This window comes from Parabacteroides sp. AM08-6, assembly GCF_003473295.1.
Classification (GTDB): domain Bacteria; phylum Bacteroidota; class Bacteroidia; order Bacteroidales; family Tannerellaceae; genus Parabacteroides.
In genome coordinates, this window is sequence record NZ_QRMP01000006.1 from 2441 (window position 1) to 60111 (window position 57671).

The following is a 57671-nucleotide window of genomic DNA, read 5'->3' on the forward strand; positions in this document are numbered from 1 at the left end:
TTTGAAATCGCCCGTGGAAGTTTCCAAGCCGGATACCAAGCGGAAGTTCATATAACGTATAATCGGGTCCATAGAGTTCAGATTACTGCGGGTAATAGGTTTCCCTTCTTCATCGAAAGCGAGAACAAGCAGAGACAAACCTTCTCTCCAAATGCTAACACAACGGAATGTCGTATCTTCCGGAACTTCAAAAGATGCCGTCGCGTCCATCGTCTGTAGTTCCGGGGGCACCCAGTCCGGCATGGGAGGCACAGGAGGTTCCGGCGATATATCATCCTTCGAACACCCCGTTATAGTCAACAACAAGATAAATGCCCAGGCAGGCAACTGCAATAATACGTTTTTCTTTGTTTCCATAATCATTAAACTTTTATCTATATAAATGCACCGGGATTACGAACATTGCATCCGGAGGCAAAATATTTTCATTAGCTTTGTAACCCGATAAACAATTCAGCTGATAATATGAAGCAACACCTTAAACCCATTATGTTTGTAGGGACCTGCTCGGATGCAGGAAAAAGTGTGATAAATGCGGCTTTTTGCCGTATTTTTAAACAAGATGGATACCATCCGGCTCCTTTCAAAGCACAAAATATGTCCCTCAACTCCTATTCTACACCCGAAGGCGGCGAAATGGGACGGGCCCAGGTCGTACAGGCGGAAGCTTGCGGCATAGTCCCGCATACGGACATGAATCCGGTGTTGCTGAAACCAACGAATGATAAAAATTCCCAGGTTGTGCTCAACGGACATCCGATAGGTAATATGTCTGCCAAAGATTATTTCGGCATTCAAAACAATAAAGAATCATTGTTCAAAGAAGCGCTCTTGGCATTCAAACGGTTGGAAGCTCGTTATAACCCGATTGTTCTGGAAGGAGCCGGAAGTATTTCGGAATTAAATCTCCGGGACCGGGACATCACGAATATGCGGATGGCCATACAAGTCGGAGCTGCGACTTATTTGATTGCGGATATTGACCGGGGAGGTGTCTTCGGTTCGGTTTACGGGACAATCGCGTTATTACGGCCGGAGGAGAAAGCTGTAATGAAAGGTATCCTTATCAATAAATTCCGTGGTGATGTCTCGCTCTTTGAAGAAGGGAAACTGATGCTGGAAGAACTGACCGGCATACCGGTAGTAGGCGTCATTCCTTGGTTTCGAGACATTAAGATTGAAGAAGAGGACTCTGTTGCGCTCGATATGAAACACAACACGTACCGGGACGGAAAAATCAATGTTGCCATCATCTTGCTAAAAAGGATGTCTAACTTTACAGACTTCGACGTACTGGATATGGACCCGCGTTTCAATGCCTATTATACCAATAATATTGAAGAAGTGGAAAAAGCCGATATCATCCTGCTTCCCGGTTCGAAAAATACGCTATCCGATTTACAAAGCCTACGTGCCAACGGCATTGCAGATGCGATTATACGTTCACACAAAGCAGGGAAAAAGATTATAGGTATCTGCGGAGGTTATCAAATGATGGGAATGCGACTGGAAGACCCGGACGGTCTGGAAGGGAATATACCCGCTGTCCCCGGACTGGGTCTACTTCCTCAATGTACGGTAATCGAGCAAGAGAAAATCACCAAGCAAAGTTGTTTTGTCTTTCTTCCTGCAAAATCCGTCCATACGGAAACAAAACCGATTTGCCGGGGATATGAAATTCACATGGGACGCACGACGCTTGTAGGAAAAGCCCCCGAAAGTCCGGTTGCCCGGCTCGAGGACGGACGAATGGATGGCTATTATCTAAACAATTATTGCTGGGGAAGCTATATGCATGGCATTCTGGATAATCCGGTTGTACTGGACAGCTTGGCTGAAGGATTCGGCCAACAAACCTCAGCCGTTCCTTTCGATTACGAGGCATTTAAAGAAAAACAATACAACAAACTGGCCGACTTAGTCAGGGCTAACGTCGATATGGAAAACATCTATAAAGAGTTGACAACTATTTAAGTCTGTTTACCCGCGCCACATCATCCAGCTTGACGCAAACAGTCGCCCCCAATTGTTCCAGATAAAGAACCAGATGGTTTTTCTTTATTTTTCTGATTTTACCGGAGACATGCTTCATCGCGCCGCAAAGAATTTCGACTTCTTCACCCGGACAAAGCGGATGCTCGGAGGCTTGTGCAAGAAAATCCTTGATGGCATCAATTTCCTTTTGCCGGACAATGGCAGGCTTGCCATTATAATAAACGATACGAACTACCCCATATACTAATATCAACTCCCTCAGTTTCGGGTCGGTACAACGTACAAACAGATAAGAATTAAACAAAGGAATATCTACCATCTTAACCCGATCCGACCATACCCGGGGAGTATGATGAAGAGGTAGCCAGCATTCGACTCCTAAAGCATCAAGCCTGGTTTTCACCTGTTTTTCCGCGCGTGGAGCCGTATATAATACATACCAGTTGACATTATCGGTTTGCACCATCTGTTCTAATTATTTTTATTGCTTATACAAAGATACGATTATTTTCATAAGCATCGAACAGTGGCCTCCCGCTTCCCTTTTTTGTTCTTCCTACTTTCTACCCAAAATCATCCTTTTTTATTTTCTTAAATAACATACGTACCACAAAACAATACGCATATCATCAATTATCTGTATATTTGTCTCGCTTTATTCAAGGACAAGCTATGTATGAAAATTATTCGAAAGAAGAACTTCTAAATGAAATTAAGCAATTAAAAGAAAAGAAGACTTCTGAATACCAGGACAATATCTACAAAAATCGAATGCTGGCAAATATGATGGCATTACGAGAAACTTTATCGAACGTACTCTCCTTATTACTCAACAAAGGAGAGAATATCGACCAAGCATTGTTATTAATCTTAAAATTCTTCGATGTAAATCGTGCATATATAGGTATCTTCGATAAAGATTTCAAATATGTCGATTTCACCCATGAAGTAACCAGTGAAGGTATTATTTCCATGCGGGAGGATTTGTTAAGACAATTGCCCGAAAAAGATGTTCCCTGGTGGTTCAAGAAAATTAAAGCATGTGAAGATATTTGCATTTATGATGTTTCCCAAATGCCTGAAGAAGCATCTAATGAACAACATTTGTTGCAATTGCAAGAAGTTGCTTCCCTGCTTGTTCTTCCAGTCTTGAGAGAAGGAGAAGTATGTGGCTTTTTAGGATTGGACTCCGTACATCAAAAAAGGCAATGGAATGCTTTGGACGTCGAAAATTTACGCATGCTTGCCGATGTTGTGTCCATTGCGATTGAGCGGGAACGGGCCCAAACATTAATGGAACATTCCGCCAAATTAAGACTAAAAAGCGAAGCGAAATTCCGTATTATATTTGAGAAGTTACCTTGGGGAGTGGAACTCTATGATGCCGACGGCAACATGCTTGATTTAAATGATGCTGATTTGGAGATATTCGGTACTACGCGCGAGCAAATCATTGGTATCAATGCTTTTAAAAGTCCTAATATTCCAAAATGGGCACTCCAAAAACTCAAAAAAGGAGAAGATGTTACCTTTAGAATCAATTATGATTTTCAAACGATAAGAAATGCCGAATATTATAAAACTCATATACAAAACGAAGTCAAGCATCTTCAGGTGACGGCCGTGACATTGAAGGATAACAAAAACGAAATATTTGGATATCTGTATATCATCTTTGATGACACAGAAAATTATCGCAAAAATGAACAAACTCAATATAATTTAGCTAAACTAAAAGCTGCGGTCAACACAGGAAATTCCTTTATCTGGGAATATGATGCAAATACAAAAAATTTAACTGTCGATTTCAGTCTGAACGACAATGTTGAAAATAATGAAGACTTAGCTTTCATCCAGCAACATCCAGTCATCAACCTACAAGAATTCTTCCAAACATTGGACCCTGAAGATGCTGATAAAGTCTTCAGTCGGCAATTCAAACGTTTGCTTAACGGTGAAATAGATAATTTTGAGGCTACTTACAGACGCATGGTAGACGGCAAGCTGTTCTGGTTCAGTTCCAATATCCGTACCTATAAATTTAATGAAGACGGCACACCCAGCAAAATAATCAGTTACACCTCTAACATTACTCACCAACGAGAAAAAGAGAACGAATTGATTCGGATAAAAGAAGCTGATAAGTTAAAATCCGCATTTTTAGCAAACATGAGTCATGAAATACGAACTCCGCTAAATGCTATCGTAGGGTTTTCAGATATCATAGCTGAGAGTGAAAGTATGGAAGAGCGACAGGAGTTTTTGGATATTATTCATAAAAACAATGATTTGTTACTCCATCTGATTGACGATATTCTGGATTTCTCAAAAATAGAAGCCGATACGCTCGAGTATCATTTCGATATCGCAAATATCAAGGATATATGCGGAGAAGTATTTCTGGCAAGTTCCCTAAAAATGAAACCGGAAGTGAAATTAATATTCAATAAAGAGCTACCTTCCATTTGGCTAAAAACAGATGCTCAACGCGTCATGCAAGTAATATCCAATTTTATCAATAACGCAATTAAATTTACAAACGAAGGGAGTATTACCCTTCGCTATCAACAAGAAGGGGACTATTTGCGAGTCAGCGTACAAGATACAGGTATTGGTATCAAAGAAGAGGATTGTGCACGTATTTTCGACCGTTTCATCAAAATAAACGAATTTAAACAAGGTACAGGACTGGGATTAAGCATCAGTAAAACAATCATTGAAAATCTGGGAGGAACAATCGGAGTTGATTCGGTAAAAGGTTCCGGCTCTACATTTTGGTTCACTCTCCCGCTTCTCCCCGGTAATGAATAAATAAGAAAGGCAGCTACAAAAGTTTTTATTCCGACTTTTATAGCTGCCTTTGCATTTACCTTTTTTATTATTTCGGCATTGGCGCCGCAGAAGGCGGAGGAGCGGAAACACCCCACTCTTTATTTGCCTTCGGCCCCATTTCCAGTTCAAGGATACCACCGGATGCTATCTGACTATGTTCGAACCAAGGTTGGTTCAAAACTTCACCATTCAATTTAGCCGACTGAACATATTTATTTTCCGCCGAAGCATGATTTGCTTTAATTTCGAAAACATTACCATTGCCCAAGTCAACCTTTACATCCGTAAATACCGGACTACCGATATTATAAGTAGGAGAACCCGGAGTAACAGGATAAAATCCCATTTCGCTAAACACAACAAAAGCAGACATACCACCTCCGTCTTCGTCGCCCGGAACTCCCATCAAATCATTACGGAACCATTGGTTCAACAGTGTACGGATGCGTTTCTGTGTTTTCCAAGGTTGTCCGGCATAATTATAAAGATACGGAATATGCAGGCTCGGCTCGTTAGCCATAGAGAATTGTCCGACATTACCAGTATGATCCGGCAAATTAGAGTAGAACTGCCATTTGGACATTCCCAGCGGCGTATCGAACATTTCATCCAAACCGGTAGTAAAAGCCTCATTTCCACCAATCAACGAAATCAAGTCGCCTACATTATGCTGTACATCCCAACGATAAATATAGCCATTGTTTTCATCATAATAATCCCGTGCTCCCAAGCCTCCGGAATAACGATAATCCACTCCTTCGATAAACTTTCCATCTTTATCCTTCGGATGGAAAAAGCGAGTTTCCGGATTAAACAGATTGCGATAATTATAAGACTGACGCAGATAATAGTCTGCATCGTCCTGCTTGCCTAATTCCTGAGCAATCTGGGATAAGCACCATTGGTCGTAAGCCGTACCCAGTGTAACAGCAACAGGTTGACGTTTTTCCCACGGAGAAACATTCGGAACCGTTTCTTCCTCACCGGGTTTCAAAGCCGGAATATACCCGTGTTCCCGGTAAAATTCATCCAACCATCCAGCCGGAGCTGCCGACCAAGGTATCAATGTTTTTTCTTCTATACCGGCTTTGGCAGCCTGATACGCTTTTTCCAAATCAAAACCACGTACGCCTTTCCTCCAAGCATCGATTACGGTAGCTACCGCATGGTTAGAGTTCATACGACGAGAGTCTCCGGTCACTTCGGGGAAAGTAGGCATCCAGTTGTTGCCCATCTGCTCGGCCATCAACAGATACGAGTTGACAATATCACTTTCCCGCTCGTTATCAATCAGGATACGAAGCGGATGAGTGGCACGGTAAGTATCCCAAATCCAATCGTCCGTATAGAAAGAACGACCGTCATCTTCATGAATTTTACCGTCAAAAGCACTATAATAATGCCCATCCTCACTTAAATTTACCGGACGTTCGTAGCAACGATACAAAGAAGTATAGAAAACTGTTTTATCATTATCACTTCCTCCGGAAACCTGAATTTTGCCCAAAGCATCATTCCAGTCGTTTTTGCCGATTTTAGCCACCACATTCACATCGTAGGCTGCAATCTCACGCTCCAGATTCTTTTTGGCCTGTTCGGTACTGATAAACGAAATACCATATCGAACGCCCAGGTTTTTCACATTATCTCCGAACGATAATGCAATAGCAGCATCACGGCCCTCGACAGTCGTTTCGCCATATTTTACCGTGCCGTCAGACAAAACTCCACATTTTGCTGGTTTCTTGTCTGTTTCGGCGTATAGATATACTTTTGTTTTTCTGTTCACGAACTGATAACCACTCACAGCATTTCCATCACATCGCAACTGTCCGTTACGGCTATTAAATATCAAATAAGCCGGACCGTCCTTTTCAAAAGTGATGCTATAAACGGCACTCTGGTGAGAAGGTGCAAAATCCACATCGATATGCTCATTATCCAGATATACCTGATACCGGTAAGGCTTTATCTTTTCTTGGTCGTAGCTGTAGTTGATGACCGGTTTCATCCCGGCTTCATCTCCCTGGTACGGGCTTAGGTTAAAAGCCGAGCTACCCCGGTGGCTGGTTACGATAATCGGTAACCCTCCCAGTAAATCGCCGGTAAAATCACCACGTTCGGGATAAACCCTCAACATACTGTTCGGCAAATGCACTGTCGGATAAGTAGGCACCAACAAATGGCTGATATTCCCCATATAAGGATTCACATACTCCACCGGATCTTTTTCGAGTGTTCCTGCTGTGAAGTTTTTATTGTTGACACAATACTTGTCTATTAACATCATGATTATGAAGCCTACGGCAATACATAATACATATTTCCCTACTGCAAACAACTTATCCATATTTATTTCTTTTTCTTTTCATTAACAGAGAATGAATAAGGGAAATCTTCCGGATTCACACCCCGGTTCATATTCGGTTTATCCCCCATTTTAATATCCAGCACACCGCCTTTCAGCAATTCATAGTGTTCCAGATAGTTTTTAGTATATTCTTTACCATTGAACGACATCGATTCGATATATATATTTTTATCGCTATTGTCCGGTGCATTAATCACTAAATTTTTCCCGTTTTCAAAATGCAGAGTCGCCTTCTTAAATAAGGGAGCACCCAACACATATTGCGTCGTTCCGGGAGCCACCGGATAAAAACCGAGAGCAGAGAAAACATACCAAGCAGAGGTCTGTCCGTTATCCTCGTCACCGCAATAGCCATCCGGAGTAGGCTGGTACATCCGGTTCATTACCTGACGCAACCAGTACTGTGCTTTCCAGGGCTGGCCAGCATAGTTGTAAAGATAAATCATATGCTGGATTGGTTGGTTGCCATGTGCATAATTACCCATATTCATAATCTGCATTTCACGAATTTCGTGGATAACCTGTCCATAATAACTATCATCGAACAAAGGCGGGACAGCAAATACGGAATCAAGCATCATTACAAAAGTATCCTTACCGCCCATCAGGTCAATCAATCCTTGCGGATCATGGAATACGGACCAGGTATAATGCCAACTGTTTCCTTCCGTAAAAGCGTCTCCCCATTTCAGCGGAGAGAAAGGTGCCATAAACTTACCATCTTTATTTTTACCACGCATCAGTTTGGTTTCCTTGTCGAACAGGTTCTTATAATTCATGGCACGTTTTGCATACAGGTCGAGTTCCTTTTTCGGACGTCCCAACTCTTTTGCAATCTGGTAAATACACCAGTCATTGTAAGCATATTCCAGTGTACGTGCCGCATTTTCATTGATATTCACATCGTAAGGGACATATCCGAGTTTATTGTAATATTCGTGTCCGAGACGGCCTGTCGAAGAGACAGAAGGATGCACGTTTTCCGTTCCATGTATCAATCCCTTATACAGTGTTTCCAAATCGTCCACTTTCACACCTTTCATATAGGCATCCACCAAAATCGAAGCGGAATTATTACCCACCATGCAGCCACGGTGACCGGGACTTGCCCATTCCGGGAAAAAGCCGCTTTCCTTGTATGTATTAATCAATCCTTCCTGCATTTCTTTATTCATAGTCGGATACATCAGGTTCAGGAAAGGGAACAAACAGCGGAACGTATCCCAGAAACCGGTATCGGTAAACATATAGCCGGGTAATACTTCTCCGTTATATGGACTGTAATGTACCACTTTCCCGGCTGCATCAATTTCGTAAAACTTACGAGGGAAGAGCAACGAACGATACATACAAGAATAGAACGTACGGAACTGGTCGGTCGTTCCACCCTCCACTTCTATTTTACCTAATTCTTTATTCCAGACCTCTTTTCCTTTCTGTACCAGCGTATCAAACCCATCATTGCCCAGTTCCTTCATATTTACGGCAGCTTGCTCGAAACTGATAAATGAAGAGGCTACGCGTACATGTACAACTTCCCCTTTAGTCGTTTTAAAACCGATAACGGCTCCTACATGATTGGACTTTTGTTCGCGGGTTCCCTCTTTCAGAGCGGAGTCGGCAAAAGTTGCATCATAGGTGAACGGTTTATCAAATTCGACAATAAAATAGTTTTTGAAATTGTCGGGGACTCCTCCACTATTTTTTGTCGTATAACCGATAATCTTATTTTCTTCCGGGATTACTTTAATATATGAGCCATTATCGAGTGCATCTACCACGATATACGAATGGTCATTTTCCGGGAATGTAAAGCGAAACATGGCAGCCCGGTCGGTTGGCGTCAACTCTGTTTTCACATCATGTTCCGCCAAGTAAACTTCATAATAATAAGGTTTGGCAATCTCACTTTTGTGCGAGAACCAGCTGGCCCGCTCGTCTTGGTCGAAAGCCGGTTTGCCGACTACCGGCATAATGGCAAACTGACCGTAATCATTAATCCACGGACTGGGTTGATGGGTCTGTTTGAATCCGCGAATTTTATTGGCGGTGTACACATAAGCCCAACCGTCTCCCATCTTTCCTGTCTGTGGCGTCCAAAAATTCATTCCCCACGGACGGGCGATTGCTGGATAAGTATTTCCGGTCGATAATTCAAAGGAAGACTGCGTCCCCATCAAAGGATTCACATATTCCACCGGATCAAAGGCTCCGTTTCCGGCAGCCCTCACAGACTCAGTTTCCCAAGCCAGTAAAGCAGCCAAAGCAAAAGCCCATACACTTCTTTTCTTCATAATTATTCCTATTTTGTATTTTTACTTACAAAGATAAAACAAACTAACCCTTACTCGAAAGTAATAGTACATAATAATCTCTAATGGCATTTGCTTTTCTGCACAAGAAAAATTTTCTTTTTTTTTACTTTTTGACTCCACATAAATAGTTGCCAACCCATATTTTTTTTGCTCGGCAGCAGATAAGGGGGGGGTACAAGGGAGCACGTACCCCCGCAAAACTCAAATAGGTGCAACAACGATTAATTAGCTTTGACACTTTCTATCGGATTGGCATTTGCTGCTCGCCAGCTCTGGAAAAAAACAGCCAAAAATGAAACTAACAGGCAGAAAAGACCTGCAGCAATGAAAATAAGAGGATGCAGCTCTATCCGATAAGAATAGTCTACCAGCCATTGCTTCATAAAATGCCAACTTAACGGGACAGCTATGACAAAAGCAATTCCAACATACATCAAGAAGGTGGACACCAAACGTATCAGTATAGCCTGGTTGTCGGAACCAAACACTTTACGAATAGCGACTTCCTGCGCACGCTGCTGGATAAAATAAGTGGACATGGCCAACAGTCCCAACAATGAAATAAGGATAGCAACAACAGCAAAAACTGTAATAATCTTAACCATTCGGATTTGTGCATCGAAAGTTTCCTGTACTTGCTGGTCGAGATAACTTGCCTCAAAATCCACGCCTGTCACCTTTTCAAATACCTGACGCACCTTATCATACGTTGCGTACGGCTCCCCTTCTACCCTAACCAAAAAACACCAAGGATAATCTTCCTTAAAATCGGTAAAACGCAACATCAACGGAGAACTTTCCTGTGCAATGCTGCGCAAATGAAAATCTTTGATTACGCCTAGGATTGGAGCCGGATCATTACCTTTAAGATGGAAAACTTCCGCTGTTTCGGGAAGTCCCATGTCTTTGAAAGCTCTTTCCGTCAAAAACCAACTCCATTGTCCCGACGAAGCGACCTTATTATCTTGCTTAATCTGAAGCCCTAAAATATGGAACGAAGCACTGTCCAATACCAATTGCTGGCAACTGAGTGATCGCCCTTCATAAATACCGGACAGGTTGTTACCCCCATCAAAAGGAGTCCCACAGGAAAGACCGACCTCTTTAATTTCCGGAATACTTCTCAACTGCTCCATCGCTGCGGTAATTTCATTACGTGACCGGCAAGTATTATCAACAACCAGCAAATTTTCTTTATCATATCCCAACGGAGCGACTATCATGTGATAAATTTGTAATCCCATCACCAGGGCAGCTACAATCGTTGCTATCGTAATAATATTCTGGAAAGTAATAAAACATTTGCTGAACACCATTTTCGTTTGACGCCGGAACGTACCACGTACTACATCTATCGGTTTTGCCGACGAAATCAACACAGCCGGAAGTAAGCCGGACAAGAATCCGATAAGTAATAATATACAAATAGTTAGCACAATCCAAACCGGATTACATGCATCCTGTAAATATATTTTTGTAGCCAACAGCTTTTCTGCAAAAGGTACAGCAGCATAAGCCAATAATACTCCAATAAAAAAAGAGATAAAAGTCATCAATGTCGACTCCATTATCAATCGTGAAAACAATTCCCTGCGCGACGAACCCAATAAACGACGCGTAGCCATCTCTTTCGCCCGTTGACCGGCCTGGGCAACAGTCAAATTGATATAATTAAATACGGCAAATATCAGGATAAGCAAACCTACCGACAACAAAACCAACACAAAATTACGGTCCCCATGTTCCAATGGTGTATATTCATTATGATAAAAATAAAGCTCACGTAAAGGTATCAATTTTACTTCCTTATAAAAATCCATTTTATACAACCAGAATGTTTCCTTAAAATAAGAAAGAATATCCGGTAACTTACTATTCAAATCCATCCCTCTATTCATCATCAAGAATGCTACCGCACAACCGGCATTTCCCTCGTTTGTCATGCCAATACTGCTATTAAACTCGGCAGCACGCTCCACACGGACCAAAATGTCTTTATAAGGCATTACCGATTTACGAATATCTTCCATAATACCCGAAACGATTACACTCGTAGAGTCGCTGATACGGATGCTTTTCCCCATCGGATCTTCCTGACCGAAAAGCTTTCGAGCAAAAGTTTCCGATATGACAGCACTATATTTATCACGCAAAGCATTAACCGGGTCTCCTTCCCGCAAATGAAAAGAAAAGAAATTAAAGAATGTTGAATCAACACAGGCACTCTTGGCAGTCAACTTTTTATCGCCATAGCGCACTTGAAAATCGGGTACGTTATTCAGTATAACAGGACAAACCTTTTCAATCTCCGGATAGCGGTTCTGTAAACGATATGCAATGGGGAGAGCTGTTGTCGGTCCCCCCTCATGGGCAAGAGCATAAATACGGTCACTTTCCGTTTGAAACTTATCCGTCGAAAGTTCCTGAGTCGTATATACGGCAATCAATAGCACAAACATCAACGACACAGACAATCCGAATACATCGATTGCCGTATAAGCTTTATTCCGGCTCAAAAACTTAAAAAAAGATTTCAAATTAAGTAAGTTATTCATTGGATTTCAAATAAAAAACACTCTAAATATTCTAACAGACCTATTCTGCACAGAGACCTACCCACTAAATGAATTCATTCACGGAAGAGACAATACTACCATCGAACAAATTAATAATACGATGAGCAAAGCTGGCATCATGTTTAGAGTGGGTTACCATTACAATAGTAGTGCCTTCTTTATTCAGTTCGGTCAGAAGTTGCATCACTTCAGCTCCGTTTTTAGAGTCCAAGTTACCGGTCGGCTCATCGGCAAGGATTATTTTAGGATTCGACACCACTGCGCGGGCTATAGCCACACGTTGTTGCTGACCACCGGAGAGTTGCTGCGGAAAATGGTTGGCACGATGACTGATATTCATTCTTTTCAAAATATCATTTACCATCTGTTTCCGTTCTGCAGATTTTACTTTTAAGTAGGTTAAGGGAAGCTCCACATTCTCAAATACATTCAATTCGTCAATCAAGTTAAAGCTTTGGAATACGAAACCGATATTTCCTTTTCTCACTTGAGTACGTTCTTTTTCTTTTAAATGCCCGACTTCCTTATCTGCCAAATAATAATCACCGGAAGTCGGATTATCCAACAATCCTAAAATATTCAACAAAGTAGATTTACCACAACCGGATGGTCCCATTACAGCCACAAATTCCCCATCTTTCACTTCCAAAGAAACATTATTCAATGCGATTGTTTCTACTTCTTCCGTACGGAAAAACTTACTTAAACCTTCAATTTTAATCATGATTGTATATTTTAAATTATTCAGACTTTATATTATTAACAGGATTCTCATTTGCCACATGCCAATTCTGGAAAGTCACCGTAATGAGAGTAATCACACTTACAATCAAAAAGGCAAACGGCAATACCCACCAGTACATGGGCGTACGATAAGCAAAATTCTCCAGCCACCTATAAACAGCATACCATGCAACAGGAGCCCCCAGAATAAAGCACACCAACAAAATCAAACAATAACTCTTGTTAAACATCAACAATATTTCCCCTGTAGTCGAGCCTAAAACTTTACGAAGGGCTATTTCTTTTCTTTTATATTCGCTTTCAAAAACAACAAGACCGAATACTCCCACTATTGAAATAAAAATAGCAATTATACTGAACAAGGTTATCAAATAACTGATTTTTAATTCTTTTTCGTATGTACTCTGCAATACCTCATCATAAAAACGAACCGTAAACGGATATTCCGGATCAAATTTGGATAACGAAGTTCTTACATGTCTCATCGCTGCCCGCAAATCGCTGCCGGCTTTTACTTTTACGTATGCCACATTATAAAACTTACTTTCTTGTCCCCATTGATATTTTCCCCATACATAGAAAGCCATCGGAGATACTTCCTGACGGAAAGAGGCAAACTTTATATCGGGAATAAAACCGATTATTTCGTTTCCATCAATTTTCTCATTCAATTTCATATCATATAGCGTACGCGCCTTTTCATTAAAGATATAAGCTCCGGCTTCGCTTAAATCATCCTCCTGACGGAAGTCACGTCCGTCAATCACTTTTATCCCCATAACCTTCAGGAAAGTGACCGATACCGGAAGGCATTGAAAATTAATTTCTTCGCCATTATATTGGCGTCCCCACCCCATATACTGGTCACTACTGGATAAAAGGAATTGTGAGAAAGTAACATCTTCCACACCTGAGAAACTCTTTAATTGATTGGTAAAAGCGGCAAGGTTCTGATTAATTTTACCATTCAAATTAATCGTAATCAATTCTTCCTTATCATATCCGAGCGGTGTATTCTGCATATAATGATTTTGCAGATACATGAACAACGAACCGATAATCAAGGCAAATGAAGCGACAAACTGGATACCGACCAGTACACTTCTCATTTGCCGTCCTTTCGGAGACAAACCGAAACTACCTTTCAACACCAATGCCGGCGGAAAAGATGTTATATAAGCCGCCGGATAAAAACCAGCAAGCAAACCTACAATTACAGCAAGTATAGCCGTTCCTCCAATAATAATAGGTTGTGCGGCAAACGAAATATCGGCATCGACAAATGAAACCAGCTGAGTTTTACCGATAAGATATAATAAACCAAGTGATACAAAATAAGCAAATAAACTGATGCAAACAGCCTCCACCAATAATCCCCCACGTAAAATAGCATCGGTACTTCCCAACACTTTTTGGGTATTAATGCTCTTAATACGAAGTGGAGTCAAAGCCGTACTGAAATTGGTAAAATTAATTCCGGCAATAATCAGGATAATGAATGCAATGGAAAAAAGCACAGTCAATGTCTGATGGCTTGCCTTGGGTAAGGGGTCGAAATCCACATTTCTCAAAAAGTGTAAGTCGGGCAAAGAAGTCAAACGAATACCGACACTATCCCTTTCCCAGTCAAAATTTTTTCCGAATGCCTCCTGCGCGTTAAAGTTCTTCTTAAAATTCTCCAGCACACTCTCTTTGTTTTCCGGATTATCCAGACGAACAAAGAACAAATAATTCCAGTTTCCCCAATTATTATAATTTTCTTTGGAGTACATGGGCGTATAGATAATGTTTCTCAGGGAAGAGTTAACCGGAAAATCCTTATAAACACCCCCCACCTGTATTGATTTGATTTGCGAAGTTTCAAAAGTCAGTAACTGTCCCAATGCCTGTTCATTGCCAAACAACTTCCGAGCCATACTTTCCGGTATCAAAACGCTATTAGGTTCATCCAATGCCTTTTCCGTGCCTTCTATCAAATCAAAATGAAAAACATTCATTATTTCCGGAGAAATATCCTGCACATCTTCTTTATAGTTTATCTTTTGTCCGTTCTTCTCTACATAGAAAAAAAGGCTACTTGACCAAGCAGACATAATTCCTCCTCCTTTGATATGGGGAGAAGATTCTGTAAAGGCACGTGTAAAAGGACGGCAAATAACAGCTTGGGAGCTTTTAGCCTGTACTAAATCCAACCTGAAAATGGCAGGTGCATCTTGCTGATTCGAATCAAACTTATAATCATAATCTACCTGCATCATTATCAGCATAAAAGCGACAAAAGCGACACTCAGCCCCAACACATTCAGAAATGTAGCTGTTTTAAACCGACTTACAACATTTAGAAAGTTTCGCAGAATTGTTTTCATAACTTCTTTATTCCAATTATTCTTGCTTACAAAATGACAAAAAACATGCCACAAACGATAAACAGCTAATAATCAGAACAATCAAACAAAACCACCCAAATGAAATTGTCAAGAAATTAGACACTGATGTCCAATTTCTTGACAATGAAAAGAAGGACTAATAAAACCAAAGTTCCATTTATCTATACCAGACCGGTCCAGGTTTGTTTCCCATCTCGAATTCTAACGTATCGCCATTCATGATTTGTTCATGGGTTATATAGCTTTTACCGTATGGTTTCCCATTCAGTTTCACTGATTGTATAAAAATATTTTCACGACTTACCGCAGGTGCCAGAACCGTAAAAGTTTTTCCGTTTATCAGGTTCATTCTCACTTCAGGAAAAAGCGGAGTCCCGATTTCATATTTCCCGCTTACCGGATCGACCGGATAAAAGCCCATAGCACTAAACACATACCAAGCCGACATCTGCCCACAATCCTCATTACCACAAAGACCTGCCGGGTTATTCTGATATAACTCATGAAGTACCTGAGCAACATATTGTTGTGTTTTCCAAGGTTGATGCACCTTATTATACAAATAAATTACATGATGACTCGGTTCATTTCCATGCGCGTATTGCCCAATCATACCGGTACTGAAAATCGGTAATTCCTCTTCCGAATGGGGTGTATAAGTAAACATGCTGTCCAACTTCTGAGTAAACCGATCTTTACCTCCGGTCAATTCAATCAAACCATCCAAGTCTTGTGGAACAGACCAGAAATACTGCCATCCATTGCTTTCACAAATATCTTCAGTATAATCATCCGGACTGAAATCGGCAATAAAATCACCTTTAGATGTACGAGGTTGCATAAATGATGTAACCGGATTATACATATTACGGTAATTTTGTGCCCGCTTATAAAATACTTCCGCCAATTCTTTGTGTCCCATTTTTTCTGCCATACGGGCTATGCAGTAATCGTCATAAGCATATTCAAGAGTTTTCGAGAGAGACCAGTTTCCACTATCCGAAGGAACATATCCCAATTTCTTATAAAGACCAATTCCCCGATAATCATCAATATTTGCAGTAGCGACACAAGCAGCCAACGCGTGTTCCGGATCAAAATTTCCAATACCTTTCAGATAGGCATCTACGATAACCGGAATAGAATGGTATCCAATCATCATATCCGTTTCCACACCGTAAAAATTCCATACCGGCAAACGACCGTTTTGCTCATAAAAAGCCAGGAATGATTTAATCATATCATTCACACGTTGCGGTTCTGTATAAGTAAACAATGGATGAGCAGCACGATAAGTATCCCAAAGAGAAAAAGTAGAATAATTCACCCAACCGTCTGTTTTATGTATTTTCCCGTCAGGTCCATAATAAGAACCATCCACATCACTGAATATAGTCGGGGCCAACATCGTATGATACAAAGCAGTATAAAAATTCACCATATCATCTGTACTCGGGCTTTTCACTTCTATTCTAGACAAATGGCGGTTCCAATTGTCCACCGCTTGTTGGTGATAGCGTTTAAAATCATCGGTTGGAACTTCCTCCTGAAGATTTTTAGCAGCCCCTTCCATACTGACTCCGGATATACCGGTATTCACCAAAATTTCTTCGCCTTTCATTGTATTAAAATCAAAACGGGCGATATAAGCTGTTCCGATGCGTCCCTTATCTTTCGTTTCTATAGCAGTTGTATCCAAATGATAAGCAATAAATGGTTTTGAGAAACGCGTCTGAAAATAAACATGCTGATTTTTAGCCCATCCGTCGGAAAAACGGTAACCACGAATAGTAACCGAATCAAGTACTTCGATATAAGAATCGGTCGTAAAATCCCAGTTCATCGCCTTTTTCAGATTTAGAAATACCGAAGCTTCCGCTTTTGGAAAGATATACCGCTGAATACCGCAACGTTCAGTCGCCGTCAGCTCGACATTAATATTATAATCTTTCAACAAAACACGATAATAACCGGCAGAAGCTGTTTCTTCATTATGAGAAAAAGAAGAATAAATACCCAAAGGAGCAGGTGCTTCTTTGTACGGACGTGTCACCGGCATAAAAGATATATCATACAAATCGCCGGCTCCGGTACCGGAAAGGTGAGTATGGCTAAACCCTGCGATAGTACTATCCGGATAAAAATAACCAGAAATACGGTCCCAGCCTGGCAATCCGTTGTCCGGACTCAATTGAACCATCCCATATGGAACCTGAGCTCCCGGATAAGTATTGCCGGTAAAATCAGTTCCAATAAAAGGATTTACATATTGTGTATAATCCGCCTCCTGTTGTTTTTCCGGCGTGCAGGCTGCCAGAGCCAGCAAAGAGGCCGCCAATAAAGACTTGTGTCTCATGTTTAAATAGCTTTAGTTTTGAACAAAAATACAGCAAAGAGATACAATAAACAAGTGTATAACATCTATTAAAAATATTTGTTTTAATGCGACTGTACCCTAATTCATACAACAAGAGCAAAAAAATAAAATTGCCCGAAAAAAAGAGAAATATAAATTCTCCCTTTCCGGGCAATCAATAAAAGACTAATATCTACCTGTTAATCCCAACCCGGATTTTGCTCCAGAGAAGGACTACGTTTCAATTCATCATCCATAATAGGGAACAAATAATGTCTCGGAGTCTGGAATACCCGGAAGTCCAAGTCACCCACTTTTACTCTGAAGCGTTCCATACGGTAATGTTTGCCATTTACAACAATCTTACCATTCGGATCTTCTACAGGTCTCATACCATGCGAAGTTCTCTGAGTTTTAGGATATGGGTAATAGTCAGCCGGAGAGCCCAAAGCTTTCCATGCAGCTTCTGCCTGAGCTTCTGCATCCGGTTCCAAATACAAACGACAATGCCAGATACGATCATTTTCATAGAATAATTCTACCCGACGTTCACGTTGGATATATTCGTTCATCAGAGCCTTGTTCGTTTTCACTTCAGGAGGCATTGGAGCCATAAATGAACGAGCACGAATCTCATTAACCATATTGTAGATTTCTTCAGACGGACCTGTTGTATTATTTACAGCTTCACAGTAAATATACATAATGGTCGGTAATCTGAAAATAGCAGGCCCATGCATCATATAATCCTGATCTCTCGTCCAACTTTCTTTGATAAATTTACGCAGATAATAACCTGTATGAGAACGGTCACTCTGATAACTTTCACCAATTCTGTCGGAACCTTCCGCTGTATTAATCTGTCCCTTGTTAAAAGTAGCTCCATGATAAATAATATCTCTATAGAAACGAGGGTCACGATTCACATAAGGATTCGCATCATCATATACCCCTTTGGCTTTATCACTATAAATAGGATATCCGTATCCATCAATTACTATTTCATATTCATCAACTTGTTCCTGCAAAGGTCTCTGACGCGCATGACCATTCATAGAAGGAGGACATACGTCACCACACCATCCACCTGCATTCTTATCTCTCGTACCGAACCAAACCCATTCATTACGGATTGCTTCTGGATCAAAATTCATATTCCACAAACGATAAGGTACCATTTTGTTATTTGCAGTCGTACCATCTCCTCCATTCCAATCCTTATAATCATTTGCAGTAGATGCTGTATATAAACTATAACGTTTTTTTCCGCCAACCTGAAAATCGATAACAGCTTTTGCCGCCTCTTTCGCTTTCACCCAACGTTGTTCATCATAGGTATATTCGTCCTTAAACACACGTGTATCATTCGGCATAGTACCACCATTCCACATAGGAGTTGCAGCCATCCAGCGAACCATAGCCTTCAATCCCAGACAAGCCCCTTTATCTACACGACCAAATTCATTATCCGGACAAATATCATACACGCGGTTATAAGCAGAATCCGCATCCATACAAATCTTTTCAACTAGTTCATGATAAGATGATTTAGGAATATTCATGTTATCACCAGGATACAGAGCCTTATCAACATAAGGAACTTCACCATACATTCTAATCAAAAGATAGTACAAATATCCTCTCAAAAAGAAAGTTTCACCAATACGACGGGAAAGGTCTCCGGTACGACCGTCACGCGGGTTATCTGGTGTATTATATTTAGCAATCCCTTCCAAGATAATATTCGCTTTACGTACTCTAGCATATAAATCCCACCAATACTGTCCTGTACTTGCTGGTAACCCCTGTACTGGTCCCCAGTTTCCGATATTAAACTGATGAGGAGTTGCTCCTTCATGTTGACTTGCCGCACATTCGTCTGTTACCGGAGCTGTACTAAAGTCTCTAAAGAAAATAAGAGGCTTATTGGAATTTCTAGAATCTTCATACAAGTTTGTCACCAAACCATCTACATAATCATAATGCGTAAAAATATCCTGCTCCGTTTTTTGATCATCTGGCATTTTATCCAAATAATCGTTACATGAGGCAAAGGCTGTACATGCCGTAATCCCCACAATGTATTTCAATATATTTTTTGTTTTCATCATATAAAATCTTAATAAGTGATGTCAATACCAAAATTAAACACACGTTGAATAGGATACCAATCCCCGCTACCATTACGCGTTTCAGGGTCAACATCCACATCATCCAAACCATCAAATGTCAACAAGTTCATACCTTGAACATAAAAACGCACATTTTGAAGACCGGCGAAACGAATGGCACTCTTCGGAAGCGTATATCCAATTTCCACATTCTTCACGCGCAAATAAGAGGCATTATACAAGAACAAACTGCTGCTCTCATTCTTATTATTATCATTTTTCCCGATAGTTAGACGAGGATAAGTAGCAAAATCTTTTGTCTCTTCCGTCCAGCGATTCATATGCATCGGTTTAACCTTACCAATCTGATCTTGTTCATATGCCGGGAAATCCCAAACAGCTGCACCGTTCAGCAACATACTTGTATTGGCTGCTCCCTGTAACATAACACTCAAATCAAAACCTTTATATTGAACACCGAAAGGAATACCAAACTGGATTTCTGGAGTTCTCGGATTTCCCATATTTGTCCGGTCATTCAAATCTGAAATTTTACCGTCTCCATCTAAGTCCTTATATACCACATCACCCGGAGATAACTTACCCCAAGGCTGGAATCCGGCACCATCATTCATTGCATTCAAACGGTCTGCTTCAGCTTGATCATACACAAAATGGTCAAAGACATATACAAAATTTTCATCAATACGTTTACCTGTAGCAGCACGCCATTCAAAGTCTCTTGGTACTTCATTCATGAAGATAATCTTATTTCTGGCAAAGGTGAAGTTAGGCTTAATATAATAATGGAAATCCCGACCTATAGAACCTCTCCATCCGACCTCTATATCCACGCCTTTATTGTCTACGATACCTGAATTAATAAGAGGAGCATTTTTACCTACATAATTAGGATAACCTAACTTATCACCACCACTCAAATCAGTGATAATATCAAAACGATGCTCTTTAAACACATCCATCGTAAACGTCAATCTATTGTTAAAGAAAGACGCATCAATACCGACGTTCAATTTTTTTGATTTTTCCCAAGTCAAATTAGGATTAGACAAATTACCTTCATAATATCCGCCAGCCATACCCGTACCAAAGTCATTGTTAATACCGGTATTGTATCCGCCTCCACCATTAAAGAATGACAAATAAGCAAAACGGCTACCACCTAACTGGTCACTACCTACCAAACCATAAGATGCACGAATTTTTAAGTTATCCAACCAAGAACTAGTTGACTGCATAAAACTTTCTCTTGAAACAACCCAACCAATAGAACCAGCAGGGAATGTACCGTAGCGTTTGCCAGGAGCGAAGTTTTCAGAACCATTGTAACCAATATTAAATTCTGCCAAATACTTATTATCATAAGCATAAGTTGCACGTCCGGAAAGACCTTGATAACGGTATTCCACGTCTTTATCATATGCGCGAGATGAACGATTGAATAATATCAAGCCACTTACATCGTGCAATCCAAATGAACGTAAATAATCCAATTTCAATTGATAATAAGTTCTATTTTGGGTTGGATTATGCGATAACTCATTCCCAATAGTCGCATCCTGATCGTAATCACGATTTCCTTTTATATATTTACCCGGATACATTTCAGTATTATTCATATAATAAGAACCATACTGACCGGCCTCCGGTGTAAACGTTCCGTACTTCGTGAATTTTCTATATCCGTCATCATACTGACCTAACTCCCGTTTAATCCAGCGACCTTCTTCCGCATCATAAGAAAATATCCCCTCTATTTTCAATCCTTTCGTAATAAAATCCAATTTATGGCCAATAGCAAAAGAACCGTTCAAGAAGGTCTTCTTTTCATTCAAATAACCAGTTCTAGAAAGTTCACCCAAGATATTATATCGATGCTGATAATCACCATAAAGCATACCATAAGGGTTATTCAATACATAAGCCTCATTTTCAGGATTACCATTATTAGGCAATGTGATAGGTAAATAAGGAGGCTGTGTATTGGCAATAGCCACAACACGGCTTGCAGTAGTACCCGGGGCATTACGGTCAGTAATACGTGCACCCAAATCTAATTTCACATAAAAATCTTTCGTGATATCTACATCCATATTCGCACGGAAATTATAACGTTTGAAAACAGCCTGCGTATCAAACTGAGTCAAATCTGTATGTTTGTAGTTACCATCCTGTTGGAAATAATTTGCTAATACATAGTAACGTGCTCTATCTGAACCACCACGGACAGACAAACTGTAATCCTGCTGCATACCTGGTTTAAATGCATAATCGAAATAATCCCAGTCATATCCCATGCCATCGGAATTATCCCCTTTTGCCTTACGATATCTTTCGATTGCTTCTTGTGAAAACAAATCCGGAGAATTTGGAGATGTTCCGCCATTAATCATTGCTTCATTATACAAGGTTGCATAATCAGCCGAACCTAAATAAGAAGGAAATTTCACTGGATTGTTTGTACCTACAGAAGCTTTGAAGTTTACCGAAGCTTTTTCCTGAGCTTTACCACGTTTAGTTGTAATAATAATTACACCGTTTGCACCACGCACACCATAAGGTGCTGTAGCAGAAGCATCTTTCAAAATCGTAAATGTTTCAATCTCTTCCGGTGCTAAATAACTCATATCACGTTCTACTCCATCGACGATGATAATCGGACTTTTGTCTCCATATGTGCCAAAACCACGAATTTTAATATCAGCTCCGTCAACACCTGGCTCACCACCACTAAACTGATTCACCATCAAACCCGGCATACGACCTGCCAATGCATTTGTCAGGTTAGCTGTAGGGCTCTGCGTTAAATCCTTTGTGGTAATGGTAGATACAGCGCCGGTAATTGTAGCTTTTCTCTGAGTTGTATACCCTACAACCACTACTTCTTCCAACGCTTTGGTATCTTCTACCAAAGTTACATTCAATGTATGTTCACCTTTCAGTTGAACTTCCTGAGGCTGAAATCCTACATACGAGAATATCAGACTAGCTTTGGAATAAGGTGCAACAATCTCATAATTACCATCTGCATCAGTAATTACACCAGTCATCGTACCTTTCACCATAACATTCACACCTGGTAACGGTCCCATATTGTCCGATACCTGACCTTTCACTTTAAACCCTTCCTGATTGACCTCTTCTACTCTGGGTTCAGCAACCTTCGGGAATAAAATCACTTGTCCATTTTCAACCTTGTAAGCACAATTCTGATTTTTTAACAAAATACTAAGAACCTCTTCAAGCTCCGCATTTTTTGTTTTGCAAGAAACTTTTGCCTCATCATCAAGCACATTATTCGAATAAATAATGCTTACTCCTACCTGCTTTTGCACTTGTTCTAAAGCCTCTTTCAGTGTTGCATTTTTCAATGATAAACTAACTTGCGATTTCAGAACATTCGCATACATACTCATGGACATACAGCCACAGAGTCCTAAAATAAGAAAACGTTTCCATCGCCCCTTTTCATGCGGGCGCCTTCTTTCATCTTTCTTTTTCATAACATTTTTATTAAAATTAGTGATTAACAGTTGTAAAAACACCTGTCTTTCCATATTGATTAATTGATTTGATATAGATTCACAACTTTTCCTCCCGGGACCAAAATTCCCATTAAAATATCTAGTGTTTCTTCTCCGGTATTCCGTAAATCCAACATTCCGGATACCTGATAATTCAGATATTCCGGATTTACGAGAGTTATTTTTATATTATATACTTTTTCCAATTTATATAGAACTTCATGTAAAGGGAGTCTGTCGAATTTCAGTTTCCCATCAATCCAAGAGATATAATTTGACACATCTACTTCTTTCAAATCTTCATTCCGCGTATCAGCCGAAAAATTATAGCATTGCTTAGGAGTAAGCTGCAAAGTTCCGGCTTCGCTGTCTACAGCAATCTTTCCGGAAACAAGAACTGCTTCGAATTTTTGCAATGTTTTATCGATTAATACATTAAATTGAGTGCCTGTCACTTCTATTGTTTTATAAGCTGTACGAACTAAGAATTTCCGTTCATCCGCCTCTTTCTGAACTTCAAAATAGCCTTCTCCTTCCAGATACACTTCCCGCTTATCTCCTGTAAAATTAGAAGGATACACCAACGAAGAACCGGAATTCAAATGCACCCGTGTCCCATCCGCCAGAACCAGCAAAGAACGCTTCCCGTAAGGAATTCGGATTGTATTTAATGTTTCTTCCTTCTGTTTTTGTTCAATTTCCAACGTATCGTTAATCTGGATACGTCGTTTTTGAGTATCATAGGAAACGACTGCCATGGAATCCTGTATTTCTATAGCCTCCTCTTCTCCTATTGCTAAAACTATTTCTGTTGAACTAGCGACCTTCGACAAATATGTTTCGTAATCCGGTTGTACATTCTTGTTTCTATTCAAAAAAAACACAAACAACACAACTGCTGCCACACTTGTTACAGTAGAGAAAATCCAGTAGAGTTGTCGCCTTCTTTTTTTACCGGACGGCACACTAGCACGCATCCGTATCCCCTCAAGAACGTCTTCCGGAACATCTGTGATTTCCGAAAAGGCCTCCATTTCGACAATTATCCAAATAGCATATAACTGCTCAAAATGGGCCTTGTTCTCTTCCGAAGCTTCAATCCAACGCAAGACCTCCCTTGCTTCTTCCTTCGAACAAGACTGCTTAATATATCGTATTAATATTTCGTCCCTTATTTCCATTTTATTAAGTCTCTCTATATAGGCTAACACATTTTTTCGCTCTATCCCTAACGAAAAAGTCAACTTTTTTCAATTTTTTTTCATCCACCGCAGGGGGGAATAATATGTACAGATTGAAAATCAAAGTCTAAAAAGTAAATTCTAAAATTTTTAAAATTGGATTATCTTCTTCCTGAACCGGATGTTTGAATTGCTTTTTCAAATTCTTAGTTCTTTCATCTTCTTTTTTCAGGGAACCATCAAAGAGGGGAGCATAGTTATTAGCAGCCCAAGCACTAACGAGGCATCCATCTGTAAAATCACCCAAACCAACAAATCATCCCCGCTTTCCAACTGAACATAACGTATTGGCTTAAAAATTTCATTTTCAAAACTTTCACTCATCCAATCAGCCTCATCCAAACCCTGAACTTTTATATTTACCACTGTAGATGCTCCTTCGGCTTTCCCTTCAACCAAGCTCAACAACAAAAACAACAACGTTAACAAGTAAAATTCTTTTTTCATGATATCAAATATTATTAAGTTAAACAGAGAAAAAAACATCATTCATTATTTCAAATAGACAATTTGTATTTTAACATTTTCACTTTCTTCATCCCATAATTGGACAAAATCCACATTTCTTTCATTCAGGAATGTACAGTCAAAAGAAAAAACACAAATTATTGATATATACAACACATTATTCTTATTCATATTCAGTATTCAATTTATAAAAGACTAATGCCGGATTCGTATTCTCATCGGCACTATTCATAATCTCCAAATATTCTTTATTAGCCAAATGAGTATCCTGTGTAAAAGGTGTTGGGATGAATGCTCCAACAAAATAGTCCTTATATGTACAAACAGGGGGTACAATTGAAAAAGCCCCCTTTCTTAATGGTTTCTTTTTATCAAATTTCTTGTCTTGATCAAAATAGAAGCTCTTTTTATTTTTCTTATTATAATAATATGTATATCCCACAATTCTAGTTTTATACTTTCGACCTATTGAGTATTGAAAAAAGTCATTATTCTCAAGGACTTTACTACCCAAACAAGTATAGCCATTAAAAAGTAAATCTACACGTTCTTTCTCCGACAGTTCCTTATCCTTATAATCCCACAATGATTTTGCCTGTCTTATCACATATTTAGCTTGAAAAGAATGATTAGAAATCAAACAGTAAACGGTATCACAAAAAGAAGGTATATAAAGTAGTTCACCTAATTCATTTTTATTAAAAGGATCTACATTTACCGTATATTTTTGAAGAGGATAAAACTCAAATGCAGTATTTGTGATAGTAGAATCCTTGGAAAGCAACAAAGCATAACATCCGTTTGTGGCATTTTTCGTTTGCTCATATGCTATAGAATTATAGAAGCAATCATTTTCTATCGGAGAATAATAGATATTCGGGATAGCACGAGTAAAACGCAAAAATTCACCATCTAAACTATAATGCATATATTTGCCGGCTACATCAGCCACTATCAACTCCTTTGTGTATTCATTGATGTGCATATCCCCCAAACGTATATATTCATTGGGGCCACCACCTTGGTCATCTATTACTTTTATCAGTTTTCCTTTCATATCAAATATGAAAACCTTCTTTGCAATATTTTGATCCAATACATAAATCCTATCCTCAAATATTTCAAGTCGACTTATATTCCCAATCAATTCATCTGATGAAAGTTGTACGAAATGAACACTGTCCACCAATCCGTCAGAAAATTCATTATAAGACATACTCGCCGCATCAAACGAATTTATTTCAATTAAACTACTTTCTTTTCAACAATTCTTTTGCATCGTTATAAACCAACTCTGTAACATCCCTTTTTACCTCCGACAAGATAATGGTCTGTTCTTTTCTGTTGGAACACGAAACAAATAAAATAGAGAACACTGCAAACATACCTGATACTATACATTTCATATCTTTATTTATTAGATTTAAGCATTTAGAGAACATCCTCTATATAGGCAAACACATTTTTTCCCCCTATCCCTAGTGGAAAAAGCGACTTTTTTCACGAAACGCATCAGTATAAACATTATTTAACTCACACGTGGCTATTTCAAGGGTAAAACAGGATAAATCTTAAAATACATGACACAGAGAAAATGTGAGAGCTCAACAAAGAAAGGAGTTTCTAAAGATTAGAATAGAGATATTTTAAAATGATATTCTTCTGGTAAATCGTGTTTTATTTGTCTTATTGCTTTGGAGATATGGAATTCGACCGCTTTTTGCGACAAATGCATTATTTGTGCAATTTCCTTGTTCGACATATTTTCTTTACGGCTAAGCATAAAAATTTCCTGAGATTGCAAAGATAGTTTCTGAAGGGATTGCTGGATAATCTCTTCCAAATCTTGCAAAAAGAGAGATTCAACTACAGTATCTTCCAATAAATAAAGATTACTTCTCATATATATATTATCCTGCTCCAAAAGCTCAACAGGAATTGTCTCTAGTTGCAAACCACGCAAATAATTAAAACTTTTATTTCTTACAATACGAAATAAATACTGTAATAGATTGCAATCAACATCAAAGGTTTCCCTCTTTTCCCAAACTGCTAAAAAGGCATCTTGCACAATTTCTTTCGCCACTTCAGTATCAAGTACAAATGTTACCGCAAGTTTGTACAAACGGCCCCAATACAAGGAAACCAACTGTGTTAAAGCCTGTTCATTCCCCTTTTGTAAATCATTGATACTAAATCCCATAATAAGTCTTCCTCGCTAACTGTTTATATAAGTTCAGAAACAGACATGCAAAAAAACTCAGTTCTGCAAGAACTCTGTTTTTATTTAAAGATCTAACGCAAAGATAATATTTTTTTTGATTTATACGCATTCCTTCCCACTTTTATATCACATCTTGTAAAATAAAACAAAAAAAAGTGATAATAAGTCACCAATTCTACCATACTATAACCAAAACCTTCATATTTCAAGCCTTCTTACCAATACTTTAAAGTTACTTCATATTTATCAGAACCTCAAATTATTTGATTATCAGCTGGTTTTATCAGGAATAAACAGAGTTCTTGCAGAACTAAATCAATTCAGCAGAAAAAGAAGATTTGAGACTCTGCTTCTTTTTATCCTTCAAAAAGCCATATACCTGACTCAAAATACAATTTACGAGTATTCAAAAAAACAATAAAGCCCTGTAAGAAAATAACAAAATCCACCAATAATACCTTATTTGTTATACCTCACAGGGCTTCATATTTACAATAATCCGAAAAACCTTCGGAATAAGACTATTTATCTTTATTTATACAGTTCGAACTCATAAATACGAGTATCCGAGCCAGTCTGACTTTGCACTGGTTGCGTAACCAGCAAACGTACATAACGAACAGATACCGGTTCAGCAAGCTCACGTGTCACTTCATTTTTATGATTTCCTGCTAAACGATCCAGCGTCTTCCATTCTTCAGTCAAGCTATTACGGCCTTGCAAGAAACAACCTGCTGTGATATATTCATGACTTTCCTGACCTGCATTCACCAATTTCCAGCCGGAAACAGGAGAAGCTGTTCCTAAATCAAAATCAACATAATTCGGAGTAGCTGTAATATCACACCATTTTGTATCCTTATCTCCGTCAATCATATATTTAGGAGCCTCTCTTTCATTGATATAACCGGAGTAGGTTATCACCTTCGCGTTTTTCAACAGATTTTCTTTTACGACTTTCTGCTCTGCCGGCATATTTGATTTCAAAGCTGTACGGAACAAAGTAGATGCAGGTGTCACTGGCTGATAATTTTCGTTCACCAATGTTGCAGCAAACAAAACAACTTGGTTATCGTTCGGCAAAATAATGCTTGTTGCACCCTTCGGTATATCCAGACCAACTTTAAACATATAGGTATATTCGTAAGGCTCATCTCCCTGTGGCGCATGGCGGTGTGTACCAACATAAGCTATTTCACCATCTTTCAGGAAACCTTCCGTATGTCCCAAGTGTCCCCATTGTCCGATAAAACCGCTGTAATATGGAACCGATAGACTTTCCTCATTTTTACCAATCCGGAAAGTCGCAGTGCAATCACCGTCAGTTGATGCAGCCAAGAAATAAATGCGATTGTAGGTATTTCCTTCCGGTAACAAAAGAGTATCGCCCTTACATGCCAAACCATTATAAGTATCTTTTTCTCCTAATGTAAAAGGAACCTGATTAACACTCATCGAAGAGGGTAATAATTCCGCAGCATACGAATAGCCACCTTCAAAATCACCTTCACCACGGAATTCATTCCAGCTTGCACATTTACGGTTAAATTTCAACGGTAAAACAGCATACTGCAACTTCTCAGGTTGGCCAGCCGAAGACTTCAGCTTAACCTTATATGTCTTAATTGAATAAGGGGAAATAGATACCTGCAATTTATTGCCACTGAAAGCTGCCTGCCCAATTGTCTTTTCCGTACCATCTGCTTCACTGGCACTCAGGATATCACCGGCAAAAACAATTTCTGCTTGTTGGGCTTTTTCTCCGCTGGTTTCATAGACACGTACAACATACTCGTCCGAAACTTCAGCTTTCTTCAGTGTTTTAACAACTACACTATTATTATCAGAATGGACAAAGGTAAACGATTTACCTAATGTTCCGGCATGTTTGTCTGCTTTGAATGCCAATATCGGTTGATTCAGTTGTTCAGCTTTCAGCACTGTTGCCGGTTTGTCGAGTGCCCCGGCATGGGGAACAAGACTGTAAGTAAAGGTATGATAACCGAAATCCTGACGATTCTGGTAAGCATAACCACCTTTAGTCTCCGGTGTGTGTAAGAGTGTCAGACGAATAGTATTGTCATTCGGTTTATCCCAACCATATTTACCGTCATTCATGACAGACACACCATAATTACCGCTCTTATCAGTCAGGTCTGCCCAATATTGAGCATAAACTTCATAAGCAGTCAATGTATTATTGCTACGTTTCACACTTCCGATACCCAAATCGTAAGTAGCTTCCGAGTTAGAAACAGAAAGCGGGAATTCTGCTTTCAGTAAAGCATTGGTAGATTCCCAATCCACTTCATTATAGAAGTCTATACGGTCGGCACGAGCACCTTCATACAAACGAATATACTGTTTAAATGCAGACTTTCCGTGACGTTTTTCAACACAAAGAGCCTTACGCAAGTCACCGTTTTCAACCAACGTAATCTTTACGTCATCCGTAATAGATATCGGTTCCCGTTCGGTTGTTTCTTTCAAAATTTCCCAAGCCGGCCATGCATAAGATTTATTTTCCGTGAAAAGAGCCAAGCGGATAGCTTTACCCTCTTTTACTAATTCCTTATTATTCTTTTTATCAAACAGTGATACTACATCTCCGTTCTTATCCAATTGTATTTTATAAAGAGAATTTTCCAGTGTATTCTCCGGGCGATTTACACGAGCATCGTTTCCTCCCGTGCGTACATCATATACAGCATAACCGGCTGCCGGAACAGTTGCTGCAATCAGTAAATGGGCTTTTCCGTTTTCGTAAGAGATGAACTGTGCCGGAACTTTCTTCCCTTTTTCATCATAAACGGTAAAACCTTTAGGAGCTTTCGGCATATCCAGTACCACTTCCGCCAAATCCGATACCGGACAAGCTTGAGCATTATACAGGATAACCGGAATTCCTTTCACACGTGTATCCATTTGGTTGGAAACCGCATTGACAGAATAAGTCAATACATCAGCAAACTGCTTTAAAGAAATTAATTCGTCATTCCACGAAAATTCGTAAGCACGCGGAATACTGGTTCCAGTCAGGTCATCATGAAATTGGTGAACGATAAAACGTCTCCAGGCATCCGTCAACGTTTGTAAAGGATAAGCCGCTCCACCCAACCATTCGGCAGCAACAGCAGCCCGTTCAGCTGCATTGCCTAACACTTCGTTCTGGCGGTTGTACATTTTCATGGCAGCTTCAGAAGTATAACAACCCGTACCATGCACGTCCATCAATAATTCGCCGTCGAATACCGGTAATTCCGGATGATTCTTATAAGGCATGAAGTCTTTAAACATCTGGTCGCTGGTTGCACTGATTATTTCCAACGGTCCATCACCTTTGATACCTTTTTCAACGGAACGAACAGAAGCCAAATTTGGCGAACCACCCGTATCCCCCGTTCCATAGTAACGGTATACGATATTAAATGGATTACGACCGCTCAATTCCAGCAATTGCCTGTTTTTGGAAAGGTCTTCATCTCTCCATCTCCGGCCATAATCATATCCATGCGCCAACATGATAGATGAACCGTCTACTCCTTTCCATAAACCAATTAAAAAAGGATGTTTGCTATCTCCATAGAAAGGATTATTTCGCCAATCCAGTTTTTGGGAAGAAAAACCAATCAGACCGCAATGTGCGGCAATCGTCGGCAATGTCCAACCAAAACCGAAACAGTCCGGCAAGAAAATATCGGTACTTTCCACTCCAAACTCATTCCGATAATAAGTCTGTCCCAATGTAATATTACGAATAAAGGATTCCGGTGACGGAATAAGAGCATCGGTAGCATCCCAGCTACTACCGGAAATATGCCAGCGTCCGTTTTTTATGAATTCCTTCATTTCTTCATATTGAGCCGGATAATACTCTTTCATCCAAGCATACTTGACACCCCCTTCGAAATTAAATACATAATTCGGGTATTTCCTAAGCAGGAATAAGTTCTGGTTCAACGTATTCCATACATATTCCTTGATGGTTGTCTGGATATCCCAGTTCCACTGTGTATCCAAGTGGGCATCTGCCACCATGTAGGCTTTCGCCTTCTTTTCCTGCGGCTTGTCTTGTGCCTGCAGATTACTTCCACCCGCCATGAATGCAAGCGAAAGAAGTACAATTGGTAATTTCATGTCTAAAGAATTAAAAAATTAATAACAATAAATTTCACATATAAAAATACTTCATCCGCCGATGAAGATAAATGACGAAAGAGGATAGACCGTTTTGACCGGTTTATCCCCTCTCGGTTATTTTTCATTTGCTCTCGTCGTCAGACTGTTACGACTTCTGTATTTTCACTTTCCTCCTGATCTTCCTCCTCGTCTTCATCATCTTCTTTCGGAGCCTTCTTTACAAAGAAAGCACTCAGTTCGAACAATCCGTACAACGGGAAAAATACAATACTTAAAGTGAACGGGTCGCTACTCGGAGTGATGAATGCCGCCGCAACCAACAAACCCACAATCGCATGCCGCCTATATTTATGAAAGAACGAGCGGTTCAATAACCCAATCTTCGATAACAACCACGAAACCAATGGCATTTCAAAAACAATTCCCATCACAAAAATCAACATCAGGAAATTGTCCATATACGAATCCAAAGACACTTGTTCTATAATATTAGAACTCAACTGATATGTTGCCAAAAAACGCAATGTCATCGGAAATACCATAAAATATCCGACTGCACATCCTACAAAGAACATGATTGTTCCCAGCAAAAATACCCATTTGACATTTTTCTTCTCATTCTCATACAAAGCCGGGCTTATAAACTTCCAAATTTCCCACATTAAATACGGAAACGTAAGAACAAGAGCCAACCAGAACGAGGTCGTCATATGAGTAAAAAACTGGGAAGCCAGTTTTATATTAAAAATCTGTACATGGAAATCATCATTACAGAAATCCGGCAACACATCGAACCACGGGCTTATATTCACAAGCCATTCATTCAAATGACACAACCATCTGTAAAAAATAAAATCGGATGAACAAGGAGCTTCGATAACGCGGCTAAATAAACCATTCTCACCGCGCATAAAAGCAAAAGTACCTATGGCAAAAACAAAGAGCGCTAAAAAAGAACGAAACAAAGTCCAACGAAGTTCTTCCAGGTGATCCCAGAATGACATTTCTTCTTGTTGCATCTTTCTTTACTTCTTATCTGTATCGTCCAATTTAATGTCGTCTTCCAAACCTTTTACACCGTCCTTGAAGTTCTTTACACCTTTACCGATACCTTTCATCAATTCCGGGATTTTCTTTCCACCGAAAAGAAGTAACACAACAATGGCGATGATAACGATTTCGCCTGTACCTAAATTTCCTAAAAACAATAAATCTGTCATGATATTATAAAATTAAATCGTTAATATTTCTGTTTTGTACGGGGCAAAGATACAATTTGTAATGAATAGTACCCCACTTATTCCAAAATTATTACCTTTGCGACGTCTTAAAAATCTGAAATTAGAAAAAGATTAGAAAAATGAAAGCGTATGTATTTCCCGGTCAGGGTGCACAATTTGTCGGAATGGGTAAAGACCTTTACGAAAACAATCCCCTTGCTAAAGAGATGTTTGAGAAGGCCAATGAAATTCTGGGGTTCCGCATAACAGACTTAATGTTTACAGGAACTGACGAAGACCTAAGACAGACAAAAGTGACACAACCTGCCATTTTTTTACATTCAGTCATCCTCGCAAAAACATTAGGAGACCAGTTTAAACCCGATATGACAGCCGGCCATTCATTAGGAGAGTTCTCCGCACTGGTTGCTGCCGGAGCTTTGTCATTTGAAGACGGTCTGGTTCTGGTATCGAAACGTGCTATGGCTATGCAAAAAGCCTGTGAAGCAACCCCTTCCACCATGGCTGCCGTTCTGGCTTTACCCGACGAAAAAGTCGAAGAAATCTGTGCAAGTATCGATGGAGAAATCGTTGTTTGTGCAAACTACAATTGCCCGGGACAATTGGTTATTTCCGGTTCTGTTCCCGGTATTGACGCGGCTTGCGAAAAAATGTTGGCAGCCGGTGCCAAGCGTGCTCTGAAACTGAAAGTAGGTGGTGCATTCCATTCTCCATTGATGGAGCCGGCACGCGCCGAACTGGCTGCAGCAATCGAGTCTACAACAATCAAAGATCCGGTTTGTCCGGTTTACCAAAATGTAAGTACTAAAGCTGAAACATGTCCGGAGACAATCAAAGCTAATTTGATTGCTCAGCTGACAGCTCCGGTTCGCTGGACACAAAGTGTTCAAAATATGATTGCCGATGGCGCCAATCATTTTATCGAATTGGGTCCGGGGGCTGTACTACAAGGATTGGTTAAGAAAATCAATAAAGAAGTTACCACCGAAGGTATGCAATAATATCCAGAGGTAAGTTTCCAACCAAAAGGCTATATTCCTAGTTCTATACCTGATAGATAGGAATATAGCCTTTTTACTTTAAATAAAAGAACTTGACTCCGGAAGCCAATCCCGCAATCATTTACTACGAATATAAGAAATAGGTTATTTTACAACAGACATGCTTTCTATATAATCACACATATTATTAATTCCATTCTCGCTCCTTATCTGTTTGCCAAGATGCACCGCATTCTGCTTATAAAGGGGGTTGGATACTAAATCACGGACTTTATACTCCAATTCTTTTTCCGTCACTTTCGCTATCTTAACGGCCTCAGGACCTACTCCCAACTGATGGATACGATAGGCCCAATATGGCTGATCGATAATCAACGGTGTAATCAACTGAGGTTTACCGGCACGGCTCGCACTGTGGGTTGTACCGCAACCACCATGATGAATGACTCCATCACAATGAGGCAAAATTAACGTATGAGGCACAGGGTCTTTCATCAGGTATAAGTAATCGCTATTTTCCAGATTCACACCAGTTTTAGCCCAACCAGCTCCTACTATCAGCCTGTAATCATTCCTTTTAGCAATTGTTGCAAGCATTTCACAAAAACGATTACCATCCTTTGCACTGCAACTCCCCAATGTAAAAAAGACAATAGGTGTACGAGAAGCATTGACAAAGGCCATCATTTCATCGTATTTCTCCTGATTATATGAGAATGTATCATTAAAACAATAACCGCCAATTTTCCACTTAAAACGCCAATCCGGGTCAATACTGCCCAAATATTGGCTAAACATCAGGTAATTATAAGAATGTTCACCCGCATGATAACCGAAATTCCCAATAGGCGGCAGATTATATTCGGCACGTTTACGGTTAATAGTTCCTTTTACCATAAAATTTGTCATCCGGTTCATCAGTCCCCATAAAACAGCAGGTGTAACAATAGGATTAGGTTTCGGAAAAGGCATCACAGCCGGAGGAATTTTCTTTCCCGGAAGAAATGGAGCAAAAGCCGTACGTATCAATGGTTTACGGCAATATTCAGCCACACTGGTTGCTGCAAACTCGGTATTGGCGGAAACTAATATATCATGCTGTTCCAATAATGGAATTAATTGCTCGAATTGCTTGTCTATAACAGCTCGCATCCATTTCAGGAAAGGCCGAAACTTCTGTGACTTTTCAGCCGCTTCTCCTATCATTCCACCTATATCGTCAAAATCCTGCAAAACGTATGGCAAATGATATGGTTTAATTTCATTTTCGAAAATCCGGGGAAGATTGACCGTTACCTCATGTCCTCTCTTCACAAGCTCTGAAGCGACAGCCAGATAAGGAAAAACATCTCCTTGTGAACCTCTTGTTACCAAAAGTATTTTCATCTTATCACATTCTTTCGTTCTCAAATTTGTTGCAATGCCTCTAACTTTTTACGGTCGAGTTCATACTTATTTTCCAGTCCCTGTAACATTTTTTCATCGAACGATAAAGGGCGATTTAATTTTTTTGTCTCACGATAACCCTTGTAAACCAAACCTATCATCTTCCGAGGATTAAATACGACAGAGGATGTTATCCAACAGCCATGTGTACACCAACAGTTGGCTTTCGCACCGTGACCGATAGCTGCGATTTCCTGTTTCATCGCATCGCTCTGCATGATTCGGGCCACATTGCAATCGTAATCTTTCACATTGCCAATCGGCTCACGCAGTTCGCAGGCACGGAAACGACCGTCATAATCTATCACCAACGTGGTTTCGCCGGCTGTGCAATCCATCCCCCAAGGGGTAGGCTTATCGATATTACTGGCACGCACATTATATAATGTACGGATGAAGCCGAGATAAAAGAAACGAGTGATGGGTTTTCTCAAACCACTTGTTTCTTTCACCATACGTTCTGCATAAGCCGAATATACCGGAGAAACTTTATCCTGCAATTTGCGGAGTATCGGTTCGGTCAATACCTTCATACCGTCATCACGAGTCATACCCCTGGCAGCTTCTATTGTATGCGTGGAAGTATGAAAACGGGCAAAAATCCATAACATAAAATCTTCAACCTGGTCGATATTATATTTTGTAATAACGGTCGATATATTTTTCAAAACTTTGCCATCATCGCCAAAACGCTCCTCTACCTTCCGGAGCGTTTCCAATGCTTTATAAAAATTACCGGGCACCCCTCGTTGTAAATCATGAGTTTTGCCAAATCCATCCAAAGAAATACTTAAATTAATATTACATTCGGGACAATTTTTACGAAAACGCGCCACCCATTCCACGACCCGGTCTGGTTTCAGTCCGTTGGTTGGAAGATTGACATCTTTTATATGATTATTTTTATAGAATAATTCCAGAATTTCAGGTAAATCTTCTCTTAAAGTAGGTTCTCCTCCTGATACCCAAAGTCGGTTAAATTCACCGGCTGTTTCGGATATTTTTTTGATTTCGTCGAAAGTAAGGTCTTTTTCTTTTTTATCCATCTCGCCGGCATAGAAACACATAGCGCATTTGGCATTACAACGGCCTGTCACAAAAAGAAATACAGATTCAAGTTTACGTTTGTTACTCATCGCTCTAAATGAGCTTTTCGTTCGTTTTGTTGTCATTTTCTACTATTCATTTTTTGTTTTAGCTTTTGCATAATCCGGACTTTATTTTTCACTACCAATCTAAGCAGGTAGCATAAGAATCCGAATAATAGACTTGCTAACATATTTTTATATTTTTCTAGTATAATCTATGCAAAGGTTGGACATAAAAAGCAACCAAACAAGTGCTATCTTTAATAATGAATGTCCGATTATTAATAATTTTTCGTATGTTTGTATGCGTATTAAACTCAATAAACCAACACAATATTGTCATTATGATTGAAGCTCCGGAAGCGCTCTATATTGCAGAGCAAATGAATCAAACTATTCAAGGAAAAAGGATTACTTTTGTGACAGCCGGATACACTCCGCATAAGTTTGCATGGTTTTACGGTAATCCGGAAAACTACGGTAATATGCTGACCGGCAAAATATTCGGTATTACACATGCTTATGGCGGTCTGCTAGAAACGGATATTGAAGATAGCCGTCTTTTGTTGGGCGACGGAGTTAATTTACGCTATTTTAAGCCGGGCGACAAAATTCCGGACAAGCATCAATTGTTAATCGGTTTTGAAGATGAGAGTTTCCTGACAGGGTCCGTTCGTATGTACGGCGGAATACTGTGTTTTCCGGCAGACTCATTCGAATGCAGCTTTACTCCTTACCGGGATAGTGCCAAAAACAAACCACAAGTCATGTCTGATGCTTTTAATCTCGATTATTTTTTAACCCTGATAAATAGTGACGAAAAACAGAAAAAGACAGCAAAAGCTTTTCTGGCCACGGAACAAACCATACCGGGTCTCGGCAACGGTGTCCTGCAAGATATTCTGTTCAACGCCCGTCTACATCCCAAAACACGCATTAATACACTGACAGACAACCAGAAAGAAAACTTATTCCATTGCGTCAAATCGACATTAAAAGAGATATATCAGGCCGGAGGACGTAATTCCGAAACAGATTTATTCGGTAAAAAAGGGAATTATTTTCCTATTTTGTCCAAAGATACCTGTGGAAAACCTTGTCCTGTCTGTGGGGAAGCAATAAGAAAAGAGAATTACATGGGAGGAAGTATTTATTATTGCTTTGAGTGTCAGAAGTAACTTTTCATGAACCTTGTAAATAGGCTCTTCCCGACCTGCCTCTGCTGAGTGACAGAATGTTCATCTTTTAAGTGTTTTACAATCGGATTGATATATTAAAAAGAGTTACATGTGCGGGTAATTTATTTTACCCGCCATACTAATCCCATTTAGTTGCCTTACTAGTGACATTTTGATAATCGGGAGAATCCACAACCGATTGTTCGGACACTATTTCCACTTTCTTGTTTATATTCAATAATTAAGCAGCGCCATACAAGCAAATGTACAGCGCTGTTAATATGTAATTAAAGAAGAAACTTTTTATTTTAAACTCCACCATAAAGCCGTACCGACAACATCCGGACCACCCAGCAGTTCGACGGCTTTTTTATAACCCTCCATGTTATTGGTTTGAATATTAGCCGGATAACGATAACGCTTCGGATAAAATTCCAAACGGCATTCTTTCGAAGTGGCTACAGTCAGCGGGACTTGGTTCAAGGGGTTGTAATCTTTCTCAACGGCCTGATTTTCAAAGAAAGGCAATCCGATACGACGATGATCGCTCCAGACTTCTTCCGGTAACCAAGGCATCTGGGCTATATATTTTTGCGTAAAAATCTTTGTCATGGCATCGTTATTGTACGCCCCACCCCGATAGATTGAGTTTTTCGGATAATTATAAGTCATTGTTTTATTCTCTTTCGTATAGGGGTCGATATAATTAACCGTATAAGATTTAGCTTCTGTAGTATGATTGAAATTTACGGACGTTCCGATACGGTTATATTCGGTAGACGCCAGATAATCATCCACTTCGCTCAACAGACCCTGATATTCGAAACTAGATGTTACACCATTATCATAATTCGATTTTGCTGTTCCCGGCACATTCCAACCGCGTACAGCCGCCTCAGCCAACAAAAAATAACTTTCCCACGGTCCGAAATAAACACGTTTCCGGGTACTCATACGATACTGTTTGGAGAGGGAAGGATAGTTATAATTCTTTCCGGTCAATTCACTGACTAAACCTCCTTTGATATCCCATTCACCGGCAACCCAAGTGCCCCATGTATATTTCGGATTAATCGTCAGCATAGGCTTGGTATTATCATCCGGATTTAACAAATTAACCGGTTGTACCTCACTGGCTGCTCCTATATAATCAGAATAAACAACGCCATCGTCCCATCCCACAACACTAAACAATTTCGGGGCACGCGGATCTACATATTGCGGAATACCGTCAAAATAGAATCCGGCACACGGATCATTCGTTGTAAGCGGAAAATGTTTATCCAGATACAATCCCATATAAGTACGCGGATTTTTCAAATGAGATTTAAGCGAGTCCGGAAGGGGAAATTCGATATTACCCAAACCAACAACCAAATTCTTAAATGTCACCGACATTGCCTGTGCATTCCAAGTACGGGACATAACACTGGTCAAATCGCTCCAACCATCTTTTTCCTGTACGCCTGCCAGTTCAGACAAGGAGGATATATATCCTTTTGAAGCAGCATCTTCAAATTCCGCCTGTGCCAAAGCCGGATTCGCATTCACAATACGCATGGCAAGACGCATACGCAGGGAATTGGCATACTTTTTCCACATATTTACATTTCCGGCATAAAAAGCATCTTCGTTTGCCATATCCGACATATCGATAGAGGGGTCCAGAGCCGCTTCCGCTTCTTTCAATTCTTTTAGGATAAAGCTATAGATTTCCTCTACACTATTATACTCCGCCGGAACACCGGAAAAAGCATCCAGAGCCGGAATAGGACCAAAACCGTCGGAAACTTCCGAATTCAGATAAGCACGCCAGATACGGGCCATTTGAATCACATTTTTATAATAAGGAAAAAGTTCGGCTTCACCATCTGCCACTTTCTTTTCACCCAATTGAACAGCTTTGGTAGCCAGATTCAACCACTTTACGGAATAACTGTTTCCCAAATAAAGAGTCATATAATCATTATTATCCGTACCTATGGTAAAACCACTTCCCCGATTAAAACGGGAAGCGCGATTCCAGGTAATGATAAAAATACGTTCGGCAATTTCAGGGTTCATCTGGTCGCCAATGACAGAACCATTCAAGAACCATTCAGGCTTCACTTTACTTTCGTCCACCTGGTTCGGGTCTTCATTTATCTCCTGGAAATCGTTACAGGAAGAAAACAAAACGACCAGTAAGAACAAGCCTGCCAAGAATCTATTTTTCGTGTTCATATTATATTGTTTCTTTTATTAATTTATGATTAGACAATAATTGTCTCCGGATTTAGAGATTACTTAAAATCCTACCGTCACGTTAAATGTACATGAGCGGCTTGTCGGAGCAGCCCCGTTTTCAAAACCGGTAGCATTGGTGTTGGTTGCCGATACTGATTCGGGATCTATACCCGGAAGATTGTAATGAATCATCCATACATTGTTACAGGTAGCAGAAAGGCGCAAACGTTGGAACGGAGTCTTTTTCAACATCGTACGATTAAAGTCGTATCCAAGTGTAATATTACGCAGACGAATGTTAGTTGCATCATAGGTAAAGACTTCAGGCAAACCGTAATTACCGGTCGAACCAATACGTTCCCAATAATTCTGATGCGTGACAGGAACATTATTTTCCACATATCCCTCCTCCTTCTGTATAACCGAGTTCGGAACAACAAAATTCTGACGTTCACCATTTACTACCGTACCGGCTGCATTACCGCGGATGTATAAGTTGGAAGCGGTTGCAGAATAAAGATCGCCGCCTATACGGAAATCTATCAGAAAACTTAAATTAAAACCTTTATAAGAGAAATTATTCGTCAACCCCAACATCCAATCAGGACTCTGGTTTCCAACTTTACTTTTATCAGTCGAGATTAGCGGCAAACCATCATCTCCTACGATAATTTTCCCATAATAGGGACTGTTTTTATCTGTTACGCGCAAGAAAGTTTGACCGTAAATGTCGCCATAATAACTACCCTGAGCAGCGACTATCTGGATAGCATCCAACGTTTTGATGTCATATAAAGTAACTCCCGGATACAAATCTATAATTTTATTCCGGTTCAAAGAGAATTGTGCTGTTGCATTCCAGTTGAATCCTTGCGGATTTGCACTCTGGATAATAGAACCGTTCAACGATATTTCCAAACCTTCATTTTGGATATTACCGGCATTCACTTTACGGGAACTATAGCCGGAAAACGGGTCCATCGGCAAATCCAGCAACTGACGGGTAGCATTCGTTTTATACCAAGCAAAATCAAGTCCCAAACGATTATTCAGAAAACGGATATCAAAACCGGCTTCCCATGATTTAATCAACTCGCTCCGTACATTCGCATCATACAAAACCGTACCGGGAGCTGCAATCGTATTTCCATTTTCATCTTTACTCACTGTATAATTATTATACAATTGATAAGGATCCAAATCATTCCCTACTTCAGCATAAGAAGCTCTTACTTTGGCAAATGTGAACCATTCCGGCATGCTACCCCCGATTTTAGGTAACATATCCGAGATAACACCGGATAAGCTTACAGAAGGATAGAAATAAGAACGGTTAGCTTTCGACATGGTGGACGACCAATCGCTGCGAGCCGTTACATCCAAAAACAGGTAACCATCCCAATTCAATTGCAAAGAACCATACAATGAATTCATCTTACGGCGAGTCAGCTCGGATTTGACAGTCGGCTTATTTACGCCATTATTCAGAGAAAAAAGGTTCGGTACTAATAATTCGCCGGCAGAAGCATCCATTTTAGTTCTTTTCTGCATCATCAGATTACCGCCGAAAGTAACGAAACCACCCAGATTACTCAACAAATTATCCTTACGAGCCGTAGCCAGAAAACTATAATTATTTTCGTAAAATGTTTCGGAGCCTTCGTTATACAAGCCACGTGGAGTTGTATTGCCTCCGGCATATATTTTCTCATTTTTAGTGGTTGTATAGTAGTCTGTACCTCCGCGAAGTTCAATATCAAACCAAGTGGTAGGTGCATATTTCAATGATACATTTCCCAATAAACGGTTTCGAGTATCATTATTCTGACGATATTTGGTAACCCAGTACGGGTTTTCCTGTGGGTTCTTGGAAGCATCCCACCAAATCATATTGCCTTCTTCATCCACACAACGCTTAAATTCCGCCACATTCAAAGAACGTGGTAAATTGTAAATCGTACTAAATGCATTTGAAGGATTAACCCCTTGAATAGGGCGATTGTGAGCATTCATATTTACATAATTCACTTTGGCATCGACTTTCCATTTCTCACCTTTGTCCAGGAACGTAGTGGCACGCAAAGTAATATTCGTCTTGTTCAATTTTGATTCGGGTGTGATACCGGCATCATCCGAACGATTAATAGAGGTGAAAACAGATGTTCCGTTAATATTTTGCTGAAAACTAACCCCTTCATTAAAAGAAGTCCCGGTATGGAAAAAAGCATCAATATTATCATAAGTACGAAGAGGGACTTCACGTCCAAGCCAGTCGGTTACTATTTGTCCTTCAGCTTTCGGTCCCCAACTAAAACGGGACTGATTGTCGTAAATACCGACAGAACCCTGCCCAAAACTATTCTGCATATGAGGTTTCAAGAAAATAGACTCGGTTGTGATACCTGCATTAACAGTAATACCTAAGCCTTCATTTTGCCGGCCGGATTTGGTAGTAATCAGGATGACTCCGTTACCGGCACGCGAACCATACAAAGCGGCAGCCGAAGCTCCTTTCAGAACAGTCATAGACTCTATATCTTCAGGATTAATATCCGAAAGTCCGTTACCCATATCGGCCCCGGAATTCCCCCAGACATCATCCACACCACCGGTAAAGTTATCCATCGGTGTACCATCCACAACAATAAGCGGCTGATTACTACCGGTCAACGAACTATTACCACGAAGTACAATTTTAGAAGAACCTCCTACTCCATTGCTGGAACGGACAATCTGTAAACCGGAAACCTTACCGGATAAGGAATTAGCCAGATTTGGTTCCCTGGAAGATAGCAAATCCTCCCCTTTCAATTCCTGCATAGCATATCCTAACGCTTTCTTATCGCGTTTCATACCCAAAGCCGTCACAACCACCTCGTCAATCATCTGTGTATCTTCTTCAAGATGAATAGTCAGCGTAGCTTGTCCTGTATAAGGAATTTCCTGAGTCACAAAACCTAGAAAAGAGACCTGAATGATATCACCTTTCTTCAATCTTTCAAGAGTAAAATTACCATCCATATCGGTCATAGTTCCATTTGTTGTTCCTTTTATGATAACAGATGCACCGGCAACCGGACCTAAAGCATCCTCTACAACTCCCGATACTTTATCATTCTGCTGGGAAATGTCAGTAACCGGACTTCCTGCGTCGGGAGTAGCATACAAGTTTCCGGAGAAACAAAGTGTACCCGCAAGCAGTATCATGCTGACAGGTTTAATTCTTTTCAACATAACTGATGTTTTTTGTTTAATTTATATGATATAATATCTTGGCTAAAACCAACGTCTTTTTTGATATATGTAACACAAAAAAAGAGAAGTTGTTTTTGTATTTAACTTTCCAGGAAAAGGCGGTTATTTCAAAAGAATAGTAAAAAAAGAACGATAGCTATTGATTTATAAAGGGAGTAAAAATATAGGGAATAAAAATACGGGGAAATCCTATATATATTTTTTTAATTTGAATACAAAAAATAAAAAAGCCGCCAACCAGTCATCTGAAAAAGACCGATTGGCGGCAATTAAACTAATAAATTAACTTTTACTTATGAAGAAGATTCCGAAATAAACTGCCCCAATATAACATACCTACTAATAACTCTTCTCATTTGCCAGATTCCACATATTCAGGAAAGAGGCTTTTGTTATATCGACCAATTTGTTCCAGTTTATCTTTTCTACATGATCACTTGGCATATGATAATCAGGATGTCCGTCCGTATGATACCAAATAACCGGAATATCCAACAAGGCAAACGAGGCATTATCACTTCCTCCCACCGGTTTGTCCCAAGGACGATAATCCGGTGCCAAATCTAAATGATACTTTTTAATATCATTTTTCAACCACTCCCCAAATACAGGATGCGCTTCGGTATAAAAATAAACCACATGCGTCGGCTTGGCTTCGTTATTGTTGCGACCAATCATGTCGTAATTCAGATACCCCTTCACTTTATTTATCTCAGAAAAGTTTTGTACGAAATATTTCGACCCCAGTAAGCCTTTCTCTTCGCCATCCCAAAAAGCAAAAATCACAGTTCGCTCCGGTTGCACACCTGTTGCCAGAAAAGCTTTCGCTACTTGCAAAACAGCCGAAACGCCGGAGGCGTTATCGTCGGCACCATTATAAATCTGGTCGCCATCCAATATTGGGTCAATTCCCAAATGATCATAGTGTGCACCGATAATCACATATTCATCCGGATTTTTTCCTTCAATCTTTCCCAGTATATTCCGCATGGATAATTTCTGATGCACCTCCTGCTTCAACTTAGCTATCGAATCCGGATGAACCTGAAAACGTCCCCTTTTTTGCCTTTCCTTGTTATAGGCGTCAAAAGGCTGATAATAAGAAGCAAACAACGGTTGTATGCCTAATGTCTTCAGATTTGAAACAATGTATTCACCGGCTACACGACCGCCTCGGAAACCCGCTTCGCGCCCTTCCAATTCATCGCTTGCCAAAAAGTCTATATAAGCTTCTGCATTTTCCTTATTTATGACGTCCAGTCCTTTTTGCTCAGGCGACTGTGCCCATAATGTCGTACCCAGTGCAATAGATATTAAAAAAAATCCTGCTTTTCTCATTTTATTATTGTGTTTTATAGATTTCAAATTACAAAGATAATATTTCAAACCGGATGCCATCTACCCATAAAATGCAAATAAACTCAAGAAAGAGGTAAAAAAGAGATGGTAGCTTTTCTCATTTGGATTAGTTCATATTTCAGGAAATACAGAAAGAAGACAATAGGAAGGGAGATAAAAATAAAAAAAGGCCAAACTCCGCTATCTCTCAGCGTCGAATGTCCTCTACATCTATCTCTCACCTGTCTTTTTCGAAGACACGGGTGAAGAGACTACATCAAAATTTATTTACTCTATTAATTCTCAATTTTTAGAGCTTTCGCTCATTTGGTTCATTAAGCGGCGAATTTCAGTATTCAACCGTTGACACATGGAACCATTTCCAACTGACTGATAGCGTTCAGCCTGATAACGCAACATCGCTAAAGTACGCATACTTTTTTCATTTTCATTCATCATCATAATTTTACTCTATTTATGCTCCTCACGCTTGAAGAGCTGTTAATAATAAACCCAAACTTTCTTTTTCTCTTTGTTTTACGATGCAAATATACAAACTTTCTTCATAATAATGCTGTAAAACATATAAATTATTTACGTGTTTTGATTTTTTTAAGTTTGAGAAAGCTTTGTTTAGCACTCAAAGCGATATAAAACCGCTTTTTATGCGCAAAGTACCCCTCGCTCCATCAAACGGGTTCAAATTATATTGAAATGTTTCAGAGCATTATAGATACCGTTCTCATCAACAGAAGTCGTCACATAATCGGCCGACTTCATGACCTCTTCAGTAGCATTTCCCATTGCCACACCAATACCGACATGACTAAGCATTTGGATATCATTGCCTCCATCGCCAAAAGCCATGCACTCATCCAAGTCGATATGAAAATGTTCCAACATCTTGTCGATACCGACACGTTTGCTACTCCCTTGCGGTACAACATCCGTAAACAACGGGTTCCACCGCGTGGATTCACAATGAGACAAAACTTTCATTATACGTTTTTCCTGCTCCGCCGTAAAAAAAGCAATCAACTGATAAACAGTTTTTCCATATATATCTTCTATCGGACGAATTGGGGGAGCAGGAAAATTCAGCAAATGAAACACGTCATTCACCGCTTTATCCCTATAATTCATGAATATCTCGTTTTCCTGTACAAAAGCGCATGGGAACTCGCCTTCCTGTTCCTGATAGCGTACCAACGATTCAATATCCTTATCCGAAATACAATGTTTATAAATCACATCGTTTTTTCCAGCAAAAACATAACCGCCATTCAACGTCACATAACCGTCAAACTCGAGATTGCCCAAATTATTAATGGAACTGCGATGACGGCCGGTAGCGATAAATACTTTAATTCCTTTTTTCTTCAATAATTCAAGCGCATGGATAGTCGACTTGGGAACAACATGAGTCTTAAAACTGACCAACGTTCCGTCGATATCAAAAAAAACTGCCTTAATCATAACCTAAACTCTTTACCTTAAAAAAATTTTGACAAAGGTAAGAATAAATACGGATTACCTAAGGTTACGGAAAATATGATAGTTTTTATTTAATAATAAACAAAAAGACGAGACCATCTTTTGATAATCCCGTCTTTTCTATCTTATAAGGAAACGAATTTCCTTTTATTCACAAAGTCAATTATTCTTCTACAGCCCAGTTCTCTGCAGCCATACGCTTGTAACTACGCAAACGCCATTTAGCATTTTCTTCAGCAGCAGCAAACAGTTCAGCGGCTTCAGCCGGATATTGTTTAGCTACAGATGCGAAACGAACTTCACCTTTCAGGAAATCCTGGAACTTACTCCAATCCGGTTCCTTAGAATCCAGAATGAACGGGTTCTTTCCTTCAGCTTCCAAAGCAGGATTGTAACGCCACAGATGCCAGTAACCACATGCAACAGCTTCTTTTTCTTCGGCCTGAGATTTACCCATACCTTTCTTCAAACCGTGATTGATACAAGGAGCATAAGCGATAATCAAAGATGGACCGTCGTAAGCTTCAGCTTCACGGATAGCCTTCAATGTCTGAGCTTGGTCAGCACCCATTGCAATCTGAGCCACGTAAACATAGCCATAAGTTGTGGCCATCAGACCCAAGTCTTTTTTACGAACCCGCTTACCGGAAGCAGCAAATTTAGCAATTGCACCAACCGGAGTAGCCTTGGAAGACTGACCTCCTGTATTCGAATAAACTTCTGTATCCAAAACCAGAATGTTTACGTTCTTACCGGAAGCTATTACATGGTCAAGACCACCGTAACCGATATCGTAAGAAGCACCGTCACCACCGATAATCCACTGTGAACGTTTTACCAAGAAGTGAGTCAACTCTTTCAGTTGCGGAGAGACTTTACAGCCGGCAGCAATACCCTGTTCGATAACAGCTTCTACCTGAGGAGCCAGTTCTTTTGTCTTTTCCGCATCTTCTTTATTTTCAATCCAAGCAGAAAGAACTGATTTTACTTCTGCAGGAGCATTGTCTGATTCAAGGATTACATTCATCAGCTTCACAATACGCTCACGCATCTTTTCGTTAGCTAATTCCATACCCAAACCAAATTCGCAGAAATCTTCGAACAAAGAGTTTGCCCATGCAGGACCTTCCCCTTTTTCGTTGGTTGTATACGGAGTAGAAGGAACAGAACCGGAATAAATAGAAGAACATCCTGTAGCATTAGCCACCATTTCACGGTCACCAAACAACTGAGAAATCAGTTTTACGTACGGAGTTTCACCGCAACCGGAACAAGCGCCGGAGAACTCAAACAACGGAGTTGCGAACTGTGAATTCTTCACGTTAGATTTAACATCTACCAAGCTCTGTTTAGTTTTCACGTTGGCAACACAATAATCCCAATTTGCAGCCTCAGCCAACTGACTTTCCAGCGGAGCCATAGACAATGCCTGATTGCCTTTGAAGCCCGGACAAATATCAGCACAGTTACCGCAACCCAGACAGTCGAGTACATCAACCTGAATACGGAACTTCATTCCCTTCATTGTTGCCGGAGCCTTCACATCCAACATTGCAAAGTTTGCACCCTTCTGTTCTTCATCATTCAATACGAACGGACGGATAGAAGCATGAGGACAAACGTATGCACATTGATTACATTGGATACAGTTAGCTTCGTTCCAAACCGGAACAAATGCAGCCACACCACGTTTTTCATACTTGGAAGTACCTTGATACCAAGTACCGTCCTCAATACCTTTGAAAGCAGAAACCTTCAATAAGTCGCCATCCTGTGCATTGATAGGACGAACCACTTCGTTGATGAATGCCGGATCATTGTTTGCAGCAGCCTCATCATCAGGCAGATTAGCCCAAGCAGGATCTACTGTCAATTGATTGTATTCGCCGCCACGATCTACAGCAGCATTATTCTTGTCTACAATATCCTGTCCTTTCTTACCGTAAGACTTCACGATAAATTTCTTCATCTGTTCTACAGCCAAGTCAACAGGAATTACGCCTGTGATACGGAAGAAAGCAGACTGCAAAATAGTATTGGTACGGTTACCCAAACCAATTTCCAAAGCAATCTGAGTAGCATTAATATAGTAAACCGTAATATTTTTCTGAGCAAAATAACGTTTTACACGATTAGGCAAATGTTTTGCCAGTTCCTCGCCGTTCCATACCGTATTCAACAGGAATGTACCGTTTTCACGCAAACCGCGAGTCACATCATACATGCGCAGGTAAGCCTGAACATGACAAGCTACAAAGTTCGGTGTATTTACCAAATAAGTAGAACGGATAGGATGATCGCCGAAACGCAGGTGAGAACAAGTAAAACCTCCTGATTTTTTAGAATCATAAGAGAAATAAGCCTGACAATATTTATTTGTATTATCACCGATAATTTTCACTGAGTTCTTGTTTGCACCAACAGTACCGTCAGCTCCCAAACCGTAGAATTTAGCTTCGAACATACCTTCACCCCCCAAAGCGATTTCTTCTTTCTGAGGCAGAGAAGTAAATGTTATATCATCCACAATACCCAGTGTGAATTGGTTCTTCGGCATCGGCAACGCCAGGTTTTCAAATACAGAAAGTATCTGAGCCGGAGTAGTATCTTTCGAGCCCAGACCATAACGACCACCTACGATAACCGGAGCATTTTCCGAACCATAATAGCAGTCTTTTACGTCCAGATACAACGGTTCACCTAAAGCACCCGGTTCTTTTGTACGATCCAGTACAGCAATACGTTTAGCCGTCTTAGGAACAGCAGCCAGGAAATGTTTAGCAGAGAACGGACGATACAAATGAACAGAAACCAAACCTACTTTTTCACCTTTAGCAATCAAGTAGTCGATAGCTTCACGGGCAGCTTCCGTAACAGAACCCATTGCAATAATGACGCGTTCTGCATCTTCAGCTCCATAGTAATCGAACAAACCGTATTTGCGGCCTGTGATTTTGGAAAGTTCATTCATATATTCTTCTACGATAGCAGGAACAGCTTCATAGTAAGAGTTGCTGGATTCTCTGTGTTGGAAGAAATGGTCAGGATTTTCAGCCATACCACGGGCAACCGGAGTTTTCGGGTTTAAGGCACGTGCACGGAATTCAGCCAATGCCTTCTGATCGATAAGCGGAGCCAAATCTTCATTTTCCAACGCCTCAATCTTCTGAATTTCATGTGATGTACGGAAACCATCGAAGAAGTTCACAAAAGGAACACGGGATTTGATTGTAGAAAGATGTGCAACACCAGCCAGGTCCATAACCTCCTGTACAGAACCTTCAGCCAACATAGCAAAACCGGTCTGACGGGCAGACATCACATCTTGATGGTCACCAAAGATACACAGGGCATGTGAAGCCAATGTACGAGCAGATACATGAAATACGCAAGGAAGCAATTCACCTGCAATCTTGTACATATTCGGTATCATCAACAACAAACCCTGCGAAGCAGTATAAGTTGTAGTCAGGGCACCTGCCTGCAACGAACCGTGAACTGCACCGGCAGCACCACCTTCAGATTGCATTTCCTGTACCATTACAGTTTCGCCGAAAATATTCTTACGTCCGGCAGCAGCCCATTCGTCTACATATTCAGCCATTGTAGACGATGGTGTGATAGGATAAATAGCCGCAACTTCACTGAACATATAGGAGATATGTGCAGCAGCTTGGTTACCATCACAGGTTAAAAATTTCTTCTGTTTTGTCATAGACTCTTACTATTAGTATTTAAAAAAATTTCAATACAAAAAGCCAAAAAGCCAAAGCGGGATTAAATTGTCTTCTCCAACCTCAACCTTATCGACTGCATAATACAAATCAGGATTGTTCTTCACTTTCATGTTTTCTTCAATCCTGAAGTTATATTTCCCATTCACCAGAAAATGAGCGTTCCTACACCCTTCGTTCAGTTTATTATCTTTCAACAACTGATTATAGAAGAACGATTCGCGCACTGCTTGTATATTAACCTCCATCGGACGGATGGGATACATCAGATTGGAGTTATACATATATACTTTGGACGGCTTTTTCGGAAATGATTCTCCCACCGGATAAAGTATGTTCACCAAACGGGCATCAGCCAAATACTTGATATAATTCATCACGGTAGCCCGTGACGTTTCGATATCTTTACTCAACTGGCTTACATTCGGTGTACAAGGAGCTGTCGTAGCCAGCAGATAAAGCAGCTTACGAAGTTTCGGCAAATAGCTTTGCTCTATTTGTTTAATGTATAACACATCTACTTCCAGCATCATATTCATGGTTTTCAGCAAATTCTCCGAAAAATTGCGTTTCTCCAGAAAAAACGGATAGAAACCATGATGCAGATAATCCTGAAAATATGCCATCGGTTTAGCAATCGAACAGATATCTTTCGCTATTTCCTGATGATTAGCCAGTATTTCTTCAAACGAATAAGCCGGGAAATTATTACCCGACATCAAATTAAAAAACTCACGAAATGAAAAACCACGCAAGTTATAAGAAACAACCTTTCCCGACAAATCCGGGTTTTCTTCCTTCAACCGCATTACGGACGAACCGGAAAAGATAATTTTCAAATCCGTAAAATTATCATAACAATAACGAAGCTCTTTCGACCACCCCGAATATTTAAACACTTGGTCTATCAGCAACACCTTGCCTCCTTTTGCCCTGAATTCAGCGGCAAAGTCAACCAATGTCCGTTCCGTAAAATAAAAATGATTCAAATTGATATAAAGGCACTCTTTATTATCCGCCCCAAAATGCTCACGGGCATAATCCAAAAGAAATGTAGTTTTCCCCACTCCGCGAGAACCTTTTATGCCGATTAACCGGTCATTCCAGTCAATCTCATCCATAAACCCTCTACGGACAGGCGAATACAAGTGTTCTACCAGATATTTATGTGTTTTAAAGAATGCCTCCACCTTCTCTTTGGATAATTGAAATATGATATTTGAAAATTACCGGCACAAAGATAAACATCTTATTCATATTTGCAATGCGGAGATTACAATTTTATCCATAAAAATTACACTGCAAATTGACAATGTTTCACTTTTTATTTCTAATATCTTCTAAAAGTCTTTTTCAAACACATCATCTCTCTAACGATTTAAAATTCAATTATCCCTAATGATTAAGACAAAAAAGCTGTGCCAGTAAAGTCATGTTTTTACTGACACAGCCTTTTTCTCTATTCGTTATTCAATAATTGAAATCCATCCGTATAGGTCTGGTTCGTCCCCATATTGGATAGCACGTAGCTTATTATACAGTTTTTCGCAAACAGGACCGGGCTTGCCGTCTTTGGCAATTATATACGATTTATTTTCATCCAAATCATCGATTTGTGAAATCGGGGCGATAACGGCAGCTGTCCCACATTCGGCAGCTTCATCGAAAGTCTCTATTTCTTCAAATGGAACCGGACGGCATTCTACAGTCATCCCCATGTCGGTAGCCAATTGCTGGATACTCTTATTCGTGATAGAAGGTAATATTGAATGTGACTTGGGAGTGATATAGCTGTTTCCACGAATACCAAAAAAGTTGGCCGGACCACATTCGTCCAGATATTTCTTTTCTTTCGGATCCAGATATAATACGGCTGCATAACCTTTCGAATGGGCGATTTCACCGGCCACCAAACTGGCGGCATAGTTACCACCCACTTTAATCGTCCCTGTTCCATAAGGAGCTGCACGGTCGTATTCACGCAGGATACATACTTTCGAAGGCTTAAAACCACCTTTGAAATAAGGGCCTACCGGTGTAACAAACACCATGAACATATATTCGGGAGCAGGTTTCACGCCCACCTGAGCACCCAGACCAATCATCAAAGGACGTATATAAAGAGCCGCACCACTTTCATAAGGAGGGACAAAACGTTCATTCAGTTTTACCACTTTCCGGACAGCCTCTTCGAACATTTCAACCGGCAATTCCGCCATTTTGATACCGCGACTGGAAGACTGCATGCGTTTACCGTTCTCATCCATACGGAATACACGGATTTTGCCGTCTTTTCCCCTAAACGCCTTCAATCCTTCAAACGATTCCTGGCCGTAATGCAAACAAGTAGCTGCCATATGAATATTGATGATTTCAGAAGAACTGACTTCCAATTCACCCCATTTTCCATCCCGGTAGTAACACCGCACATTATAGTCTGTCTTCATATAACCAAATGCCAGATCAGACCAATTAATATTTTCCATTTTTTGTCGTAATTAGATTATTGCACGCAAAGATATTAATAAAACAACAGATTGAAACAAAAAAGCCACTAAAAGATAATAAGCTGTCAGTAAAAGTAAAAGACAACCTCATCCATTCAAATAGAACATCTCCATGCTATTTGACAGATTCCGCACCTTTCCAATGGTAACACAATATTTTTGCAAACGCATTTTCCTCCTGCAAAATGAGGTAAGAACCATCCGGCTGACGGCATGCATTAATCGAATAATTAAAATCGCACCATCCACTTTGCTTATGTACACTTTCTCCGGGTTCAATACGGCCAATAAAATCACCTGTCACACGGTCATACACAGTAATCCATCCATTTCTTGCCAATGCCACAAAGATATAATCACCTTCAACCGTAAAAGCTTTTGCATTCGTGAAATCCTTTCCCGAACCGTCTTCTATGTGAAAAGGTATATACAACAACATATCCGGTTTCCAATCATCAAAAGACAAGGCCCCTGTTTCCAAACGTTTCATAAAATTAGAACAACGGGCAATGGTACTTCCCAAAGCCCACCAAGTATCATGTTGGTCCTGGGCCTTAGGAGAAAAACCGGCTAAATATAATTCATCTTTCTCCGGATCATAATATATCCGTTTAGCATCCTGAAAACCTTTTGGTAGAGGGATAAGTCGAGGCTCTTCATATACAGGAATCCCTTTTTCATTCAATTCTTTCAATTTCCACAAGAAAAAACCATGTTGCCGGGTTCCACGCCACATATTCCCCGCATGGTCAATAAAAAAACTCATCGAATATTGATTCGGCTCTACAACAGAATGAAATTCTTCCGGTTGCTTGTAACCATCGGCATTCCGGTCAACCCAAAGAGACAATGGATGTTTCTTATCCGGATTTCCGTTTTGTATGGATAAACAAGGTATTGCAACATATCCATATTGTTCCTGATTAAAGCGATATCCGGCCAACATGCCTCCATACATATCGGAAACAAACAAAAAGCTCTTACCTTGAATATTTCGTTTAAATACAGATGTGATAAAAGCTCCATTTTTTTTCACGCGTTCATCTCCCGGAAACAAAAAAGGGTCGGCTGTATAAGCAATCAATTGGTCTATTCGACTCCCTTCTTTGGAGAAATCTATTTGATGTATTTTTTCCGGAGAATAAAAACAGGTAGTATTTACACGGTCAAAATCAGCTGTTGCAGTAAATATCAGCCCCTCCATTTTCCATAAAAGGGATTTATCTTTTTCCTGATACGCTTCAAGAACCGCACCTCTCCCTCCACTTACGCTCGTATTGGCAATATAAATATTCCCTTTATCATCTACTCCCGTTGCACACGGACCACTAAAACGGCAAGGACCGGCCGCTCCGGGAATAAATTCTTTTGTACGGGAAAACACACCACCTTTAACCCCGAAGGAGCCTGCAAACCTCGGCTTCTTATAAATATCATCATAAATCATGATATTCAAATCTTTCCCTCTATTAGGCAACAATAGACGTTCTTTTCGAAGGTCAATAGTAAACGAAACAGCCTCCGCTTCGGGAGGAACAGTCAAAGATTGAGGTAATAATTTACCGTTCATAGCTTCCATACGCACGATTTCTTTCCCACGCATCATCCATAAAGCTTTTTTATTGTCTGCATAAATGAGCCCCACTCCCCCTTTCACAGGATACCCTTTCAAATACGTCATCGTTTTTGAGTTATAGATTTTGATTGAGTCCGGAATCCGTTCACTTTCAATTCCTTTCACAGCTACATATAGCAAACCGTCCATTATAGCCAGCCCCTCCAGCGAACGCTCTTTCTCGCTGCAAACAATGAGCATATCCCCTTTATAGCCATAACCACCTTTAAAAGGAGCCCCTTTCCCCGTCTTTATATCATAGCGGCGCACTGTTTTCCATTCAATCTGTTTGTCACAAGGAGGAAATTGGGGTTTATTATTGATATTCAGTTCATTGTTTCCCCCATCACAACCATGCTGCGTTAACAATTGATAAACATATTGTTCGTCCAAAACAACCGCATTTCCGGAAAAACGTCCCCATCCGCCCGTACCGGAACCTTCCGGACGACTGATTAGTTTACCATCCTTAAAAACAGCAACATTTGTTCCCCCTTCATCCCAACTACAGATAGTAGCAGCCGTTCCGTCGGGAAGGACATACATGTTCAACATATCATGAGGAATATGAGACTCTTCATATCCGCCATCATTGGCAATCCAGGAAGTTGTATAATTAGTAAGTTTAGCGCTTTCTCCATCTACATTTTCTACTAATTGAGAAAACGTAGGTAGATACATCCAAGAAAGTAATAATATTATCAAAAAGTTTCTTTTCATACATTCTATACTTTATTCGATTAATATTTTACTCGTATCCACGGAACCTTTTCTTCAATCCATTTTTTCAATGATACCGGGACATCAGTGCACATATAATCACAACCCAAATACGCCCCCAACATAAAATCTTCAACAGATTGCCCCGGCCATAGACTAACAATCAGCCCTTCTTTATGCGCTTTTTGAACACTCTCACGGCTCGTTCCATTCATTGTCGCGCCTAATCGCTTTATTCCGACAGTTTTACAAAGAGCTATTGTTTCCGCATTACAAGGTTTCGAAGTTATTAAAAGCAAATCAACTCCAGGATAATTCGATTGAAGGTAACGTAAGGCACGATAATCGCTTGAAGTAAAGACGTAAAGAGCATCAGCCGGCTTTTTTGCCATCACCTTTTTATATAGCTTGTCACAATACTCAGCAAGACGCTCCTCCGGATAGAGTGATTCGGGATTTGTTTTCATCTCAAACTCAACATATAAACCCTGCTTATCTTGTAAAAAATCAAGCAGTTCATCCAAAAACAACATTTTATTCCCCTGCTTCGTTTTCAACTGCATAATATCCGCCTTCGTTTGCTTCTCTACAGCTCCTTTCCCATTGGTTGTACGTTCCAAGGAACTGTCATGCGTAACCACCAACTCACCATCTTCAGTCATTCGTATATCCGTTTCAAAACCGCAATAACCGGCATCATAACTGGCTTGAAAAGCCTGCATTGTGTTCTCGTCATATTCCATCCGTCCACCACGATGTGAAAACAAACGTATTTCCTGAGTTTGCCCGAATGCCTGAAAAGCAGCCAACAGGGCCACAACTATTAAGAACAATCGAAGTATTTTCATCACTCTAAATTAGTTTAAGTTTATACAATTCTATTCGTTACACGCTCCTCCTACACTTTTTATTTCGAACCGACTCGGCAAATTTAGCAAATTATATGTAACCGATGATATTCCACGGTTCAAATCTTTAGTCATAAAACAATAATACACGAATCACCAACATTAAGAATATCAGTACAATAACATCACTAACACATTGATTTTATCAAGAAAAAAAATCGCCAACACAAATTAGCAGAACTATTCCGCTAATTTCACATCTTTCAATTGCTCAAATAAAACGATAGAATTTGATTAAAAAAACAAATTACCATCCAATTTAATATTTAAATATTCCTCAATCTCATTTTCTTCTACAAGAATAATACTTTTGTAATCATTTCTTTTATTATCAACAATAGATAGATATGTAAAATGTTCACCGGGAGAAATACGATGCAAAAAAGTTCTGTCAATATAGGAAACTGTATCTAAAACAGTAACATTATCCGTCATTAATGAAAACAACGAAAAATCGCCATTTTTCCGTATAAAATAATCATGAATCAAATATTTTTTACTTCTACTATTTAAACCATCATCAACCAACCATGTTATATAGTTTTTTTGTTCATTATTGATAATAACAAACTTTTTTATAGAGACAAATTCATCTTCACTATTTCTATAACAATAAGTTAAAGTATCTATTTCTATTTTATCTTGAGAAAATAGACACAAATTATTCATCATCAACAATAAGAATATTATTTTTTTCATCTATTCATATTTTTAATAGTTTCTTTTTTCGTATCAATAATCATACCCTTTAATACCATATTAGTTTCTTCACTATTTACTATTTGATGAGATACACGTTCATAATCGCCCCTATCCCGTAAATAAAGCAAAGCATGACTATTCGCAGAACCTTAAATCGGTTTATCTGAAATTACGATGTTTGCATATATAACAGAATCCTTAAAAGAAATTATTTTCATATTCTGGAGTATTCAGTCTTATATTTACTAATACTATTAACAACGCAAACAATAACACTTTATAACGTTTTCTCATATTTTGCAAACTCATTTTTCCGTTTTTTAGTCGCCATTGGAAGAGGCCATAATGTCGCTACCTATCACGGGAGAACTACATGCAGCTTCGCCCCATCAGTGCCACAAAACTAATTCGTAAAAAAACAAAACATCTCAATGCTATAAAGTCTGTTTCCTTATATCACTTTTTCATCTTAATAAATAGATGCTTTATATAATCGGTTTCAATTGGTTGCATTTTTACAAAAAGACTATCTTCCAGGCTTTTTAAGAGAACCTCCTCAAAATGTCCCCACATGTCAATCTCAAGCATTACAATAAAAGGATGTAAATTATGTTTTTCTTTTTCTTGCAAAGCTTGCACTTCTTCTCCCGAATCTTGTATTATATCATATTTGCTTGTATTTTTCCTCACAAAACTATTTCCTTCAATATAAATTCTATTCATATTTCTTGTATCAAAAGTAAATCTTGTATAATAAAAACCGACTCCTTTATAAATAGTAACATAATCCATACTATCTGCATAATTATTAATCGGCTTATCTGAAAATACTATCTTTGCACACCTAGGACTATAGATAGAATCACTAAAAGGAATTGTCTTCATATATAATCCCAAATCTTCAATATAATATTGATTACTACTCCCTGGATAAGTCCAGATGTAGATATTATATATAAAAAACAAAACAAATGCTGCTCCAATTATTTTCTTCATAATTAACCTATTTTCTTATATAACCTGTCATTAATCTACGTTTCCCAAGCATGAATCCATAATATTGAGCATATTGAGAAGAAAGACCATCTATAGCTGAAAAATCTCCTTCCTGCATTTTTAGCAAATTATATGTAACTGATGATATTCCGCGGTTCAAATCTTTAGTCATATTTCCGTTTCCATCATAAGCATATTCCGTGTCTGGTTCGTATAATTCTTAAAATCATGAGAAAAGGCATAAGAGACATTCGACGCCGCATCGCTGACGGATATTATCCGGTTTCCATCATAACCGACTGTCAGATTGTCGATTTGACCGTATCCGCTGCTGCCGGTCATCCCGTTGCGCTGGATGACGGTAGGAGTCATGCTTGTCATTTAATGTCTTAAAAAGACATTTTCATTTTCATCCATAAAGGCTATTATATAACAAGTAGATGTTTCCATTCTAGTTTTATCTGGAGTTTTTACATCAAATGAAATATGGGTGCTTTCTGTTTAGTTACATTTTAACTTGGGCGGCTTGTAATATCCAAGACCAATATTTGTAACCACTCTCTTGTATTTAGATAAATCGTTTTTACAAAAGTAATAATGTGCACCTTTTTGACTGTCATCACTTAAAAATTCAGATATTATATAATCTTTTTGTAAAATATTATATTTCCACAATACTGTTATTATTTCTTCTGTTACGGGATAATTATCATCCCACCAATAAAACAATTTACCGTTTTTTATCACATACTTTGTTGGTAATTTATCTTTCGTTTCTTCTGAATAATAATACTTGTAACGAGTTCCAACAATCTCTACACTTACTATTCCATCATACAAATCTCCTCTTTCCCATTGGTGAGTTCGTCCATCTTTATATTTTGTCTTATCAGCTTGTATCAAAGTGGATTTATAAA

General features: G+C 39.6%; 37 protein-coding genes (1 of these 37 cut by a window edge). 4 read left to right on the plus strand and 33 right to left on the minus strand.

Annotation, left to right across the window (positions count from 1 at the left end):
* A partial coding sequence (locus DW103_RS06290) for a hypothetical protein (protein ID WP_199652980.1) occupies positions 1 to 357 on the minus strand: 357 nt, incomplete at its 3' end.
* Between the two features lie 108 nt (positions 358 to 465).
* Here DW103_RS06290 and DW103_RS06295 point away from each other — a divergent pair.
* Positions 466 to 1974 carry a cobyric acid synthase gene (locus DW103_RS06295; protein ID WP_122274816.1) on the plus strand — a complete coding sequence of 503 codons (1509 nt, stop codon included), beginning with the start codon at positions 466 to 468 and terminating at the stop codon, positions 1972 to 1974.
* Here DW103_RS06295 and DW103_RS06300 read toward each other — a convergent pair.
* Positions 1967 to 2461, minus strand: coding sequence for a UpxY family transcription antiterminator (locus tag DW103_RS06300; protein ID WP_122274817.1), 495 nt, complete (start codon positions 2459 to 2461; stop codon positions 1967 to 1969). The two genes, DW103_RS06295 and DW103_RS06300, sit on opposite strands and share 8 nt — an antisense overlap.
* 206 nt (positions 2462 to 2667) lie before the next feature.
* Between DW103_RS06300 and DW103_RS06305 the strand changes: the two genes are divergently transcribed.
* Positions 2668 to 4806, plus strand: a complete 2139-nt coding sequence (locus tag DW103_RS06305) for an ATP-binding protein (protein ID WP_122274818.1) — start codon at positions 2668 to 2670, stop codon at positions 4804 to 4806.
* 67 nt (positions 4807 to 4873) lie between these two features.
* On the opposite strand, the gene DW103_RS06310 is transcribed toward DW103_RS06305, so the two are convergent.
* The 15 genes from DW103_RS06310 to DW103_RS06385 all read right to left on the minus strand — a co-directional run bounded on the left by DW103_RS06310 (position 4874) and on the right by DW103_RS06385 (position 32525).
* A complete protein-coding gene (locus tag DW103_RS06310; protein WP_122274819.1) occupies positions 4874 to 7177 on the minus strand; it encodes a GH92 family glycosyl hydrolase in 2304 nt (767 codons plus the stop codon).
* Between the two features lie 2 nt (positions 7178 to 7179).
* Positions 7180 to 9492: a GH92 family glycosyl hydrolase gene (locus DW103_RS06315; protein ID WP_122274820.1), complete on the minus strand. Its 2313-nt coding sequence runs from the start codon at positions 9490 to 9492 to the stop codon at positions 7180 to 7182.
* A 242-nt stretch (positions 9493 to 9734) separates the two neighbouring features.
* Positions 9735 to 12068 (minus strand): ABC transporter permease, encoded by a 2334-nt coding sequence (locus DW103_RS06320; RefSeq protein ID WP_122274821.1) that lies wholly within the window; start codon positions 12066 to 12068, stop codon positions 9735 to 9737.
* A 64-nt stretch (positions 12069 to 12132) separates the two neighbouring features.
* Positions 12133 to 12813, minus strand: a complete 681-nt coding sequence (locus tag DW103_RS06325; protein ID WP_122274822.1) for an ABC transporter ATP-binding protein — start codon at positions 12811 to 12813, stop codon at positions 12133 to 12135.
* Positions 12814 to 12829: 16 nt separating this feature from the next.
* Positions 12830 to 15199 carry an ABC transporter permease gene (locus DW103_RS06330; protein ID WP_122274823.1) on the minus strand — a complete coding sequence of 790 codons (2370 nt, stop codon included), beginning with the start codon at positions 15197 to 15199 and terminating at the stop codon, positions 12830 to 12832.
* A gap of 178 nt (positions 15200 to 15377) precedes the next feature.
* Positions 15378 to 17576 (minus strand): GH92 family glycosyl hydrolase, encoded by a 2199-nt coding sequence (locus DW103_RS06335; protein WP_122274824.1) that lies wholly within the window; start codon positions 17574 to 17576, stop codon positions 15378 to 15380.
* Positions 17577 to 17776: 200 nt separating this feature from the next.
* Positions 17777 to 19687 carry a RagB/SusD family nutrient uptake outer membrane protein gene (locus DW103_RS06340; RefSeq protein ID WP_122274825.1) on the minus strand — a complete coding sequence of 637 codons (1911 nt, stop codon included), beginning with the start codon at positions 19685 to 19687 and terminating at the stop codon, positions 17777 to 17779.
* Between the two features lie 8 nt (positions 19688 to 19695).
* Positions 19696 to 23211, minus strand: coding sequence for a TonB-dependent receptor (locus DW103_RS06345; protein WP_122274826.1), 3516 nt, complete (start codon positions 23209 to 23211; stop codon positions 19696 to 19698).
* A gap of 59 nt (positions 23212 to 23270) precedes the next feature.
* The gene (locus tag DW103_RS06350) at positions 23271 to 24413 is read right to left on the minus strand and encodes a FecR family protein (RefSeq protein WP_122274827.1); all 1143 of its coding nucleotides are present in this window, start codon (positions 24411 to 24413) and stop codon (positions 23271 to 23273) included.
* A gap of 228 nt (positions 24414 to 24641) precedes the next feature.
* Positions 24642 to 24920, minus strand: a complete 279-nt coding sequence (locus DW103_RS06355; protein WP_147381182.1) for a hypothetical protein — start codon at positions 24918 to 24920, stop codon at positions 24642 to 24644.
* A 184-nt stretch (positions 24921 to 25104) separates the two neighbouring features.
* A complete protein-coding gene (locus DW103_RS06360) occupies positions 25105 to 26157 on the minus strand; it encodes a 6-bladed beta-propeller (protein WP_122274829.1) in 1053 nt (350 codons plus the stop codon).
* Positions 26158 to 26571: 414 nt separating this feature from the next.
* Complete coding sequence (locus DW103_RS06370) at positions 26572 to 27144, minus strand: RNA polymerase sigma-70 factor (RefSeq protein WP_122274831.1); 573 nt, start codon at positions 27142 to 27144, stop codon at positions 26572 to 26574.
* A 552-nt stretch (positions 27145 to 27696) separates the two neighbouring features.
* Entirely contained in the window at positions 27697 to 31302 is a 3606-nt protein-coding gene (locus DW103_RS06375; protein WP_122274832.1) for a glycoside hydrolase family 38 C-terminal domain-containing protein, read from the minus strand.
* A gap of 140 nt (positions 31303 to 31442) precedes the next feature.
* The gene (gene tatC, locus DW103_RS06380) at positions 31443 to 32324 is read right to left on the minus strand and encodes a twin-arginine translocase subunit TatC (protein WP_122274833.1); all 882 of its coding nucleotides are present in this window, start codon (positions 32322 to 32324) and stop codon (positions 31443 to 31445) included.
* Between the two features lie 6 nt (positions 32325 to 32330).
* On the minus strand, positions 32331 to 32525 hold the full coding sequence (locus DW103_RS06385) for a twin-arginine translocase TatA/TatE family subunit (protein WP_122274834.1): 195 nt from the start codon (positions 32523 to 32525) through the stop codon (positions 32331 to 32333).
* Positions 32526 to 32665: 140 nt separating this feature from the next.
* Between DW103_RS06385 and fabD the strand changes: the two genes are divergently transcribed.
* A complete protein-coding gene (gene fabD, locus DW103_RS06390) occupies positions 32666 to 33547 on the plus strand; it encodes an ACP S-malonyltransferase (protein WP_122274835.1) in 882 nt (293 codons plus the stop codon).
* Between the two features lie 144 nt (positions 33548 to 33691).
* Here the strand turns inward: fabD and DW103_RS06395 are convergent, their stop codons facing one another.
* Both DW103_RS06395 and DW103_RS06400 read right to left on the minus strand, forming a co-directional pair.
* Positions 33692 to 34933, minus strand: a complete 1242-nt coding sequence (locus tag DW103_RS06395; RefSeq protein WP_122274836.1) for a glycosyltransferase — start codon at positions 34931 to 34933, stop codon at positions 33692 to 33694.
* A gap of 20 nt (positions 34934 to 34953) precedes the next feature.
* Positions 34954 to 36165, minus strand: a complete 1212-nt coding sequence (locus tag DW103_RS06400) for a radical SAM protein (RefSeq protein ID WP_122274837.1) — start codon at positions 36163 to 36165, stop codon at positions 34954 to 34956.
* A 260-nt stretch (positions 36166 to 36425) separates the two neighbouring features.
* Between DW103_RS06400 and DW103_RS06405 the strand changes: the two genes are divergently transcribed.
* Positions 36426 to 37259 carry an endonuclease VIII gene (locus DW103_RS06405; protein ID WP_122274838.1) on the plus strand — a complete coding sequence of 278 codons (834 nt, stop codon included), beginning with the start codon at positions 36426 to 36428 and terminating at the stop codon, positions 37257 to 37259.
* A 303-nt stretch (positions 37260 to 37562) separates the two neighbouring features.
* Here DW103_RS06405 and DW103_RS06410 read toward each other — a convergent pair whose 3' ends face one another.
* The 14 genes from DW103_RS06410 to DW103_RS06470 all read right to left on the minus strand — a co-directional run.
* Positions 37563 to 39482 carry a SusD/RagB family nutrient-binding outer membrane lipoprotein gene (locus tag DW103_RS06410; RefSeq protein ID WP_122274839.1) on the minus strand — a complete coding sequence of 640 codons (1920 nt, stop codon included), beginning with the start codon at positions 39480 to 39482 and terminating at the stop codon, positions 37563 to 37565.
* A gap of 63 nt (positions 39483 to 39545) precedes the next feature.
* On the minus strand, positions 39546 to 42719 hold the full coding sequence (locus DW103_RS06415) for a SusC/RagA family TonB-linked outer membrane protein (RefSeq protein ID WP_122274840.1): 3174 nt from the start codon (positions 42717 to 42719) through the stop codon (positions 39546 to 39548).
* A gap of 360 nt (positions 42720 to 43079) precedes the next feature.
* Positions 43080 to 44078, minus strand: coding sequence for a M28 family metallopeptidase (locus DW103_RS06420; protein WP_122274901.1), 999 nt, complete (start codon positions 44076 to 44078; stop codon positions 43080 to 43082).
* Between the two features lie 303 nt (positions 44079 to 44381).
* Positions 44382 to 44540 (minus strand): hypothetical protein, encoded by a 159-nt coding sequence (locus DW103_RS18240; protein ID WP_199652982.1) that lies wholly within the window; start codon positions 44538 to 44540, stop codon positions 44382 to 44384.
* A gap of 237 nt (positions 44541 to 44777) precedes the next feature.
* Positions 44778 to 45554 (minus strand): Cof-type HAD-IIB family hydrolase, encoded by a 777-nt coding sequence (locus DW103_RS06425; RefSeq protein ID WP_122274841.1) that lies wholly within the window; start codon positions 45552 to 45554, stop codon positions 44778 to 44780.
* A gap of 181 nt (positions 45555 to 45735) precedes the next feature.
* Positions 45736 to 49287, minus strand: a complete 3552-nt coding sequence (gene nifJ, locus DW103_RS06430) for a pyruvate:ferredoxin (flavodoxin) oxidoreductase (protein WP_122274842.1) — start codon at positions 49285 to 49287, stop codon at positions 45736 to 45738.
* A 30-nt stretch (positions 49288 to 49317) separates the two neighbouring features.
* Entirely contained in the window at positions 49318 to 50496 is a 1179-nt protein-coding gene (locus DW103_RS06435; protein WP_122274843.1) for an ATP-binding protein, read from the minus strand.
* 276 nt (positions 50497 to 50772) lie between these two features.
* Positions 50773 to 51792: a branched-chain amino acid aminotransferase gene (locus tag DW103_RS06440; protein ID WP_122274844.1), complete on the minus strand. Its 1020-nt coding sequence runs from the start codon at positions 51790 to 51792 to the stop codon at positions 50773 to 50775.
* Between the two features lie 136 nt (positions 51793 to 51928).
* The gene (locus DW103_RS06445) at positions 51929 to 54148 is read right to left on the minus strand and encodes a hypothetical protein (protein ID WP_147381183.1); all 2220 of its coding nucleotides are present in this window, start codon (positions 54146 to 54148) and stop codon (positions 51929 to 51931) included.
* Positions 54149 to 54168: 20 nt separating this feature from the next.
* Entirely contained in the window at positions 54169 to 54996 is an 828-nt protein-coding gene (locus DW103_RS06450; protein ID WP_122274846.1) for a glycerophosphodiester phosphodiesterase, read from the minus strand.
* A 294-nt stretch (positions 54997 to 55290) separates the two neighbouring features.
* Positions 55291 to 55755 (minus strand): hypothetical protein, encoded by a 465-nt coding sequence (locus tag DW103_RS06455; RefSeq protein WP_122274847.1) that lies wholly within the window; start codon positions 55753 to 55755, stop codon positions 55291 to 55293.
* Between the two features lie 459 nt (positions 55756 to 56214).
* On the minus strand, positions 56215 to 56754 hold the full coding sequence (locus tag DW103_RS06460) for a hypothetical protein (RefSeq protein WP_122274848.1): 540 nt from the start codon (positions 56752 to 56754) through the stop codon (positions 56215 to 56217).
* A gap of 168 nt (positions 56755 to 56922) precedes the next feature.
* Complete coding sequence (locus DW103_RS06465; protein ID WP_122274849.1) at positions 56923 to 57135, minus strand: hypothetical protein; 213 nt, start codon at positions 57133 to 57135, stop codon at positions 56923 to 56925.
* A 120-nt stretch (positions 57136 to 57255) separates the two neighbouring features.
* A protein-coding gene (locus tag DW103_RS06470) for a hypothetical protein (RefSeq protein WP_147381184.1) crosses the window boundary here: on the minus strand, positions 57256 to 57671 show its 3' portion. 196 nt of this gene lie beyond the right edge of the window; 416 of the gene's 612 nt are visible here — the last part of the coding sequence; its start codon lies beyond the right edge, outside the window — the gene reads right to left on this strand; its stop codon occupies positions 57256 to 57258.

Bases quoted from the DNA above. Each gene is read 5' to 3' on its own strand.
- DW103_RS06415 (WP_122274840.1), bottom strand. From the start codon at position 42,719: ATGTTGAAAAGAATTAAACCTGTCAGCATGATACTGCTTGCGGGTACA.
- DW103_RS06400 (WP_122274837.1), bottom strand. From the start codon at position 36,165: ATGACAACAAAACGAACGAAAAGCTCATTTAGAGCGATGAGTAACAAA.
- DW103_RS06420 (WP_122274901.1), bottom strand. From the start codon at position 44,078: ATGAGAAAAGCAGGATTTTTTTTAATATCTATTGCACTGGGTACGACA.
- tatC (WP_122274833.1), bottom strand. From the start codon at position 32,324: ATGCAACAAGAAGAAATGTCATTCTGGGATCACCTGGAAGAACTTCGT.
- DW103_RS06445 (WP_147381183.1), bottom strand. From the start codon at position 54,148: ATGAAAAGAAACTTTTTGATAATATTATTACTTTCTTGGATGTATCTA.
- DW103_RS06440 (WP_122274844.1), bottom strand. From the start codon at position 51,792: ATGGAAAATATTAATTGGTCTGATCTGGCATTTGGTTATATGAAGACA.
- DW103_RS06335 (WP_122274824.1), bottom strand. From the start codon at position 17,576: ATGAGACACAAGTCTTTATTGGCGGCCTCTTTGCTGGCTCTGGCAGCC.
- DW103_RS18240 (WP_199652982.1), bottom strand. From the start codon at position 44,540: ATGATGATGAATGAAAATGAAAAAAGTATGCGTACTTTAGCGATGTTG.
- DW103_RS06350 (WP_122274827.1), bottom strand. From the start codon at position 24,413: ATGGAAATAAGGGACGAAATATTAATACGATATATTAAGCAGTCTTGT.
- nifJ (WP_122274842.1), bottom strand. From the start codon at position 49,287: ATGACAAAACAGAAGAAATTTTTAACCTGTGATGGTAACCAAGCTGCT.
- DW103_RS06340 (WP_122274825.1), bottom strand. From the start codon at position 19,687: ATGATGAAAACAAAAAATATATTGAAATACATTGTGGGGATTACGGCA.
- DW103_RS06465 (WP_122274849.1), bottom strand. From the start codon at position 57,135: ATGACAAGCATGACTCCTACCGTCATCCAGCGCAACGGGATGACCGGC.
- DW103_RS06310 (WP_122274819.1), bottom strand. From the start codon at position 7,177: ATGGATAAGTTGTTTGCAGTAGGGAAATATGTATTATGTATTGCCGTA.
- DW103_RS06305 (WP_122274818.1), top strand. From the start codon at position 2,668: ATGTATGAAAATTATTCGAAAGAAGAACTTCTAAATGAAATTAAGCAA.
- DW103_RS06330 (WP_122274823.1), bottom strand. From the start codon at position 15,199: ATGAAAACAATTCTGCGAAACTTTCTAAATGTTGTAAGTCGGTTTAAA.
- DW103_RS06295 (WP_122274816.1), top strand. From the start codon at position 466: ATGAAGCAACACCTTAAACCCATTATGTTTGTAGGGACCTGCTCGGAT.
- DW103_RS06455 (WP_122274847.1), bottom strand. From the start codon at position 55,755: ATGAAAAAAATAATATTCTTATTGTTGATGATGAATAATTTGTGTCTA.
- DW103_RS06425 (WP_122274841.1), bottom strand. From the start codon at position 45,554: ATGATTAAGGCAGTTTTTTTTGATATCGACGGAACGTTGGTCAGTTTT.
- DW103_RS06450 (WP_122274846.1), bottom strand. From the start codon at position 54,996: ATGAAAATACTTCGATTGTTCTTAATAGTTGTGGCCCTGTTGGCTGCT.
- DW103_RS06370 (WP_122274831.1), bottom strand. From the start codon at position 27,144: ATGGGATTTAGTATCAATGATTTACAAAAGGGGAATGAACAGGCTTTA.
- DW103_RS06345 (WP_122274826.1), bottom strand. From the start codon at position 23,211: ATGAAAAAGAAAGATGAAAGAAGGCGCCCGCATGAAAAGGGGCGATGG.
- DW103_RS06320 (WP_122274821.1), bottom strand. From the start codon at position 12,068: ATGAATAACTTACTTAATTTGAAATCTTTTTTTAAGTTTTTGAGCCGG.
- DW103_RS06395 (WP_122274836.1), bottom strand. From the start codon at position 34,933: ATGAAAATACTTTTGGTAACAAGAGGTTCACAAGGAGATGTTTTTCCT.
- DW103_RS06355 (WP_147381182.1), bottom strand. From the start codon at position 24,920: ATGAAAAAAGAATTTTACTTGTTAACGTTGTTGTTTTTGTTGTTGAGC.
- DW103_RS06460 (WP_122274848.1), bottom strand. From the start codon at position 56,754: ATGAAGAAAATAATTGGAGCAGCATTTGTTTTGTTTTTTATATATAAT.
- DW103_RS06325 (WP_122274822.1), bottom strand. From the start codon at position 12,813: ATGATTAAAATTGAAGGTTTAAGTAAGTTTTTCCGTACGGAAGAAGTA.
- DW103_RS06315 (WP_122274820.1), bottom strand. From the start codon at position 9,492: ATGAAGAAAAGAAGTGTATGGGCTTTTGCTTTGGCTGCTTTACTGGCT.
- DW103_RS06360 (WP_122274829.1), bottom strand. From the start codon at position 26,157: ATGTCTTATAATGAATTTTCTGACGGATTGGTGGACAGTGTTCATTTC.
- DW103_RS06385 (WP_122274834.1), bottom strand. From the start codon at position 32,525: ATGACAGATTTATTGTTTTTAGGAAATTTAGGTACAGGCGAAATCGTT.
- fabD (WP_122274835.1), top strand. From the start codon at position 32,666: ATGAAAGCGTATGTATTTCCCGGTCAGGGTGCACAATTTGTCGGAATG.
- DW103_RS06375 (WP_122274832.1), bottom strand. From the start codon at position 31,302: ATGAAATTACCAATTGTACTTCTTTCGCTTGCATTCATGGCGGGTGGA.
- DW103_RS06300 (WP_122274817.1), bottom strand. From the start codon at position 2,461: ATGGTGCAAACCGATAATGTCAACTGGTATGTATTATATACGGCTCCA.
- DW103_RS06410 (WP_122274839.1), bottom strand. From the start codon at position 39,482: ATGAACACGAAAAATAGATTCTTGGCAGGCTTGTTCTTACTGGTCGTT.
- DW103_RS06405 (WP_122274838.1), top strand. From the start codon at position 36,426: ATGATTGAAGCTCCGGAAGCGCTCTATATTGCAGAGCAAATGAATCAA.